The sequence below is a fragment of the Actinomadura sp. DC4 genome (assembly GCF_030406325.1).
Classification (GTDB): domain Bacteria; phylum Actinomycetota; class Actinomycetes; order Streptosporangiales; family Streptosporangiaceae; genus Actinoallomurus.
Genome location: NZ_JAUEQY010000015.1, coordinates 114,664 through 171,402 on the forward strand (window position 1 = coordinate 114,664; position 56,739 = coordinate 171,402).

The window sequence follows — 56,739 nt, forward strand, 5'->3', positions numbered from 1 at the left end:
GACGACACGGCGGAGCTCTCGTCCTGGTTGACCGCGTACGCCTCGTCGAGCAGGGTCGCCGCCTCGGCGAGCTCGCCGAAGTGAACCCGGATCACCGCGAGACCGCAGAGGACGAGCGGAAGCGCGATGAGCGCCCCGGCCCGGCGGACGAGCCGTGCCTCTCGTTCGACCAGCGCGGACCACGACTCCTCGTCACCAAGGTCGAGCGCGGCCGAATGGGCCAGCCACGTCCAGGACGACGCCTCTGTGGGGACGTTCGCCTCCTCCAGCAGCGAGCCGATCGCGGCCTGCGCCATCGGCAGGGCGACGATCTGGCCCTCGATGACCTGCGTCGTCAACGCCTCGAGAAGTAGGTCGAGCGGGCGGGCGACGCGGTTCGGGGAGGCCTTGTCCAGCACGGCACGCGCGGCCCGCGCCGTCTCCGTCATGATCTGCTGGTCGCCGAGCCGGCCGCTGCGTACCGCTGTGCCGAAGGTCTCGAGGTAGGTCTCGTAGGCCCGTGGCTCGTCGTGCGCCTCCAGCCCGCGTGCGACGCCGAACAGCAGGGACGGCGCGTCCGTCTGCGCCGGAAGGGCGACGATCTGCGCGGCGAGCGCGCGGCGGCGCGCGTCCAGCGGACCCGCCTCGGCGACGGCCAGCAGCCGGTGCGCCGACTCCAGATCGCCCGCGCGGTACTTGTACTCGGCGGCTGAGAGGGCACGGGCGGCCCGGAGCGTCGGGTCGGGGGTCAGCGCGGTCGCCCGTTCGAGGAACCCGGCGGCGGCGGCCATACCGCCGCGGGCGTACGCCTGGTCCGCCGATCGTTCGAGCAGCTCCGCGACGCTCTCGTCCGGGGCGATGATCGACTGTCCGCGGTGCCATGCCCATCGATCGAGGTCGGCGTCCGGGTCCATCGCGTCGGCCAGCGCGCGATGGGCGGCGCGTACCTCCGCCGGCGTCGCGGCCTTGTAGACGGCGGAACGGACGAGGGGATGGCGGAAGACCACGCTCACGCCCAGCTCCAGCAGCCCGGCCGCCTCCGCGGGCTCCGCGGCGTCGGCGCCGATTCGGCAGCGTGGTCAGGGACCGGCAGTACGCCGCCTCGACCCGCTCGGGGACCGGGAGCCTGCGGGGCAGCCCGTACTCACCGGCCATCGCCGCCCATCCCGCGTGCCGCGGCAGCTCCAGCAGCGCCAGAGGGTTGCCGTGTGCCTCCGCGACGATCTGCCGGCGGATCCGCTCGTCCAGCGGAACGCGGACCTGCGTGGCCAGCAGCGACAGCGCGTCACCATCGCTGATGCCGGTGAGCGTCACCGGTCGCGGAACCGTCTCCAAGGGAGACGTGACGGAGTCCGGCTGCCACCGCGGATCCGGCACAACCAGCTACTCCTCCACCGGGCACCAGTGCCTCGACGTCTCCGGCCTCGATGGGTCCGGTCCCTCAGGCGCCGGGCTCACGATCTTCCCCTGCAGCCTCCAGGACGACCATATGTGGACCTTCTGACCCGGCCGACTCCGGGCAAAGACGCCTTCCCCGGGCCCGCGACGGGAGCGGGAGAACGGGGAGATCGCCGACGGCCGCGTCGCCGTTGTCGCCCCGGCGCTCGCGCTTGATCGAAACGCCGGAAGCGACCTCGGGCACCGTAGGCGGAATGTCATCGCTGACGATCCGGGCGGTCGATTGAGCTCCTTTCTTCGGCGGGCCGGTCGAAGGTGGTGGTGGGCTGGAGCAAATATGAGCCGGAGAGGTCTGTCAAGCGCGCAATGCGCATCGTGAAAACGCGACGGAGCCGACCGCGGCCCAGCTGGTGTTATCCGCGCGGATTCGCCTCACCGGCTACGCGCTTTCATGAAAATTTTCATGCTCAGCAGGGGGCGGTCGAAAGATTTCGGTGAGGTAACCGCCCGCTAAAGGAGTGGGCAATGGAGGCGGGCTGTGATCAGCATTCGAAACGTTTTCGAAAGTCTTGACACGTTTTACAGGTGTTACTCACACTGAGTGCCCGAGACGGTTGGGCGTGCCAGGCGTGGCAGGGCCCACCGAGTGGCGATGCCTTGGTGGTGGGCGTTCCCGGTGATGGGACGCGGCGTCGATTCCGCGGGTTTCCCCCGCGCTTCCGACAATTTCCGTGCTTCAGTTATGGAGGCTCAGGAGTGAGCACCAAAGAAACACCCTCGTCTGGAACCCGGCGGCACGTCCGCCGTTTCCACCGGGCCCTGGTCGGCCTCGCCCTCGGCGTCGTCGGGGCGACGACCGTCGCGCTGGCGGCGGCGGTTCCCTCCGATGCCGCGGCGAGTACGCTCGGCGCGGCGGCGGCGCAGAGCGGGCGGTACTTCGGCACCGCCATCGCCTCCGGCCGGCTCGGCGACTCGGCCTACACCACGATCGCGGGCCGCGAGTTCAGCATGGTGACGCCCGAGAACGAGATGAAGATCGACGCCACCGAGCCCCAGCAGGGCCAGTTCAACTTCAGCGGCGGCGACCAGGTCTACAACTGGGCCGTGCAGCATGGAATGCGGGTCCGGGGCCACACCCTGGCCTGGCACTCCCAGCAGCCCGGCTGGATGCAGAGCCTCAGCGGCAGCGCGCTGCGTCAGGCGATGATCAACCACATCAACGGCGTGATGGCCCACTACAAGGGCAAGCTCGCCTACTGGGACGTGGTGAACGAGGCCTTCGCCGACGGCGGCTCCGGAGGCCGGCGCGACTCGAACCTGCAGCGGACCGGCAACGACTGGATCGAGGTCGCCTTCCGCACCGCGCGGGCCGCCGACCCGAACGTCAAGCTCTGCTACAACGACTACAACATCGAGAACTGGAGCGCCGCCAAGACCCAGGGCGTCTACAACATGGTCAGGGACTTCAAGTCCCGCGGCGTCCCGATCGACTGCGTCGGTCTCCAGTCTCACTTCAACAGCGGCAGCCCGTACACCAGCAACTTCCGCACCACCCTGCAGAGCTTCGCCGCCCTCGGCGTCGACGTGGCCATCACCGAGCTGGACGTCCAGGGCGCCTCGGCCACGACCTACGCCAACGTGACCAACGACTGCCTGGCCGTCTCGCGCTGCGTCGGCATGACGGTGTGGGGCGTACGCGACAGCGACTCCTGGCGGTCCGGCGACACCCCGCTCCTCTTCGACGGCAACGGCAACAAGAAGGCCGCCTACACCTCCGTGCTCAACGCCCTCAACGCCGGCGGGTCGACCCCGACGCCGACCCCGACGCCGACCGAGGGCACGGGACCGATCAAGGGCGTCGCCTCCGGCCGCTGCCTCGACGTGCCCAACGCGAGCACGACCGACGGCATCCAGGTGCAGCTGTGGGACTGCAACGGCAACAACAACCAGCAGTGGGCCTCCACCTCCGCCAGTGAGCTCCAGGTGTACGGCAACAAGTGCCTGGACGCCGCCGGTACCGGCAACGGCGTCAAGGTGCAGATCTACTCCTGCCACGGCGGCGACAACCAGAAATGGCGCGTCAACTCCGACGGCACCATCGTCGGCGTCCAATCGGGACTGTGCCTGGACGCCGTCGGCCAGGGCACCGGCAACGGTACCCAGATCCAGCTGTACTCCTGCTCGGGCGGCGGCAACCAGAAGTGGTCCCGCAGTTGACCCGGGAAGAGGCCCCCATGTACGGAGCACGTATCAGGAAGGGGCGCCGCGCGCTGACGTCGGCGCTGGCCACGGCCGCGGTCGTCCTCGCGGCCACTCTGATCGCCACCCCGGCTCAGGCCGACGTCACCGGTGCCCTGCGCGGTGTCGGTTCCGGCCGGTGTCTGGACGTGCTGGGTCAGAGCCAGACCGACGGCACCTACCTGCAGCTCTATGACTGCCACGGCGGCTCGAACCAGCAGTGGACCTCGACCAGCGGCGGGCGGCTGACCGTGTACGGCGGCAAGTGCCTGGACGTGCCGAACCACGCGACCGCGGCCGGCACCCGGGTGCAGATCTGGACCTGCAACGGTGGTGCCAACCAGCAGTGGCGCGTGAACTCCGACGGCACGGTGGTCGGCGTGGAGTCGGGCCTGTGCCTGGAGGCGACAGGCGCCGGTACGGCCGACGGCACCGCGGTGGACATCTGGAGTTGTAACGGAGGTTCCAACCAGCAGTGGACCGGCCTGTCGGGGGGCGGCGGCTCGACGTGCTCTCTTCCGTCGTCGTACCGCTGGACGTCGACGGGTGTGCTGGCGACGCCGAAGAACGGGTGGGTCTCGCTCAAGGACTTCACCAACGTCGTCTACAACGGCAAGCATCTGGTCTACGCGTCGAACGTGTCGGGATCGTCGTACGGTTCGATGGCCTTCAGCCCGTTCACGAACTGGTCCGACATGGCCTCGGCCGGCCAGACCGGGATGAGCCAGGCCACGGTGGCGCCCACGCTGTTCTACTTCGCGCCCAAGAACATCTGGGTGCTGGCGTACCAGTGGGGTGCGTGGCCCTTCATCTACCGGACGTCGAGCGACCCGACCAACCCCAACGGCTGGTCCTCGCCGCAGGCGCTGTTCACCGGGAGCATCTCGGGCTCCGGCACCGGCCCGATCGACCAGACGCTGATCGGTGACGGTTCGAACATGTACCTGTTCTTCGCCGGTGACAACGGCAAGATCTACCGGGCGAGCATGCCGATCGGGAACTTCCCGGGCAACTTCGGCTCGTCGTACACGACGGTGATGAGCGACTCGACGGCGAACCTGTTCGAGGCGGTCCAGGTCTACCGGGTCCAGGGCCAGAACCAGTACCTGATGATCGTCGAGGCGATGGGGGCGAATGGGCGGTACTTCCGCTCGTTCACGGCCTCCGGCCTGAGCGGTTCGTGGACGCCGCAGGCCGGCGGCGAGAGCAGCCCGTTCGCGGGCAAGGCCAACAGCGGAGCCACCTGGACCAACGACATCAGCCATGGTGACCTGGTCCGCAGCAACCCTGACCAGACCATGACCATCGATCCCTGCAACCTCCAGCTCCTCTACCAGGGCAAGTCTCCCAGCGCCGGCGGCCCGTACGACCAACTGCCGTGGCGTCCGGGTCTGCTGACGCTGCAGCGTTAGCCGGTGACACCGACGCCCCGCCGGAAGTCCTCCCGGCGGGGCGTCGGTGTCACCATTCGCTGGAGGACCGCCCGGCGACCGCTCGCCCCTGGCGGCTCCCAGAACCCTAGGTGCGAGACCACTTCTGGTTGCTCTGGCCGTTGCAGGTCCAAAGCTCCACACCGGTGCCGTTGGCGGTGCCCTGGCCGATGACGTCCAGGCAGAGGCCCGACTCGACTCCGGTCACCGTGCCGTCGGAGTTCAGCACGGCCGGCGTCAGGGTCCACTGCTGGTTGGCGTTGCCGTTGCAGTCCCAGATCTGCGGGTGGGCGCCGTCGGTCCGGGTGGCGTTCGGGACGTCCAGGCACCGGTTGGAGCCGGCACCCCGCAGCACGCCCGCGGAGCCCGAACCCCCGCTGCCCGGCTGGACGCCCGCGGACACGATCACCGACTGTGCGCCCGAGGGCCAGTTGCCGTTGCCGACGGCGACGTTCCCGGAGACGGTGTTCGCGCGGTCGCCGTTCGAGAGGTTGGTCCCGCCGTTGCCGCACCAGTTGCCGGTCAGTGATGGTGCCGGTGTTGTTAATGCCGTTGGCGTTCTCGACGGCCCAGGTGCCGCCGGTGGCGGTGTGGTAGCGGGAGCCCTCGTCGAAGTACAGGCCGAACGGCAGCCTGACGCACATCGTCACCGCCTACTCCGGGTGCCGAACCGGGTACCCGGTCGTCTGGGCCGCGTTCGACGGAGGGGGCCATGACCCCGGGCCGATCGACGGGTGCACGTGTGAGGGCCGGCGGACCTGGACCTCCGGCGTGGTCTGGAGCTTCTTCACCCAGTTCCAGGGCGGCTCCTCCTCACCGCCGCCGTCCTCCGCGTCGGCCCTGGTCAACGCCGCCGCCGGCGCCATCATCCTGGGCATCGGCGGCGACGACAGCAAGGGCTCGGCGGACTGTGCGTGGACGTGTACGGCAATTCGGGGACCGCGGGTGCGGCGATCGAGCAGTGGTCCTGTAACGGGCGGTCGAACCAGCAGTTCCAGTTCGTGCCCGGCTCGAACGGATACGGGGAGCTGCAGGCGCAGAACTCCGGGCAGGTGGTGGCCGTGACGGGCGGTTCGACGTCGCAGGGCGTCCCGGACATCGTGCAGCAGGCGCGTAACGGCGCGGCGAGTTCGATGTGGCGGCCCGTGGCGCGGTCCGATGGGTCATGGCGTTCCAGAACCAGAACAGCGGCCTTTGCCTGGACGTCTACGGCGCGGGGAGCAACGCGGGTCAGCAACTGGACCAGTGGCCGTGCAAGAACGCGGCCGGCACCAACCAGGACTTCATCCCCAGCTGACGACCGGCCCCGAGGGCGTGAACCGGACACCCCGTTCACCGGCAGGCGGGCGGACATCGATGCCACGTCACGCCGGCCTGCCGGCCCGGCGGCCCGGCGGCCCGGTCACCTCAGCGGCGGCGGAACGCCGGCGCCCGACGCGGGTTTTGTTTTCATCGGTTTTCACACCGGCGTCACCAGGGCGGGACACGTCACGGCGCTGCTGCCAGGCGTATCTCCCGGACGGTGACCCCTACTTAACAAGCCCGACATCTCTCTCTTGACAAGACTTTGTGCGCCTTGGATGGTGTGGGAGCGCTCCCACCCGCCAGTCGAGCCCCGTGCTTGAAGGGAGTTTCTCGCCGTGACCCGGACGGACACCACGACGCCCCCCACGGGCGGGCGGCGACGGGCGCGAGCCGGTCGCGACGGGCACCGGCCCCGGACCGCTGACCGGCCGGTCGGCGGACTGAATCCTCCCCGGCGGCCAGACCGTGCAGAACGCCGGGAAACGCCACGGTCCCCCAGATCGGCGCCCTCACGCACGCGGTCAACGGCGGCGTCCTCGTCCCGGGCCGCCACGGCGTTCGGCTTCGAGGGCACCGGGTCCGCACCCGAAGCCCCCTCGCTCACCTGCAGGCCCGCCCGGGCCTCTTCCCGGGCCTCTTCCCGGGGAGCCCCGGGAAGCGCTTCCGCCAGAGTCCTTGAGGAGGACCAATCCGTATGAAAGTCAACGTCCATCGCCCACGCGCCAGCCGGTCGGTGGTGACGGCCCTGTCCGCCCTGCTGCTAGGCCTGGTCGCGACGCTCATCACCATCGGCTCGGCGCACGCGGCGGCCGGCTGCAAGATCACTTACAGCACCAACGACTGGGGTGGCGGCTTCACCGCCAACCTCGGCATCACCAACCTCGGCGACCCGGTCACCTCCTGGACGCTGGAGTGGGACTTCGCCGGTAACCAGCAGGTCGGCCAGGGCTGGAGCGGCACCTTCACCCAGTCCTCCAAGCACGTCACGGTCAAGAGCCTGTCCTACAACGGCGGCCTTGCCACGAACGCCTCGACGTCGCTGGGCTTCAACGGCTCCTACAGCGGCACGAACACCGCACCCACGACGTTCAAGCTCAACGGCACGACGTGTGACGGCACGGCCGGTCCTACCCCGACGCCGACGCCGACTCCCACCGACCCCGGCGGCGACGGCAGCCACGCCGGCAACCCGTTCGCCGGCGGTAAGGGGTACGTGAACCCCGAGTGGTCCGCCGAGGCCAGGGGCGACGGCGGCACGGCCGTGGCGAACCAGCCGACGGCCGTGTGGCTCGACCGGATCGCGGCGATCAACGGGGTGAACGGCGGGATGGGCCTGCGCGCCCACCTCGACGCCGCCCTGTCGCAGGGCGCCGGCTACGCGCAGTTCGTCATCTACGACCTGCCCGGCCGTGACTGCGCGGCGCTGGCCTCCAACGGCGAGCTCGGCGCGACCGACATCGGCCGTTACCAGAGCGAGTACATCGACCCGATCGCCTCGATCATGGCCGACTCCAAGTATGCCAACCTGAAGATCGTCACCTACATCGAGCCGGACTCGCTGCCCAACCTGGTCACCAACGTGAGCGGCAACACCGCCATCGCCGCGTGCCAGACGATGCAGCAGAACGGCAACTACATCAAGGGTGTCCAGTACGCGCTGAACAAGCTGCACGCGATCAGCAACGTCTACACCTACCTCGACGCGGCGCACCACGGTTGGCTCGGCTGGGACAGCAACCTCGGTCCCGCCGCGCAGCTGTTCGCCACCATGGCCCAGGGCACGACGGCCGGCGTGAACAGCGTCGACGGGTTCGTCGTCAACACCGCCAACTACTCGCCGACCACCGAGCCGTACCTGCCGGTCAACGACCAGACCCGGCAGTCCAAGTGGGTCGACTGGAACTACTACGTGGACGAGTCGAGCTTCGGCGCCGCCTTCCGTCAGAAGCTCATCTTCGATGGCTTCCCCTCCGGCATCGGCATGGTGATCGACACCTCCCGCAACGGCTGGGGCGGCTCGAGCCGCCCGACCGGCCCGAGCACGGCCAGTGACATCAACACGCAGGTCAACGCGGAGCGCGTCGACCGCCGGCCGCACGTCGGCGACTGGTGCAACCAGTCCGGCGCCGGACTGGGCGCGCGCCCGACGGCGGCTCCGGCCTCGGGCTTCGACGCGTACGCATGGGTTAAGCCGCCGGGTGAGTCCGACGGCGCCAGCTCGGCGATCCCCAACGACGAGGGCAAGGGTTTCGACCGGATGTGTGACCCGACCTACGGAGGAAACGTCCTCAACGGCAACAACCCGTCCGGCGCGCTGGCGAACGCCCCGCTGTCCGGGCACTGGTTCTCCGCCCAGTTCCACCAGTTGCTGCAGAACGCCTATCCGGCGGTGTCCTGACGGCACACGGCGAGGCGGGGACGTCCACGGCGTCTCCGCCCTCACCGTGTCGCCGGGCCTCGTACGCACCCGAAGCCTGAACCGCACAACGCGACATGAGGTGGTGTCATGCTCCTCCCCGGAACACGCCCGAGAACCAGGTCCCTGCTGGCGGTGGCCTTTCTCCTGACATTGCTCGCCGCCTTCACCGGCGGCGTCCCCCTCGCCCCGAAGGCTCGCGCCGCGGGCGGTGGCTACTGGCACACCGGCGGCCGGCAGATCCTCGACGCGAGCGGCCATCCGGTGCGCATCGCGGGCATCAACTGGTTCGGCTTCGAGACGGCGAACTACGTGGTGCACGGGCTCTGGAGCCGGGACTACAAGGACCTGCTGAACCAGGTGAAGTCGCTCGGCTACAACACGCTCCGGCTGCCGTACTCCGACGACATCTTCAAGCCGGGAACGGTACCCAACAGCATCGACTTCTCCAGCGGCAAGAACGCCGACCTGCAGGGCCTCACGTCCCTCCAGGTGATGGACCACATCGTCGGCTACGCGGGGTCCGTCGGGCTGCGGGTCATCCTGGACCGGCACCGCCCCGACTCCTCCGCCCAGTCCGCCCTCTGGTACACCTCCAGCGTCAGTGAGGCCACCTGGATCGCCGACCTGAAGGCGCTCGCGACCCGGTACGCGAACAACCCGGCGGTCGTGGGCATCGACCTGCACAACGAACCGCACGACCCGGCCTGCTGGGGCTGCGGGAACACCTCGACCGACTGGCGGCTCGCCGCCGAGCGGGGCGGGAACGCGGTGCTGTCGGTCAACCCCGACCTGCTGATCTTCGTCGAGGGCATCCAGACCTACAACGGCGACTCCGGCTGGTGGGGCGGCAACCTCGAGGGTGCGGGCACGTACCCGGTGCGTCTTTCGGTGGCGAACCGGCTCGTCTACTCCGCGCACGACTACGCCACCAGCGTGGCCGACCAGACCTGGTTCCACGACTCTTCCTTCCCCGCCAACCTGCCGGGTGTCTGGGACCGGTTCTGGGGTTACCTGTTCAAGCAGAACGTCGCACCGGTCTGGGTCGGTGAGTTCGGCACCACACTGCAGTCGCCCATCGACCAGCAGTGGCTCGCCACGCTCGTGAGGTACCTGGGCTCCACCGCGCAGCAGGGCGCGGACTCGTTCCAGTGGACCTTCTGGAGCCTGAACCCGAACTCCGGCGACACCGGCGGCATCCTCAATGACGACTGGACGACCGTCAACACCACGAAGGACGCCTATCTCAGCTCGATCAAGTCGACCTCGTTCGACCCGGTCGGCGGCGGCTCGGGCGGAGGAGGGGGAGGAGGCGGTGGAGGCACCGCGGCCTGCACCGCCTCCTACCACGTCGACAACGACTGGGGCTCCGGCTTCACCGCCACCGTGACCGTGAGCGGTTCCGGCACCACCGCCACCCGAAGCTGGAAGGTGACCTGGTCCTTCGGCGGCGACCAGGCCGTGGCCAACGCCTGGAACGCCACCGCCACCCAGTCCGGCGCGGCCGTCACGGCGGTGAACGCCTCCCACAACGGTGCACTCGCGCCCGGCGCCTCGACGACGTTCGGCTTCCAGGCGACCTACTCAGGCGCCAACCCGGCCGTCACCCCTGTGTGCACCGCCGCATGACCCGGTGAGCGCCCGGCATCGATGGTGACCTGGTGTTTCTTGCCCGGTAGGCGAGGGGCGTACGAGCCGGCCGCCGCCTGCTCCCCGGCGTTTCGCCGGGGAGCGGGCAGAGCCCGCGTCCCGGAGAGTGGTCACTCCGGCAGTGCGGATGGCCGGGGATCCGGCTTGGTGGCGGACACGAGATGGCAGCGTACGAACGGGCCGCCGAACCACATGCGCCGGCCGAGGTCACGCAGCGAGCCCGGACATCGCTGACGGCCGTCGGCGATGTTGATCATAGATGCCGCGTTCCCACGGCCTCGGCCGCGCCACGTCGGCCGAGGTGCATGAAGATCTCCACCTCGAGCACGCCCTCAAGGCGCCGGATCTCGTTGACCTTCCGCAGGAGGTCCTCGTCGTCCGTGGCGAGAACCGAGGCCATGATGTCGATCGATCCGCTGGTCATGGCTAACCGCTGAACAGCGTCGATGGCTCCGATGGCCTTGGCCACCGTCTCCAAGGAGCCCCGGCACTTGACGGCGACGGTCGCCGCCCGCGAGAAGCCCAGTTGTTCGGGTTCCACGAGGCAGGCGATCCGCAACACCCCGGTCTCCATCAGCCGTTGTACTCGTTGACGGACCGCCGCCTCGGACAGATTGACAGATCGGCCCAGAAGCGCATACGACATGCGGCCATCCGCCGAGAGCAGATCCACTATCCGGCGCGATGTCTCATCCAGGCGCATATCGATTACGGGTCAGTGTACGAAAACGTTGCGGAACTGCCACGGGTCGGACGCGTCGATGTCCTCGGCGAAGAGGCGCGAGCGTCCCGTCAGCGGCGTCCAGTCCGTGAAGTGACCCTCGACCGGGCCGAGATAGGGAGTCTGCACGTCGAGGCAGCGGCGATAGTCGATCTCGTCGGCCTCGACGATCCCGGAGTCGGGGTTCTCCCGTGCCCAGACCATCGCGGCGAGAACCGCGGAGGTCACCTGCAGGCCGGTGGCGTTCTGGTGGGGCGCGAGTCCGCGCGTCTCGTCGTTCGACAACCGTGAGCCGTACCAGTACGCGTTCCGGTCATGGCCGTACAACAGCACGCCCAGTTCGTCGATGCCGCCCGTGATCTCCTCGACGTCGAGGATGGCGTGTTCGGTCGGCAGCGTGCCGGCGCTGCCAAGCAGCTCGTGCCAGGACGCCATGGCGTCGTCGCACGGATGGTACGCGTAATGGCAGGTCGGACGGTATCGCACGGTCTCGCCGTCGTGCACGGTGAAGTAATCGGTGATCGAGATCGATTCATTGTGGGTCACGCACAGTCCGTACTGCGGGCCGAAGCTCGGGCACCACGTGCGGACGCGCGTGTCCGCTCCGGGCTGTTCCAGGAACAGCGCGGGAGCGAGCGGGTCCTCCTGCAGGCGCGCGGTCGGCGGCACCCACCGCTCATGCGTTCCCCAGCCCAGCTCCGCCGGTTGCAGCCCCTCTGCGATGAATCCCTCGACCGACCAGGTGTTCACGAAAGTGCCGATCCGGCGGGGACTCCGTGAGCGCTGGGTGTCGCGCTCGGCGATGTGGACGCCTCGTACGCCGGCGTCCCGCATGAGCCGGGCCCAGTCCGACCGGTCGGCCGGTGTCGTGTACTCCAGGCCCACCGCGTCCGCGACGTCGACCAGCGCCTGCTTGACGAACCACGAAACCATTCCCGGATTGGCCCCGCACGCGGATACGGCGGTCTTTCCGCCGGGACGGGCCCGTCGTTCGGCGAGCAGGGTCTGGCGCAACGCGTAGTTCGTTCGCTGCGCCATCGGCAGGTCGGGATTGTCGTAGAGACCGGCCCACGGTTCGATGACCGTGTCCACGTAGAGCGCGCCCACTTCCCGCGCCAGGCGCAGGATCGCGACCGAGGACGTGTCGACGGAAAGGTTGACGCAGAACGCGGTGCCGTTCTCCGTGGTGAGCAGCGGGCGCAGGACCTCACGGTGGTTCTGCTCGGTGAGTACGCAGTCGATCCGCTTGATGCCGTAGTCCGCGAGCAGGTGATCGCCGTCGCCGTTCGGGGCGATGACGGTGATCTGCGCGGGATCGACATCGAAGTGCCGCAGGATCAGCGGCAGCGTCCCGCGTCCGATCGAGCCGAACCCGATCATGACGACCGGCCCGTTCAAGTGCCCGTAGTGCGCATGTGCCATCGGTCAAGGTCTCCTTCGAAGAAGTACTTCAGGCCAGGGCGAAGTCGCGCGCGGCCAGTTCGGTCCCGGTGCCGAGCAGCCACGGGGCATCCGGCGCGAAGCGTTCGACCGCGGCGCGGGGTCCCGGGGCGCCGTACTCCACGTACTCGAGCCGGCCGAGGTCGCCCGGAGCGACGCCCTCCCCGAACTCCCCGAACGCGCGGAAGTCGGCCTGCCCGCGCGCGATCTCGACGAGCCGTACGCCCTCCGCACGCGGATCGTCGAAGGCGAAGTCCGCGGAACCGGCCAGCCTTCGGGTCCAGGTCGACAGCAGCACGCCGTCGCCTTCGATCTCGGCCGTCAGCCAGCCGTCGCCCAGGAAGTACTCGCACCAGAGGTACTGGCCGTCGTCGGCGTGAACGGCACCGCGGATGACCTTGGGTTCGTTCCGGACGCGCACCGTGGTGCCGGGCGGCAGGCCCTTGGCGAGGAGCTGGTGGTCGGCCGATGACATCGGTTCGTGCATGAGGTCCCTTCAGCGGAGTTTGAAGCGTGCCGGAATGGTCGTGTGGTCATCGATCGCATCGCAGACCAGAGCCCCCAGGGCCGGGCCGTGCTTGAAGCCGTGGCCCGAGTCCCCGCCGACGATCCAGACGCGCTCGTCGGCCGGGTGCGGGGCCAGAAGGAAATCGTCGTCGGGCATGGCCGCGTACGCGCACGGCTCCCGGCGAGTGACGGGCGCCTTCGCCAGCTCGGGAAACCGGCGGCACAGGTATGCCCGCAGGTTCTCGGGCAGCGTGAGGTCGAGTTCCTCGGCCGCGTCGACCGTGACGTCGGGGACGACTTTGACGTCCTGGGCACCGACGGCGGGAATCCCATAAGCGCCGTGCCCGTGATCGATCCATGCCGGCGCCGGCCCGGCCGGAGACGCTCGAACGTAGTAGGCGTCCTGCCTCACCGCCGTCGCGGATGTCAGGCCGGGAAACACGGCCGGCAGCGCGGGACCGGGCGCCCAGACCGTGAGATCGGGCCGGAGCGACCGGCGGTCCAGCCTGACGCCGCCGCTCTCGTCCGGCTCCGCCGCGCCGCGGGTGAGGCGTACGCCCCGCCGGGACGCGCTGTCGGCCAGCGCACGCAGCGCGCGGGACGCCAGCAGGATCCCGCCGGCCGGCTCGAGAACGGCGAAGTCGAGGTCGACGGCACCGACCGAGAACCGCCGGGCTGCCTCGGCGGAGCCGATCCGCTCGACCGGCAGGTCCAGCTCGGTCAGACAGCGCAGGCTCGCCTGCAGATGGCCGTGGTCGTGGCCACTGGACGCCAGATGCAGCACGCCCGTGGGCAGAAGGAACGGGCTTCCCGACTCCCGTTCGAGTTCCGTCCACAGCGTACGGGCGCGCCAGGCCAGAGCCGTGTAGAAGGAGTCGCCGCCGTGGGCCAGGCGCAGGATGCGACTGACCGCCGACGACGGCCCAGCGGGCCGGGGCCAGTCCCGGTCGATGACCTGGACGGACCAGCCGCGGCCGGCGAGTTCGCGGGCGACGGAGAGACCGAAGACTCCCGCACCGACGACGAGCGCGTTCTTCACTGGGTTCCCGGGGCCGTCAGGGGATGAGCAGGGTTCGCAGGGCGTGACCGTCGGCCAGCTGCTTCAGCGCTTCGCCGATCTCGGTGAGCGGCCGGCTGCCGGAGATCAGCGTGTCGAGGTCGAGCTCGCCGGTCATGTAGCGGTCGACGAGCCGGGGGAAGTCCCGCCGCGGATCGGTCGACCCGTAGTTCGAGCCCAGGATCCGCCGGCCCGCGTCGACGAGGGCGAGTGGATCGAAGCGAGCCGTTTCCCCCGCCCGTGGCGCTCCGACGATCACCGCGGCGCCGCCCATGCCGAGCGCGGCGATCGCCTGCTCGGTGGTCTCCACGTGTCCGATCGCGTCGATGACGTAGTCGAATCCGGCCGGCTGCAGATCGCGCAGCGCGATCACCGTGTCGGCCTGGGAGACGTCCACGGTGTCGTGCGCGCCCAGTGCCTTCGCGATGGCCAGCTTGGCCGGGTTGACGTCCACGGCGACGATGCGGGCCGCTCCCGCGATGCGGGCGCCCTGGACGCACGACAGGCCGACTCCGCCACAGCCGATGACCGCGATCTCGGCTCCGGCCGGCACCTGAGCGGTGTTCAGGACGGCGCCGACGCCGGTGGCGACCGCGCATCCGACGATGGCGACGACGTCGAGTGGCGCGTCCCGGCGGATCGGGATCGCCCCCGACGAGGGCACCACGACCCGTTCGGCGAAGGCCGAGACGCCGAAGAAGTGATGGAGCCGGTCCTCACCCTTGTGCCATCGGCTGGTGCCGTCGTAGAGGACGCCCTGAGCGAAGATCAGCTCGTCGGCGGGTTCGCACAGCCACGGCCGCCGGGCGGCGCAGTGCCGGCAGCTCCCGCAAGCGGGGACCCAGGAGAGGACGACGTGATCGCCGACCTCCAGCCCGGTGACGCCCGCGCCGAGAGAGGTGACGATGCCCGCGCCCTCGTGGCCGAGCACCGCCGGCACCGGGACCGGCCAGTGGCCCTCGATCGCGTGAAGGTCGCTGCGGCACACCCCGGCCGCGGCGATCTCGACTTCGACCTCTCCCGGGCCGGGCGGGTCGAGCACGACCTCGGTCACGGTGACGGCGTGGTCCGGGTACAGGACGGCCGCTCGTACGGTGGGCCGGCTCATCGGGCACCGTCCAGGGGCAGGGGCGGGGCCGCGACCTCGCCGGGCGTCTCGGGTTCCTCCTCGTCCTCGGGGAAGACGAAGATCGATCCGACGATCATCGCGGCGCCCACGAGTTGCCAGGCTCCCGGGTGCTCACGAAGGAAGATCACGGCAATGAGCACGCCGAACACCGGCATCAGGTTGAGGATCATCGCGGCACGTCCCGCCGAGACACGCGCGATCGCGAAGTTGTAGAGCAGGAAGCTGCACGCGTACGCGCCGATGCCGATGCCCGTCGCGACCAGCCACGACCAGGCCGACTGGTGAAGAGGCGCCTTCTCCGCGCCCGTCACCCACTCGCCGACGGAGAACGGCAGGAAGAACAGGAACCCGGAGGCGAACTGGTAGGCCGTCATCGTCAGCGCGTCGACCTGGTCGGCGGTCCGCCGGGCGACCAGGACGTACACCGCGGCGCAGAAGATCCCGGCCAGGACCAGCAGATCGCCGCCGAAGACGCCGGTGAACTCGGGCCGGGCGCCCTCCAGCACCAGCACCCCGGCCAGAGCGACGGCCAGGCCGGCGACGGAGCGTACGGTGAGACGTTCGCGCAGGAAGACCGCTGCCAGCAACACCACGAACCCGGACTCCAGCCCCGACAGCACGATCCCGTTGGAGGCCGAGGTGTGGGTCAGGCCGAGGTTGACGAAGGCGTAGCACAGGCCCGGCTCCAGCGCGCCGAGCAGTACCAGCCGGCGCCACACGGCCGGCCGCCGGTGGCCTCGGATGAGTACCGCGGCCCACAGGACCACGCTGGCCCCGGCCAGCTCGATGGTCAGCAGTGTCATCGGCTGCCACGTGTCCAGGGCGTACTTGGTGAAGGCCGCCGACCCGCCCCACAACAGGGCGGCCAGGACGAGGGCCGGGGTACGGATCTTGTCATTCATCCGAAGACTCGCTGTTCAAGGTCGGTGGGCAACGGCTCGAAGAACGCTTCCCCGGGCGCCCCGACCGGTGTTCCCCCGGACAGGAGCGCCAGGTCGTCCAGGCGGACCGGCCCGTCACAGCCCAGCGCGGACCACAGCCGCCCGGCGAACCCGGGCATGATCGGAAAGGCCAGCTGGGCGAGCAGCTTCGCCGCCTGAGCCTCGGCCGCGATGCCGGCGAGTACCTCGGGTGAGCCCGGCCGCGTGAGAGCGGCCCGCCCGCCGCCCGCGGAGAACTCCCGCACCCTGGTGACCAGCTCGCGGAGCGTACGCGCCGCGCGCGGCGGCGAGAACCGCTCGGCGGTGTAGGCGTCCAGGCAGTCGGCCGCCAGTGTGGCCAGCCCGGCGACGAACCCGCGCTGACTCGGAGTCGCGGGCGCGAAGTCCGGGACGGTGTCACCGAGCCGGTGGAAGAGGTCGCCGAGCCACGCCTGCCAGCGGCCGACCAGCTCACCGTCCACGAGCTCCCGGAACCGGCCGAACGTGAAGTTGGTGCGCTCGAACTGCGGCCGGTCATGGGCGAGCACGAACCGTACGACATCGGCCGGGACCTGGGCGATCAGCGCGCCGCCCCAGACGGCGTGGCTCCTGCTCGTGGAGAACTTGTCGTCGTCGAGCAGGTAGAACTCGTTGGTCAGCAGCGCGTGCGGCGCCCGCATGGTCGAGTCGTAGGCCATCATCAGCGCCGGGTACAGCAGCGTGTGGAAGTAGCCGTTGTCCCAGCCGAAGAACTGCACGACCTGCGAGGCGTCCCAGACCGTACGCCAGGTCTGCGGGTCCTCACCGCGGGCCGCCAGGGTCTCGGCCACTTCGGCGAAGTATCCCGGCAGCATCTCGGCCCACACGAAGATCCGCTGGTCCTCGAAGCCCTCGACCGGAACGGGGACGCCCCAGTCCGACGGATGAGTGACGGGGATGTCGGGCAGGCCGCGGGCGAGCAGGTCCGCGCACAGCGCCTCCAGCTGCGGGCTGAAGACGGCCTGACGGTGGTAGTCGCGCAGCCGGTCGGCGTAGGCGGAGAGGGGGAAGACGAGACGGGTGAACTCACGACGGCCGGCCCGGCCGCCGCACTGGTTGCAACGAGGCTCCACGAGGTCGACCACGGCGTTCGGCCGGGCGCATACCTCGCACAGGTTGCCGTCACAGTCGTCATTGCCGCAGTGCGGGCAGGTCCCCGTCACGTGCGCGTCGGACAGGTAGCGGGGGCAGCGCTCGCAGTACAGGCACTCCTCGCTGCGGGTCTCCAGGCGGCCGTCGCGGTACAGCGTGAGGAAGAAGTCGCCGACGATCTGCTGGTGAAGCTCGGAATCACCGGGTCGCACATAGCCGTCGTGGGAGAAGTCCATCGCCGTGAAGAGGTGGCTGATCTCGTCGTCGAACTCCTTGGCCATGGCCACGGCGTCCACCCCGAGCTCGGCGGCCTTGAACGGGACGTAACTCTGGTTGACGTCCGAGCCGATGATGTACATCGCCTCGTCGCCCGCGAGGCGACGGGCCCGGGTGTAGATGTCGGCCGCCGCGTACGGTCCGGACAGGTGCCCCAGGTGCAGATCGCCGTTGGGCGTCGGCGGGGAGCCGGAGACGATATGTCTCACCATGAGTTCCTTCGTGCTAGAGGTCGACCGATCCCAGCTGTTCGGGCCAGTACACATTGAGGAACACGAGCCGCTCGGAGGAGGCGTTCGCCAGGTCGTGGCGGCTGTTCCGTGGGATCAGCACGGCCTGTCCGGCGCCGACCGGCCGTTGCTCGTCCTCGATCGTCATCACGCCGCTGCCGGACAGGATGACGAAAAGCTCGTGCTCGTCATGGGAGTGCGGCTCGGTGCCGCCGCCGGGTTCGATGACCGAACGGCCGATGCCCCAGTCCGCCAGATCCTCCCCGCCGTGCGGGTAGATCTGCTGGAAGAGAATTCCGTAGGAGGGCAGAAGCCGGTCTTCACCGAGATCTCTCACTAACATTGTTCATCCAGCTCAGTAGTTGAAATCACGGCTGTTCTCCGCCTGCCGGGGCGGCCACGGATTGTGGTATTTGGCGCAGTCGTCGATCGGCATCTCGTTGAACCAGCCGAATTCCGGGTCACCGGGCGGAGCCGGCCTCGCGCTGATGTACTCCAGGTGCAGCGCGTTCCAGACGTCCTCAGGGCGGTGCTCGGAAAGCCGCGGTGCACCGTCGGACATGACCTCGCGCGGCACCAGGACGTCGGGCTGATAAACCGCGGAGAACAGGTCCGGGTCAATGGATTTGCGCCGGACACGTGTGCCATCGCCTGACGGGCACGAGCCGGGCGCCGGATTGTGCCAGCTGCTGCTCAACTTGGCGGGATGATGGAACCCGCCGTTCCCGATCGACCGGTGTGCGGTCAACCGGACGAATTCCACTGCTTCCTCGTGGTTGTCGGCGAGGCCGCGCAACACGAGTGACCGGGCGTAATGTCCGGGCGAGACCACGGAGAACAGTAATCCGCCGGGCACGCGCCGGTCGTGGTTACGCATCAGATGAGCCGAGGAGTAGAACAGCTGGGTGCTGGCCTTGAACAGCCCGAGCCGGCCCTCGTCGTCGCGCAGCGGCACCGCCTCGGTGTACACGCTGTCCGCGGAGATCCGGGGAACCTCGACCAGATAGAGCTCGGCCAGCCGGAGGCTCAGCTCGATGAGCTCCTCGCCGGGCACGGCGTACGCCAGGCGCCGGCTGTTGAAGACGATGAGAAACGAGCTCGTGTCGCCGCTCTCGGCCCGGTCCTTCCATGCCATCCGGCCCTGCTGGATGACCGTCCGCAGGTGCTCCTCACCCCGGTCGATGTCGTCGTCGTCCAGCCAGACGATGTCGAAACTCAGGCCCTTGGAGGCGTTCAGGCCGCTGGCCTCCTTGGCGGCCAGGCGCGCGAGCAGGCATGGTTGAGAGCTGCCGAGCCAGCGCAGCAGAGCCGCGTGTCGCTCCTCATGAGTGGTCCGCGGCTCCAGCAGAACCCGGTGCGCCTCGTCGATATCCGCGCCGAAGGTGAAGTCCTCAGAGAATTGCGGCAGTTTCGCTATCAGTTCGGGAACGGACGCATGCGCGACCGCCGCCCGCTGGTGCAGCGCCATGTCTTCCTCTGATAGTTCGTAGTGACCGGCCATGATTTCTGAGCTGCCGGCGGGAACTGACGCCGAGCTTCCGGGGAATGTTACGCAAGTGGGCAACGGTGGTGCTGGGACTCAGGAAAAGCCCGCTGTGACCTCGTTCGATGTGGCGCCGGTAACGGCCGGCCGGGTTCGCCTGCCGGGCGAACCGCCCGGAGGCGCCTCCAGGCGGGCCGCGGGGCCATACGTCCGGTGGCCGCCACCGCCGGGGTTCCGAAGCGGGTCACTGAATACTCAGTCGTCGGGAAGCGGGCCGACCTAACGTGAACCGAAGCTTGCGATCAGCCGCAGGTCGTTGCGACTGACGTCCGAATGAATGGCTGCCATGACCAGGGATGAAGTGCGGGCGGTCGTCGAGAGGAACATCGCCGAGGTGCTGCCCGAAATGGACACGGATCTCATTCAGCCTGAAATCAGCCTCACCGATCTGGGCGCCAACTCCATCGACCGGATGGACGTCGTGTTCGGTGCGTTGAACGACCTGGGTCTTGAGATGCCCGGCGACCGTCTGGACGGGGTGGAGGACGTCGGAACGCTGGTCGACGCGCTGTGGGCCTGCGCCGCTTCTCAGGGGAACAGCGGGAGGAGCCTCGATGAGTAACGGGCCCGGCGTGGCGTTGACGGGGATGGGGGTGCTCACCTCCATCGCCGGCGATGCCGAGGAGTTCTCCCGTGCGCTGCGCGCCGGTCGCAGCGGCATCATCCGCGACGCGTCGGGCGGTGCGGCCGGCCCGCTGCGGGACTTCCGGCCGGGCGGCTGGGCGCGCGATCGGCTGCCCCGGCTGGACGCCGCCGAGGTGGCGAGAGTCTCGGCGCGGACCGCCCTGCCCGCCGCCACAGGATGCTGCGTCGCGGCCCAGGCACTGTGCGAGGCAGGTCTCACCGCCGATGAGCGGGCTCGTACGGCACTCGTCGTCGCGGGCAACAACTTCGCCCTCGACTACCAGTACAAGACGGCACTGGCGCACCACGCCTCGCCGCGTTCGACACTGCCGTCCCATGTGGTGCGATGCATGGACACCGATGTGGTCGGCGCCATCAGCGAGGCGACCGGTGTCCGGGCCGAGGGCTGGACGATCGGAGGCGCCTCCGCCAGTGGCACTCTCGCTCTCATCGCCGCCACCCGGCTGCTGCTGGCGGGGGACGCCGAGCGCTGCCTGGTCGTCGCGCCCGCCGCCGAATTCTCTCCCGCCGAGATCCAGTCGCTGAGAATGGCCGGGGCCCTCGCCGAGGTGACCGGTGAGGAGCCCGGGGAGGTATGCCGGCCCTTCGACGTGAATCGGCGCGGGTTCGTACTCGGGCAGGGCGCGGCCGCGGTCGTGCTGGAACATCCCGATGACGCGCGGCGGCGAGGGGCCGAGGTCGTCGCGGAGCTGCGCGGTCACGGTCAGCTGCTGGACGGCAACCGGGGCACCGAGCCTGATACGCGGGGCCAGGTCCAGGCGATGTCGGCCGCCCTCGATCGCGCGGGACTGGGCACCGGCGAGATCGACTACGTCAACGCACACGGAACGGGATCCAAGGTCGGTGACCCCAGTGAGGCCGCCGCGCTCCTGTCGGTCTTCGGATCCGGCCGGCCCCCCTGGGTGAACTCCACGAAGGTGCTGCTCGGTCACTGTCTTTCCGCGGCGGGGCTGCTCGACGCCGTGGCGACCGCGGTGCAGCTTCGTGACGGGTTCCTTCATCCCAATCCGAATCTGTGCGACCCGCTCGAGGATCTCGGTTTCGTCGGCCGCACCACGGTCGAGGCCGGAGCGCGTACCGCCCTCAGCAACAGCTTCGCCATCGGTGGCATGAACGCCTCGATCGTCCTCGTACGGGAAACGCCCCTGACCGGCCCTGCGGTGGCCTGAACACCATCGGATTCGGGGCGAGAAAGGATGCATGATGGCAATGTCCGACGAATGGGAGTTCGATCACCTCGATCCATGGCTGGCGCCGCGCATCCACGAGGTCTTCGCGGAGATCCGGGACGGCTGTCCGGTCGTGCACAGCACCAGGTACGGAGGGTTCTGGGCGGCGCTGACTCACGAGGCCGTCAAGGAGGTGACCGGAGATCCGCGGACGTACAGCAGCACCGGCGGCCCCACGATCCCCAGCGTCCATGGGGTTCTCATGCCGCCGATCGAGTTCGACCCGCCCGAGCACACCGCCTACCGGAAGCTCATCCAGCGGCAGTTCACCCGGCAGGGCGCGGCTCGCTACGAACCCCTTCTGCGCCGGCTGGTGCGCGATCGCCTCACCGAACTGATCGAGAAGGGCGACGCCGACCTCATCCCCGCGCTGGCGCGCTACCTGCCGCCGATCGCGATCGCCGTGATCCTCGGGCTGCCGCCCGAGGACGGGACGAGGTTCGTGGAGTGGACGACCCGGCTCCTCGCCACGACGGCCACCGGTGACCACGCGGAGAACAAGCGGGTGGAGCAGGAGTTCACGGCCTACGTCGCGGGCCACCTCGACCAGACGGGGGATGAGGAGAACGTCATCGGTGAGATCGGCAACGGCCGGTTCGACGGACGGCCGCTCACCCCGCAGGAGCAGCTCGGCATGGTCCTCCTGCTGATCATGGCGGGACACGAGACCACCGTCCACGGCATCGGCACGATGATCTACCACCTCGCCACCGTCGACGGCCTCAGGGATCGGCTGATCGCCGACCCGGCGCTCATCCCGAGCATGATCGACGAGAGCCTGCGCGTGGAGGCTCCGGTGGTCACCGTGGCCCGCACCGTACGCGGCGGCGCCGACCTCGCCGGGCGGCCACTCGAGGACGCGGAGCGCGTGCTGCTCGTGCTCGGCGCCGCCAACCACGACCCGGCGGTGTTCGAGCGGCCCGAGGAGTTCGTCTGCCCCCGGGACCGCAACCCGCACGTGGCGTTCGGCTCCGGCATCCACCGCTGCATCGGCGAGCACCTCGCCCGGCTGGAGATGCGCATCGTCGCCGAAGAGCTTCTCGCCCTGGCGCCGGACTACCACATCGCCGACGGCTACCGGCCCGACTGGACGAGCGGCCCGGTCGTCCGGGGCCTCACCACCCTGCCGGTCACCTTTCCCTAGAGCCGAGCCGGCTGGAGCGTCTGGAAGGCCCTGTCCAGCAGGGTGATGTACCGACCGCTCCAGCGGGCCGCCGGGGCGACGACAAGGATCGTGTACTGGTGCCCGCTCGCGGTGAAGGCGCGGCCGTGACCGTGCCGCCTGCGGTGGGAGCCCCGGGCCGAGGTGAACTCGATGTCGGCCGTCGTCCAGCCGCGGGCGAGGAACGGCCGGCTCCACCGGAGAACGCGCACGGCCGGGGACGCCGACCGCTGAAATCTCCGCCAGTGCTCGACGGGGTCCGGCACGCCCCAGCCGGCGGTGCTGACCTGGAGGTATGCCCCGGTATCCGGCTCGCTCCATCGCACGGAGACCGAGGTCGGCGCCTCGCGTCGCCATCCGTCCGGTACGGCGAGCGCGGTCCCGCCGGGGCCGTTCGCCGGCCGGGGACCGGCCGCCACCGTGGAGGGCGCGCCGGCGCGTACGCGGGCCTTCCCGCCGGGCGGGTGGAGCACCACGAAACCCGCCCATACAACGGCGAGTACCGTCGAAACCGCCAATGCCGGTGTCTTCCACGTTCGTCTGGTCCACGGCGTTCTCCCGGTTTCCGGCGCGGCCTCGGGCAGGTCGCCGGGAACGGCCGTGGCGGGGGGAGACGACGGTGGCGGCGCCGCCTGCCGTAGGACCTGGGCGAGCCCCTCCGCCGCCTGCTCGGCCGACATCCGAAGCGCGACGTCCTTGGTCAGCAGACCCTTCAGTACGGGGGTGAGCGGCCCGGCGTGGCGGGGCGGCTCGGGCTCGTCGTCGAGGACCGCCTGAAGCGTCTCCATGACGCCTCCGTGAGGGTAGGGCGGCCGGCCTTCGACGGCGGTGTACAGCGTCGCTCCGAGGGACCACAGATCGGAGGCCGGGCTCGCCCATTCGCCGGCCACGCGTTCCGGGGCGATGAACGGCGGAGACCCCAGGACCATGCCGGTGCGGGTGAGGGCCTGTTCGCCCTCGATCGCGGCGATCCCGAAATCGGTGATCACCACGCGGGAGGCCGTGGCGGCGCCGCCGGACCCGGTGAGGGAGAGGAGCACGTTGGGCGGTTTCACGTCGCGGTGCAGGATGCCGGCCGCGTGCGCGACCCGGAGCGCGCTCAGCATCGTGACACCGATCTCGGCCGCCCGCGCCGGCGACATTCTGCCGTCGGTCCTGATGATGTCGTGCAGCGGGCGCGCCTGGAGGAATTCCATGACGATGCAGGGCCGGCCGGCCTCTTCGAAAGCATCGTGAACCGTCACGATGCCAGGATGGGACAGCCGTGCGGCCGACCGTGCCTCCCGCAGCATCCTTTCGTGGAGCTCCTGGCGCTCGGCGGTCGTCAGACCGGGCGGAAAGTGCACCGTCTTGATCGCCACTTCACGGCCGAGCCGTTCGTCGAGCGCGCGCCAGACGGTTCCCATTCCGCCGTCACCGATGCGCGAGAGCAAACGGTAACGTCCGGCCAGAATCGTGTTCTCTCTCAATTGCATGCGATCGGTGCGGCGGCGAGCCTCAGCGGATGACGGTGAAGATGATCAGATCGGCCATGACGGCCACCGCTATGGCGATCAGCAGGGCCGATCGCAGAGTCGGCCGAGACCTGGGTGACTTTTGTGCCGGCTCCGCCGCGGCCGGCGTGGACGGCTCGACCGGCTCCACCGGTTCGCCCGGCTCGTCGGAGGGGGCATCGGTGATCCGTTCGAGCATGGCCGCGGTCTCCGCGGCCGTCGGCCGCTCGTCGGGGTCCTTGCTGAGGAGAGCGTCGATCACGGGCCGGAGAGGACCGGCGTTCTCGCTCGGAGCGGCGTCGTCGTTGAGTACGGCGACCAGGCTCGCCACCGTCTCTGGGCGCTTGAACGGCGGTTTCCCCTCGACCGCCTCATGCAGCATGGCTCCGAGGGACCAGAGGTCGGACGCCGCGACCGCGGGTCGGCCGTCGACGCGCTCCGGCGCCATATAGGCCGCGGAACCGGTCAGCACGTCGTCGATCTTGATGGTCGTCGCGTCGCTGTGCGCGCGGGCGAGGCCGAAATCGGTGAGCACGGCGCGCATGGACCGCGACTCGTCGACGAGCACGTTGCCCGGCTTGACGTCGCGATGCAGAATGCCGGCCTCGTGCGCGACCTGGAGCGCGTTCGCGATCTGCAGCCCGATCCGCGCGACGGGAAGCGGCTCCAGCGGGCCGTGCTCGTCGATCCACTCCCTGAGCGAGGGAACGTCGATCAACTCCATGACGATCCAGGGCCGGTCTTCCTCCTCGACGACGTCGTGGATGTTCACGATCGCCGGATGGGACAGCCGGGCGGCCAGCCGAGCCTCCTGAAGCGTCCGCCGGCGGACCCCGTCATATTCGGCCGGTGTGAAATCGGAGGGCAAAAGCACGGCCTTGACGGCGACATCGCGGTCGAGAATATCGTCGTGCGCGCGCCAGACCGTGCCCATTCCGCCGCGCCCGATCTGCGACACCAGACGATAACGCCCGTCCAGCGTCGAACCTTCTTCTAGTGGCATGATTACTATTAGTACCAAATCGTCGGCTGATGCGGAGCGAGTGCGCCTTATCGGCTTGGGCGGGGGAGGCCCTGACGGAAGAGAAAGTCTTCCGGTTCGAGTCGTCACCGGCATAGTAAATGGGCGTCACAAGATAGAACGAGAACGTCATTGCGTGAGAGAACTTCAGGCGGATGAATTCGTCACCGGCCGCCGGCGCCGGATCCGATCACCGGCACTCCTCAAGCTCCGCCAGGAACTCCTCGGCGCGGCGGGCGAACAGGTGGGCCTCGCGCTCGGTCGACAGCGTACGGGCCTTTTCGGCGGCGGCCCGGACAACGGCAAGGGGTTCGCCGAGGGCCTGGAGCACCCGCGCTCGCAGCAGGAGGAGCAGGCCTTCCGAGTAGCGCTGGCCAAAGGTGTTGAGGAAGACGTCGGCCCGATCGAGGGATGCGGCGGCCTCGGCCGGTGCCCCGGCCGCGAGCTGCATTTCGCCGAGGAGCCCGTACCAGGTGGCGACACACGAGCGCGGCGGGTCGAGCAGGTTCGCCGCGATGATCCGCTGGGCCTCCGCCACGGCGTGAGCCGGGTCGCCGCCGGTCACGGCCAGCGCCCAGCACCGGGCCAGCCGCTGATAGGTGCCGAGGAACACGAAGGAGAAGTCCGGGTCCACGGCGATCCCCCGCTCCGCCGCACGCAGCGCCTGTGCGGGGTCGCCGACCATCGATGCGATCCTCGCGGCGATGGTGGCCCAGATCGTGGTTCCGTACGGGTCGTCGCCGGCGGCGGCCTCCATCCCGTCGAGGAGCGTCCGTGCTCCGTCGACGTGGCCGTGCAGCGCGGTCGTCTCCGCCGTCATCCCGACCATGAGCAGCTGCAGGTCGTGCCCGACCGGATCCTCCTCGCGCCGGGCACGGCCGGTGAGCACGGTCCGGTCGGACCGGCTCAGGAGCCGGAACGCGTCGCCGATGTTGCCGATGTCCCACTGGTGGAGACCCCAGGCGTGCATGCCGTACGCGCGCACGGTCGGGTCGGACGACGCCTCGCCCTGCTCGAGCAGCCGGCGCGCCAGCGGGCCGCTGCGGTCGAGCTCGATGCCCTGGGCGTGCACCACCCAGCGGGAGAAGAGGAATCCGGTGGCCTCCAGCTCGCGGCCCAGTCCACGGGCCAGGTGCTCGGCGCGTTCCAGCAGGTCGAGCGCTGATGTCCCGTACATCGAGCGCATCCCGGCGACGGCGGTGAGCTGCGACAGCGCGGACAGCTCCAGCTCCGCCAGGCCGGCCGCACGCGCCACCCGTACGGCCGTCCGCAGTTGCCGTTCGGCGGCCTCGAGCGCGGACTTGCCCGCCGCGCGGCGGCCCGCGCGCATCAGCGCGGCCGCGGTCCGGGCCGGATCGGCGAGCGGGCCCGCGGCCCACAGGTGGTGGGCGAGACGCTCGGCGACGGACTCGCCCTCCGGGTCGACGCGTTCGAGCGCGTCCGCGACGTGCAGGTGCAGCCGGGTCGCCCGCCGCTGCGGCGTGGTCCCGGCGACCGACTCGCGGACCAGGTCGTGCGCGAAGCGGATCGTGTACGGATCCCCGGGCGCGGGGCCCAGCAGGCCGAGCGCCTCCAGCGGCTCGAGGCGGTCGAGGCAGGTCTGGCCGTCGAGGTCGGCGGCACGGGCGAGCAGGCCGACGTCGACGTCACGGCCGACGAGCGCGGCGATCTGCAGCAGCCCCCGCGGGCCGTCGTCGAGGCCGGCCATCCGGTCCCGTACGACGTCTCGCACGGTCGACGGAACGCCCGCCCGGGCCGCGGCGTCCTCGGTGAGCACGCCACCGTCGGAGAGGAGCCGGGACAGCTCCCGGACGAAGAACGGGTTGCCGGCGGTACGGGCGTGGATGCTGCGGGTGGTGCCCGGGCCGGGTTCCTGGCCGGTCTCACCGCGGACGATCTCGGCCACCTCCGCCGGGCCGAGCGGGCCGAGCCGGATGCGGCGGTGTCCGGGTACCCGGCTCGCCGCGGCGAGCAGCCGCGCCAGCTCCGAACCGGGTGGGGGCGCGCGGTCGCGGAGCGCGCCGATGATCACGGTGCCGCCCGGCAGCCGGTCCGCCAGATGCCTGAACAGGTGCCGCGAGGCGACGTCGGCCCACTGGAGGTCGTCGATCACGAGCACCAGCGACCGCAGCGCCGTCACCTGGCCGATGACGGCGACGGCCCGCTCGAACAGACGGAACTGGGCGCCGCTGTCCGCTATCACCGAACCGGCGAAGACGCCGCCGCGCGGCTCCACGAGGCGGCCGAGCTCGCCGGCGAGCCACTTCTCCCGTGCCGCGGCGGGCAGGGCGTCCAGGACGGCGCCGACCACCTGCACCCATGGCCACATCGACGGCGTCCCGTCGCCCTCCAGGCAGCGGCCCCAGACGACGAACGCACCGCGCCCATCCGCCTCGACGGCGATCTCCTCCAGCAGGCGGGTCTTGCCCACCCCCGGCTCGCCCTCGACGATGACGAGCCCCCTGCCGCCGGCGAGCGCCGCCCCCACGGCCTGCCGCAGCACCGTGAGCTCCTCGGCCCGGCCGGCCAGACCGCCGCCGGCCGCCGGCGGCCGCCCGGTGGGCGGTCCGTCGGCCACCTGCGCGGCGGGCAGCGTCAGGGTGCGGTCCAGCACGCGCTGGTGCGCCGCCTGCAGGGCCGGGCTGGGGTCGATGCCGAGTTCGTCGGCGAGGCGGGTACGGACCGTGCGGAACACCGACAGCGCCTCCGCCTGGCGGCCGGCGGCGCCCAGAGTGGAGATGAGTGCGGCTTGTACGGGCTCGTGCAGGGGCGCCATCGCGGCGGCCAGGTGTAAGGGCGGCAGCACTCGCTGGGGCCGGCCCAGCGACACCGCGAGGTCGGCCGCCGCCACGCACGCGTCGAAGAACTCGTCGTCCAGCCCGGCGAAGATCGACATCGCGGCGGGCCGGTGGGTCAGCCCCTCACCGGCGCCGCCGTGCCAGAGCCCCAGCGCTCGCACGTAGCGGTCCAGCGCCGCGTCGCGGCGCTGCCCCGCCAGGGCCGCCTCGGCGGCCTGGACGAGGTCGCGGAAGGTGACCAGGTCCAGCATGCCCGGACCGGCCGCGAACAGGTAGCCGCCGCCCCGCCGCCGCAGATACGAACCGTTGCCCCGGGCCGTAAGGCCGGGCTCCAGCAGGCGCCGCAGGGCGCCGACGTATTTGTGGATGAGGTTCAGCGCGCTGGCCGGAGGATCGTCGTCCCAGATCAGATCGACCAGCTCGCTCGTGCTGACCAGCCTGCCCGGCCAGGCCAGGAGCACCGCGAGCAGCCGGGCCTGCTGCCGGGGACCGGCATCCAGCTCCACGCCGTCTCGCCACAGCCGCAACGGACCGAGAATCTGAAGGCGCAGGGAACCGCCGGCCGTTCCGTCACCGATGTCCCCGGCGTCGACTGGCACGACCAAGCCTGCCGACCTCCCGGATCGATGCGACAGATCGTCTACTGCGCGAGCCACGGTTCCACGGAACGCACGCAGGCCCGAGTCTACGCGCGAGGTGCGCCCGAAACGAGGGAAGATGTCCCGGTTACCGCCCCGCTTGCCCAGGGCGCATCGTGGTGGCGAGCGCAGCGGCTCACCCCACCGTTCCGGCCTCTCGGTCCGTAGGGGAACGGCGCTCAACGGACGTGCGTCGAAGTGTGATGCTCGACGCCGGGCCGGGATCTCCGTCACGCCTGCCCGTACCGCGTGTCGGCAAGTACGCGTTCCTGCCCGGCGCATTCTCAGGTGAACGAGGAATCATGCATTTGCGGGCTTTGGTCGCCGGCGGGCTCGCCGGATTGGTGGTCGTATGTGCCACGGCGTGCGGAAGCACGTCACGGACGGCGGCTGTTCAGGCCGCGGAGCTGCCGCGCGCGACGAGCCGGTCGGTGTCCTCCGGCGGCTGCGGCGGGGTCTCCGTGGGGCCGGCCAAGGCGGTGGTCGACACCGCCACGGCGAAGCGGCTCGGACTCGACATCTGGCCGGACACCGCGCTCGGTGTGATCCGTGACGGTGACGACCGGTATCGCTTCCTCGCCACCGGCACGCCCGGTGGACGCCCTCCCCAGCAGGTGGTCGTCACCTCGGGGACCTTGTCGGACCCGGTGGCGGGAGGAGTCGTCAGTGAGCGTCCGGTGACGAACGTGCCGGCCGGCTATGACTACGCCGGCGGTGGCCCGATCTACCGGGACCCGGCGAGCGGTCTCGTCCTGGAGATGTTGCACCTCGAACGCCCGTACGCGGACGATCCCGGCCAGTTCTACACCGAGCTCCATCTCGGCCGGTTCGATCCGGTGACCGGGTCCGTGACCCGGCTCGGGGCGATCGTGAGCCCGCACGCGAGTTTCGCGGTCGCCGGCAGGTCGAAGACGACGATCGACATCGGTGTCTCGTCGCTCAGCGTGGTGACCGCGGGCTCGACGAAGTATCTGTACGTCTACTTCCCGGACGCGTCGGCGGATGACTCCGGGCGGATCGGGTTCAGCGGGCTCTCGGTGGCTCGCGCGCCGCTGAGCGATGTGCTCGGCGCCGCGAAGGACGGTCAGGTGACGGCGTGGAGCAAGTACGCCGGCGGCGGATGGGAACAGCCCGGACTCGGCGGCGCGTCCTCCGACCTCACCCCGGGCCAGCCGATGGCCTGGCATCCGGACGTGGCCCGGGACGCATCGGCCAGCATCATGGTGGCCGGCATCTCGCCGCACGAGATGGTGCTCGCGGACTCCGCCGACGGCGTGACGGGCTGGTCCGCGCAACACCCCCTGTTCCGCGACACGGCGTACTACGACGCGTACCCGACGGTCGTCGGCGGCGGCTCGGACCCCGCAGATCCGGGAAGCGCGTTCTTCGTCTACTACACGCAGTGGCAGAGCTCGTCGCCCGACTGGTCCAAGGCGAGGCTGATGCGCCGGTCGGTGACCTGCACGGAAGGCCTGACGGCCGCGAAGGTGTCTTTCGTCCGCTACAGCGACGGCACCCGTCACCAGGTCACCACGGGACCTGTGGCCGGCCCCGGCTATCACGAAGAAGCCCGCTGGAACCTCCTGACCGCGCGGACACCGGGCACCATCCCGCTGTACGGGTGCCTGAACGGGACCGCCGACTACTACGTCTCGACCGACGCCGGCTGCGGAGGCACGCAGTACTCGATCCTGCAGACCGAAGGATGGATCTACACCGATCCGCCGCAGGCTCCGTCGACGGCGCTGTACCGCTGCTACATCCGCAGCCTGGGCGACCACTTCGTCTCGAGCCGGTCCGACTGCGAGGCCCCGGGCAACCCGGACGTCACCCCCGAGGGACGCCTCGGCTACGCGCTCACGTGACCCGGTCGCCGCCCGGTACACGTGACCGGGCGGCGGTCCGTCAGGCGGCGTAGGCCTTGAGGCCGATCCAGGTGCCCAGGTCGTACGTGCTGATCGTGTAGGTCTTCGGGACGTTGGCCCAGCCGGATCCGCCGGCGCCCGCGCCCGCCGGGTCGGCGATGACCGCGCTGTCGCCGCTGTTGGAGTAGCCGACCACGGCGACGTAGTGGTAGATCGTGCCGCTCGGGTACCCCGGCGGCCGCCAGCCGCTGACGACGTTGGCGACGATCGCCCACCCGCGGTCGACGTCGTAGACGATGTCCTGTTTCAGCAGGTTCCGCTGGGCCTGGGTCGGCGGGTCGCTGACCGGCTTGCGTTCGTACCAGGTGGTGCCCAGGTAGTGGTTGAGCGTGGTCACCACGTTGGAGATGTCGTCGGTGCCGTCGGTGGTGGTGCCGAGGGAGGCGCCGAGCGTGGTCTGCGACGGCGGGGACATCCGGGCGCTCAGCGCCATCTTCGTGGACGCCGGGCCGCAGTAGTAATAGCGCTCCTGGCCGTACCAGGTGAAGGGGAGCGTCTTGGCCGCCGCGAGCCGTACGGCGTGGGCCGCGGGCGGCGCGGCGGTGGCGGACGCGGACGGTGCCGCGACCAGCAGGCCGGCGGACACCACGGCCAGCGCGAGGGGGAGCGGGCGCGTCATCCTTGCCTCATTTCACTGTCGATGGAAGGACCTTTCGCCCAGAATGCTCTTGACGGACATTCTTTTCTGTACCTTTCAGGCTCAGCCAAAACAGGCCCGTTGACGAGGAAGGACATGCTGCGGATCTGGTTCGCCGGGGAGGACCTGGGGCGGGTACGCGTCGCGCGGCGGCCGCACGCGCTCTGGGAGACGGTGCTCAGCCTGCACACGCTGCGGACCCGGCAGCGCACCGCCCTGCCCGGCTGGAGGACCGGCGCGCTGAACCGGCTCGCCGCCCCGGACGCCTCGGCCGCCTTACGGGTCCTGCGCCCGCTGGTCCCGGCGCGCGGGTACTTTCCCGACTTCCTCACCCCGGCGGGCGGCGAGGCGATCACGGACGGCATCGACGCCGTGGTGAACACCCCGCCCCGGCGGGTCGCGGCCGAGCTGGCCCTGCTCGCCGCCGGCACCGGGACGGCGCGCGCGACGCGGCTTCGCGACGTCGGTGAGGCACTGGCGGTGTACCACGACCGCGCGCTCGCCCCGTACATGCCGCGGATCCGCGCCCTGGTGGACGCGGATCGCGCCGTACGCGCGCGGGCGCTGCTGGACGGCGGTGTCGAGGCGCTGCTGGAGACGTTGCGGCCGGCGCTCCGCTGGTGCCCGCCCGTGCTGGAGGCCGACTATCCGGTCGAACAGGAACTCCGGCTCGACGGGCGCGGTCTGCTGCTGGTGCCCTCGGTGTTCTGCGGGCCGACCGCGATCACGCTCCTGGACCCGGCCCTGCCGCCCACGGTCGTCTACCCGGTCGGCGACCGGCCGGACCACGCACCGGCCGACGGCCTCGCCGCGCTGATCGGGGGTACGCGCTGCGAGGTGCTCCGCCACCTCGGCGCGGCGGGGGCGAGCACCAGCGAGCTGGCCCGCATGCTCGGCATCTCGGTGGCCTCGGCCAGTCAGCACGCCGCGGTCCTGCGCCGCTCCGGCCTGGTGGTCAGCCGCCGCGCCGGGAACGCCGTCGTCCACCGGATCACCCCGCTCGGCGCCGCCCTCCTCCACGGCGGCGCCTGACCGGCCGGCGTCACGGTCAGGCCGAGGCGGTCCTGGCGGGCTCCCAGGGCACCGGGCGGAGGAAGGACACGCCGAGCAGACGGGAGTGGTTCCAGCAGTCGTCGTCGGAGGCGTCCAGGCCGTCGAGGACCAGCCGGGCCGGAGGGAACGGCCGGCCCTCACGCAGCTGGGCCAGGTCGGCCAGGCGAGCGCGGCCCGGCGGGCCGGGACGGTCCAGACCGCCCAGGGCGGCCCGCAGGTCGCGGTAGAACGTCCTCTCGTCGATCAGCACCGCGATCTCGTACAACTCGATCGTCACGAACCGGCCCGGCATTTCCTCCACGCCCTGCCGCAGCAGCGCGGCGTGGTCGTCCAGCCGTCCGGCGCCGTCGAAGATCTCGTGCAGCGAGGGCAGGGCCGCGTCGAGCTGCGCGAGGGCGCGTCCCTTCGGCGCGAGCGGCGCGGTGGCCTCGATCGGGCCTTCATCGTCGTCCGGGTCCTCCGGCGGGAACGTCGTGGTCACCAGGTCCGCGGGCCGGAACATCGCCAGCCAGAGCAGCGGCACGCAGTAGACGTCCTCGGCGAGCACCTGCTGACCGAGGTCGGGGACACCGGCCCTCCAGCCGGGATTGATCCCCTCGTGGTCGCCGACGAAGAGGTAGGACCGGTTCGCCATGGCCGGTCAGCCTACCCGTGGCCGTGCCCGCCCAGGCCGTACGGCGAGGGCCACGTCGCACTGACGCGCGAGGGTGTCCTCAAGGACTCGTGCAGGACCTCGACGACATCTCAAACCCCCAGGTAGGCGCGGGCTCGCGCCGCGCGGACCGCCGCCGACAGCGTCTCGATGTCGTACGCGCCGTAGTGGCGTTTGCCGTTGATGAAGAACGTCGGCGTGCCCGCCACCCCGCTCAGGTCGGCCGAGTCCAGGTCCTCGGCGACCCGCGACGCGCCAAGGTGGCGCCGCAGATCCGCGCTGAAGCGCTCGACGTCGAGTTCGAGCGACTCCGCGTACCGGATCAGGTCGCGGACGCGCAGCGCGTCCTGGTGGTCGAAGAGCAGGTCGTGCATCTCCCAGAACATCCCCTGCGCCGCCGCGGCCTCCGACGCCTCCGCGGCGAGCTGGGCCGCCGGGTGCACGTCGTGCAGGGGCAGGTGCCGCCACACGTAGCGCAGGTCGCCGAAGTCGGCCAGCAGCTCGCGGACGATGGGTTCGGCCTGCCCGCAGTACGGGCACTCGAAGTCGCCGTACTCCACGACCGTCACCGGGGCGTCGCCGGAGCCCCGGATGTGGTCGCGGTCCGGGTCGACCGGCGCGGCCAGGTCGATGATGGCCTCGGAGGTGCCCAGCAGCGCACGGAGCTTCATCCTCTTCGGCAGCATGCTCGTCACCCGGAAGATCACCCAGGTCAGCGCCGACGCCAGCAGCGCGGACCCCAGGATGCCCAGTTTGGCCTCCTCCAGGCGGGGGCCGCTGAAGGCCAGTGTGGCGATCAGCAGGGAGACGGTGAAGCCGATGCCCGCGATCGCGCCGCCGCCGGCCACCGACGCCCAGCCGACCGGTACCTGCACCCGGCCGCGCGTCAGGCGGGTGAGGAGCCAGGCGGAGCCGGTGATGCCCACCGGCTTGCCGACGATGTAGGCGATCAGGATGCCGAGGGTGATCGGCGAGGTCAGCGCGTGGCTGAGGAAGGACGCGCTGATCGGGATGCCCGCGTTGGCCAGGGCGAAGAGCGGGACGATCACGTAGCTGGTCCACGGGTGGTACATCAGCTGCAGCCGCTCGTTCGGCGACACCGCCGAGGCCAGCCCGTCGGTCGCGCTCCGTGCCAGCTCGGCCGTCGGCTGCTCGCGGAAGAGCCGGAACATCTCGCTGGCGCGCTGCAGGTCGTCTCGGGCGGCGGGGGAGGCGTACGTCAGCAGGCCCAGGAGGAGGCCGACGACGATCGGCTCGACGCCGGACTCGAACATCGCCACCCACGCCGCGACGCCGAGCAGCGCGTACACGAGGCCCCGGCGCTCGCCGCGCAGCCGGGCGGCCAGGATCACGGCGAAGATCGCCGCGGCGACGAGCAGCGGCATCACCCGTACGTTGCGGCTGTAGAAGACCGTGATCACGGCCAGGGCGACCAGGTCGTCCACGACCGTGACCGTGAGGAGGAACGTGCGCATCCGCGACGGCAGGTGCGAGGCGGCCAGGGTCAGCATGCCGAGGGCGAACGCGGTGTCCGTGGACATCGCCGCGCCCCACCCGTGCGAGGACGAGCCGCCCGAGTTGATCGCCAGGTAGATCGCGATCGGCACCAGCATCCCGCCGACGCCGGCCACCATGGGCAGCACGACGCGCCGCCGCTCACGCAGCTCGCCCATGTCGAACTCGCGGCGCGCCTCCAGGCCGACGACGAAGAAGAAGAACGTCATCAGCCCGGTGTTGACCCACTCGCGCAGGTCCTGGGCCAGCCCGTGGCCGCCGAGGCGTACGGACAGCCTCATGTGCCACAGCGACTCGTACGAGGACGTGTCGACGTTCGCCCACACGAGCGCGGCCACGGTCGCGGTCAGCAGCAGGGCCGCGCCGCCCGTCTCGGTGCGCAGGAACTCGCGCAACGGGGTCTTCAGGTGCAGCGCACCCCAGGCGGTGCGTCCGGAGAACCGCTCGCCGGGTTCGGTCATCCGGGCGTGCTCATCTGGGGCCGTCTCCCGCGGAGACCGGTCATCATTGCCACGAAACACATCGTAATCGGGTACGGCCTCCGCCCACGCCAGCCCGGCGCGGGCTACCCGGCCGGCACGCCGACCTGGATCTCCGCGGCGGAGGCGTAACCCCCTCCCGCGTCGAGCGCGGTGAGGCGCAGGAACCGCGGGCGGACACCGTTCAGATCGATCGTCTTGCGCGCCGCGTCGAGTGGCCAGGTCCCGGTGGCGACCGTCGTGTACGCGACGCCGTCCGCGCTGGCAGCCAGCGCGTAGCGGGTGATGATCCCGTTCATGTTGCCGTCCTCACGCGGCTGGTAGGTGACCTGGGAGATCGGCCGCGCCCGGCCGGTGTCGACCGTGATCGCCTGCGGCAGGGCGGCCCGCGGGCTCCACTCGTTGTGCCACATCGACTCGACGCTCCCGTCGACCGCCTTGCGCGGCTCGTACCCGTGGTGGAAGCCGGTCCCGGTGGCGCTCAGAAGCTGCGCCGGCAGGTAGCGCGCGTCCCCCGAGGGGGCCGCCGGCCTGACCGCCAGGTCGTCGAACTCCGCGTGCCGCCACGGCGCGACGGCCAGGCCGACCTGCCCGGAGGCGTGGACCGGGGCATGGACGGAGGCGAGCCGTACGCCGTCCAGGGAGGCGGTGACCCGGTCACCGGAGAAGCCCAGCCCGAGCCGGTGCCAGGTCCCGGCCCCGACCGGCGTACGGCCGGTGGCCAGGGTCCGGCGCTGGACCGGGGGCTCGCTCGGCGGGGCCGTCGCCCCGGCGCACGACGGATCGCTCGGCACACAGAGGGTGGCGTCCTGGCCGCGCAGGTTCTCGTCGTAGAGCTGCCAGGCGCCGGTGTCCGACAGGCGCAGGTGGACGCCGGAGACCGCGTCGGCGTACTGCCCGTCGACCCGCCCCAGCAGCTCGGCCCAGCCGTCCCCGTCGAGCCGTACGTTCACTTCCGTCTCGTAGTCGCGCCAGGACCTCAGGTCCCCGACGAGCGTCACCGGGTGCCGGAGCCAGCCGTTCCACCACACGGGCTGCTCGCCGATCACCTGGCGCAGGCAGCGGCCCGTACGGCCCGTGCAGGGCGCGACCTCGAAGGCGCCGTCGAGGTCGGAGACGTAGCGCGGGACCGAGCCGGCCTTGTAGGTGTCGAAGCCGTCGCGGTACGGCAGGCGCAGCGGCGCGGGCGGCGGCGAGACGGCCCGGCCCTTGCCCTGCCCGCGCGTCGTGGTCAGCGTGTAGACGTGGCCGGGCCGGAGCGTGAGCGTGTCGCCGGGGCGCGCCGTTCCCGTACGGACGAACCACCGCCGCGGGTCGGGCGAGGACAGGTCGGTGGACCACACGGAGACCGGGCGGTCCGGCAGCCCGCCCGCGACCGAGAACCTCAGCCGCTGCGGCGCGGTCGCGTCCACGGTCTCGACGATCATGCTGTAGTCCCGCCCGTCCGGCGAGCGCAGCGCGACGTGGCTCCCGCCGCCGTCGAGGTAGCCCGAGGCGGAGTCGGCGTAGCGCCAGCCGGGCCGGGTGAACTGCGTCGTGTGCGCGGTGGCCCAGATGCTGGGACCGGCCACGTACGCGCCGGACCAGGGTTCGTTCGCGCCCATGAGGCCCGAGGCCTGGAACGGCATCGTGTCGTACCAGGAGGCGATCAGCGACCAGTTGATCGTGGAGGTCATCCGGCCGTCGATGTAGGGCCGCGAGAGCGCGCGGGCGAGCGGCGCGGCGCCGGAGTCGTACGGCAGCGACCCCTGCTCGCTCGCGTGCAGCGGCTTGCCGAGGGCCTGGGCCGTATCCGGGCTCGGGCAGCGCAGGTAGTCGCTGAGGTAGCCGCAGACGTAGTGCTGGCCGACGACGTCGACGGCGGCGCGGAAGTCCGCGTCGGCGGCGAGCGGCTTGAGGACGTCCCAGTTGAAGCTGTCGTCGGCGACGACCTTGACGCCGCCGTAGCCGCGCTCCCGCAGAGCCTGGTGCAGGCGGACGTACCAGGCGGGGTCGGAGTAGGCCTCGTTCCAACCGCCGAGGTAGTCGATCGACAGGTGGTGCCGTGCGGCGCAGCCGAGCCAGGAGGTCAGGTAGTCGATGTTGCGCGTCGTCCACACGGTCGGGCGCGCCTGCCCGCTCCCGGTCCAGCCGGGCGCGCCCCACTGCAGCGCGGACAGCTTGATGCGGGGGTTGCGGGCCTTGGCCTGCTCCATGAGCCACCACTCGTAGCCCCGGTCGCAGTTCAGGTCGGAGGGGGTGCGCATGTGGCTGGGCTCGGCGCCGTCGGTGGAGTTGGTGTCGCCACCGATCTCGACCTTCAGGATCTGCAGCGCGGCCCCGTAGCCGGGCTTGAACAGGTAGTCGAGGATGCGGCTCCGCTGCGGCTCGGGATAGTCGATCAGCAGGCGCGAGGTGGCGCCCGCGCTGAGCGCGCCGACCCCGTCGAAGGTCCGCCCAGCGGCGGCGCCGTCGATCGTCACCTGCTGGGGCGCCGCCGCCCGTGCCGGTGTGGCGAGAGGCGGGACGAGCAGGAGGCCGAGGGCGGCCGGGATCCAGCGGGGGCGCATGTCGTCTCCTCAGGGGCATCGCTCGCACCACCGATTTTCACGTCCGTGACAGGACGTCAACCTGGTTGTCCGGAAGCGGCTACCGGTCCGGCCGGTTCGTCCCGGAAGGCCCGCGTCAGCCGCCGGGGGAGAAGATCACGTGCTCGGGCCGTACGCGGACGGTGATCCGCCGCTCGTCCGCCGACTTGTAGGGGTACTTGTCGACGCCGAGGTACTTGTGGGCCAGGTGGTCGATCACGTCGTCCGCGCCCTCCTCCTCCAGCTCCGCCCGGCCCGAGACGCTGATGGCGCGGAAGGCGTCGTTCGGGTCGACCACGCTGACCGACACGCGGGGATCGGCGCGCAGGTTCTTCTCCTTGGCGCGCCCGATCGCGGTGTTGAAGATGACGTCGTCACCGTCGAGGTCGACCCATACGACCGTGCTGTGCAGGGACCCGTCGGGGCGCAGGGTCGTCGCCCAGCCGGGGAACGCTTCGGCCAGCAGCGCCTTCGCGCCGTCATTCAGCCCGGGCATGGTGGGGTCTCCCTCGGTCGCGACGGCGTGGAAACGATCCGTTTCACAACGTGACACGACCGAGTGTGGCGGTCGATCATTCCCAGTGGAACGACCAGACCCGCGCGTCGCGAATCTGTTCCGCGTGGCCGGCGAGCGAACCCGGCCCCTGGACGATCACTTCGGGGCAGAACGTCGCGTGCTCGGCCGCGACGCGCAGGGCGTGGCGGAAGGTCGAGGGCGGGGCGGCGACGCTCAGCTCCAGCGTGTCGAACCCGATGCCGATGAGCCGTGCGCCGAACCGATCCTCCCAGCTGCGCACGACCGCGGAGAGCGGAGCCGTCAGCGGGTTGTGGTGGCGCGCGCCCTGCCAGCCGATGGCCGCGAGCACGTCGGCGCCGCGCGCGGCCGGTACGAGCCCCAGAGGCCGCCCGGTGAGCTCGGCGGCACACTGGTCCGCGACCGCGCCGGGGTCCTCCAGCGGCTCGCTGGGCAGCGCCGGGCCGGGGGAGTAGCGGCCGAACGGCTCGATGTCGATCGGCGGCTCGGGCCAGTCGGACCACACCTCGGACATGAACGCGGCCGGATCGTAGCCGTCGATCTCGCTCACCGGCTCGGGCGCGATCTGCCCGGCCGACCAGGGCTGGGCGGAGTCGTCCAGCAGGAGCGGCCACAGGCCGGAGTCCGGATGCGCCGCGCGCAGCCGGGCCCACAACCCGGGCGGCGCCGGGCCCTCGCTCATCCAGAGCGCGGGCCCCTCCACGATCTGGTGCTGGGGGAAGCCGGGGTCCGGCCAGATCACGTATCCGGACGGAAGCATCACGGACAGTGAATGGTCGAGGGCGTGGCCGGGGAACAGCTCGTCTACGCCTGCCGTCAGCGGTTCGAGATCGTCCATCGCAGTCGCTCCGGCGCCGGGCCACCCGGCGCTGCGGGAGATCGTAATGCGGCCGGGCCGCCCGTGTGCGGGCGGCCCGGCCAAAGTGTGATCCGCCGGATACGGGCTCAGCTCTCGCGAGCGTGCGAACCGGCCGCGACGGCACCGGCCACGGAGGTGAGCCTGGGCAGGTAACCGGACGAGTGGCCGGTCGCGGTCGGGTGGTAGGAGTCGCTGATGTCACCGAGGTCGACCGAGTGCAGCCAGTTGTCGCCCGAGCAGAGCTCATGCCCGGAGAACTGGCTGCGAACGTCGGAGAAGGTGAAGCCGGCGTTCGCGGTCGCGGTCTGGATGACGCCGTCGAGCACGTCGGCCGCCTGGTTGAGCGCCACGTGCTTTGTGTGGCTCATGCCGATGCAAAATGTATCGTTCGATATATAAAGGTGCGGATAATCAAGCACTACGAACTTCGCGGACGGGGCCGCCGACCGCATCGCGCCGAACAGGTTGCTGAGATTTCCCGGAAGTGTGTTCCGCGCGTAGTTCTCGGCGTTGTTGACCGCCGTGAGGCACGTGGAGTCCGAACCCAGAACGCACGTCTGCATGGTGCTGGCGAAGCCCGCGTCGTTGCCGCCGATCGTGATGCTCGCGAGCGTGGTGCTCGAACTCAGCGCGCTTATCTGCTTGCTGAGGACATCTCCGGTCTTGGCGCCGGAACAGGCGACGAACTTGAATGACGCGGGGGCGTGAGAGGCGGCCCACAGGGCGGCGTACGCCTTGCTGCTGCGCTGGCAGGCGCTGTCCAGGTCATAGGACCCGGTGCCGGTGCCGGAGGAGTAGGAATCTCCGAGGGCGACGAAGTTGGTGGACGAGGCGTAGGCGGGGGACGTCGCCACGGTGACGGCGGCGGTCGCGAGGGACACGGCGCAGGCGGCTGAGGCGACGAGGCGGGGGAGTTTCATCGGCTCTCCAAGACGAAAGTGACGCTCGCCTTACTCAAGCATCATTTCTGTCTTTTGAGGAGCAGCCGAAATTGGCCGTTTTCTAGTTGTTTTCGCCGTTGACAAAGTCCGGCAGACCATGTCAGATAGCGGGTCTCGGCTCAGGCCGGAGTGACTTGGGAGCCACGGCCGAGCGTGATGAGCGCGAGGTTCCGCAACGACAAAGAACCGGGCTTCAGATAGTCGCTATGCCCCGCGGAGCCGGCCGCGAACACCCGGGCGCCGAAACGCGGTGAGACGGGGTCGGTGCCGAAACCGAGCCCGAGCACGCGAACGTGCGGAACGAATTGCATCCAGTCGCGGGACCCGCGCGCGGCCCAGACGTTCGCGCGGGTGCCGAGCGCGCCGGCCGAGGAGGCGGTCATGCCGGGGCTGCCGAACGCCGCGACGTCGTCGACCGGCAGGCCCCTGACCGCCTCGCCGCAGACGACCGTCCCGTAGCTGTGGCACAGCAGCGTCGTGGCGGCCGACGGGTCGAGTTCGTGCAGGTCGGAGACCAGGCGGCGCAGCCGCGTGGCGCCGGCGTCGGCGCGTACGTCGGTGATGACCCCGGCGCTCGTCACCTTGGGCGGGCTGTAGCCGAGCCAGGCGATGACCGCGAGGTGGGGGTCGCGTTCGAGGCCGCCGGCCTCGCCCAGCAGGGCGCGCGCGCCTCCACCGGGTGTGGAGTACGGACGCTGCCCGCGCTCGTCGAAGGTCGTGAGCGTCGTGTCGGCGCCCGGCACCAGGATCGCGAGCCGCCGGGCGCGGGTCAGGTCGCCGAGGACCTCGACGGCGTGCCCGGTGCCCCGCGGGTCGAAGGACAGGAACCGGCGGCCGGGCGTCAGCAGCCGGCTCAGCGCGCGGGCGCGGTCGCGGTCCCGTACGCGCAGCGCGGTCTTCAGCGCCTCCCCGATCGCGCGCCGGTTCGCCTTGTATCTGGCGGCGAGGGTGGAGACCGAGAGCGCGGGCAGCGCGCCCGGCTTGGCGTACACGTTGACGCGGGTCGCGCCGAGCGTCGTCACCCAGACCGCGACGATGACCGCCACGGCCCCCAGGCACCTGCCCAGACCGCGGGCTCGGGAAAGGCGCGGCGTGACCATTTCGTGGACCTCTCCAGGCGACCGGCTACGGCGGGTCGGGGACCGGAGTCTGCCTTTTCGGCACGACCGGACCACCGGCTGCGAAGAGACGGCCCCCGAGATGAACGAGCCACCCGGAGATGTCAGATGAAAGCCTGACAAGTGGCGACTCGGTCACTGCGGAATGAGACGGCCGCTCCCGCGGGTTTGTTCCCCTCACGCTCGACAGATCTTAGGTCAGAGCGCTGTCAAGATAGCGGGTGACGTGCGATTCGCTCGGCGTTCACGCATGTCATGCGGCCTATCTCACGTGGTGGCCGGCCGGGACGGTGGCTACGCTCGTCGCGTGAGCGGCCGCCGAGGAGCCTGAAGAAGCAGATGGACATCGAGACGAGCCGGCCGGGGCGCGACCCTCGCCGCCGGCGGGCGCTGCTCGACGCGGCCGACCGGATCATCCGCCGCGAGGGGCCCGAGGTCTCCATGGCCTCCATCGCGGCCGAGGCGGGCATCACCAAGCCAATCCTCTATCGCCATTTCGGCGACAAGAGCGGCCTTTACCAGGCGCTCGCGGAGCGGCACACCCGCCTGCTGATGGACGCCATACGCGTGGCCTTCCGCCGCCCCGGCGAGATCCGCGACCGCGCGCGGGCGGCGATCGACACCTACCTCGCCGCGATCGCGGCCAACCGGCACCTGTACGGCTTCCTCGTCCACCGCGCGGGCGCCGAGGACACCGCGACGCACAGCGCGATGAGCACGCTCATCCGGGGGCTGGGCGGCGAGCTCGCCGAGGTGCTGCTCGACGAGGGCCGCCTGCGCGACCCCGTACGCGGCCACATCTGGGGCCACGCCACGGTCGGCATGGTCCAGGCCGCGGGCGAGTGGTGGCTCGACCACTCCACGGTGCCCCGCGCCGTCGTCGTGGAGGGCATCGTGGACCTGCTCCTCGACGGCTTCACCGCCGCCGGGCCTGCGACGTGACCGTGGCCCGGCGGTCGCCGCCGGGCCACGGTCACGCCGGGGCTCAGGTGGCGAGCCCCTCCTCGACCTCACGGGTGCCGCGGACGACCTTCGGGTCGCCCTCGTCGGCGAGGTAGTCCTCGGTACGGGTCACGTCCACGCCGTCCGCGGCCTTGGCCGCCTTGAGCACGACCGAGGCGATCACCGCGACGACCAGGTTGACCGCCAGCGCGATGGCACCGACGTACACCGTCATCTTCGTGTCGATCCCGATGTCGCTCAGGGCGTACGCGGAGCCGCCGAAGTGCTTGTGGCCGTTGGTCGGGTTGGGGATGCGGTAGAGCATCCACATGCCCGCGGCCATGCCGGCGACCCAGCCCGCGACCAGGCCGCCCCGGTGGAACCACCGGGTGATCAGGCCGAGCGCCACCGACGGCAGTGTCTGCAGGATGATGACGCCGCCGATGAGCTGCAGGTCGATGGAGAACTGGGGGTCGAGCAGCAGGATGGCCAGCACCGCGCCGACCTTGACGACGAGCGAGGCCAGCTTGCTGACCGTGGCCTCCTCGGCGTCGCTCGCGTCCCGCCGGAAGTACTCCTTGTAGATGTTGCGGGTGAACAGGTTCGCCGCCGCGATCGACATGATCGCGGCGGGCACCAGGGCGCCGATGCCGATGGCGGCGTAGGCGACGCCGGCGAACCAGCTCGGGAAGACGTGGTCGAACAGCAGCGGCACGATCGTGTTGCCGTCCGGCTTGCCGTTCGCCCCGGTGACCGGCTTGACCCCGCCCGCGATCGCCATGAAGCCGAGCAGCGCGATCAGCCCGAGCAGGAAGCTGTACGCCGGCAACGCCGCCATGTTCCGCTTGATCACGTTGCGGTTCTTGCTGGCCAGCACGCCCGTGACGCTGTGCGGGTACAGGAACAGCGCGAGGGCCGACCCGAGTGCCAGCATGGCGTAGTTGAGCTGGTTGTTGTGGCTGAGGAGCGTCCCATCCGTCGCGACGGGCGTCTTGTCGAACTTGGCCTGCGCCGCGCCGAAGATGTGGCTCCAGCCGCCCAGCTTGTGCGGGATGTACAGCACCGCGACGATGATCACGATGTAGATCAGCGCGTCCTTGACGAACGCGATCAGGGCGGGCGCCCGCAGGCCCGACTGGTAGGTGTAGGCGGCCAGGATCGCGAACGCGATGATGAGCGGCCAGTGGCCCTTCACCCCCATCGCCTCCAGCGTCGCCTGGATGCCGACGAGCTGCAGCGCGATGTAGGGCATGGTCGCGACGATGCCGGTGATCGCGACGAGTAGCGCGAGGGTGGAGGACCCGAACCGGGCCCGTACGAAGTCGGCCGGGGTGACGAATCCGTGCACGTGGGAGACCGACCACAGCCGGATCAGCACGAGGAAGACCAGCGGGTAGACCACGATCGTGTACGGCACCGCGTAGAAGCCGGCCGCGCCGGCGCCGAAGACCAACGCGGGCACCGCGACGAACGTGTAGGCGGTGTAGAGATCGCCGCCGACGAGGAACCAGGTGATCCACGAGCCGAAGCTGCGGCCGCCGAGACCCCATTCGTCCAGGCTCTGCATGGTGCTCGGACGGCGCCAGCGCGCGGCGACGAAGCCCATCCCGCTGACGACCACGAAGAGGATGATGAAGATGACGAGCTCGGTGGTGTGCCTGCCGGACATCGGCTCAGTCCTCCTTCGGGGCGTCGGCGGAGGTGGCGGTCGTGCCGGAGGGGCGCCGCGTCATCAGGTAGACGAGCGTGGTGCAGCCGACGCCGAGGACGATGAACGCGAACTGCACCCAGTAGAAGAACGGGAATCCGGCCAGCCGCGGCTTGTCCCTGTTGAACACGAAGGTCAGAAGCGGAACGACGACCGGGAGGATCAGCAGCCAGTTCCAGGGGCTGTGATCACTCCTGCGGGTTCCGGGCTCCGTGTCGGCCAACGGGTCCTCCTTGTACGCCAGTGCGCGAGACGGCCGCCGTTGGCGAGATCCGGCCAGCCGAATTCTCCTGGCAGAAGATTTAAGAAAGGAGCGGTCTCGGTTCGGTCTCGGCTGCGCGTCGCTTTGGACCTTTCGTCCCTTCGGCTGGGCCGTTGTCCCATACCAGAGGCCCGGGCGCCGGTGGCGTGGCGCCCCCGCGACCGGGTAGCCTATAGATCATGCGAACCCCGGCCAGGCAGTGGTGGTGGCGCCGCTAGGCGGCGCGGGTTCACGCATTCTCAAGATCACCGCAGCGACCGCCCTCGTACGGCGGTCGTTTCTGCTTTCCGCCGCGAGGGCCCGATAACCGAGAGGCCGATCGTGGAGACGACGACGGACTATATGACGGCGGGCGGCCTGCGCGTCGTCCGTACCTCCACTCCGGTGGACCCGGCGCGCAAGAGCGAGGCGCTGGACGCGCTCGTCGAGGCCGTGGGCACCCGCCGTGGCGGCGTGCTCAGCTCCGGCATGGAGTACCCCGGCCGGTACAGCCGCTGGCACATGGCCTACGTCGACCCGTGCCTGGAGGTCGTCGCCCGCGGTCGGCGCCTGACGGTGCGGGCGCTGAACGAGCGCGGCGAGGTGCTGCTCCCGGCCGTCACCGGCGCGCTGGCCGCCGCCGGCGAGCCCGGTGAGATCCCCGGCGGCGTCGAGGTGTTCGTCCCCTCCACCGACGAGGTCTTCGCGGAGGAGGAGCGCAGCCGCCGGCCCACCGTCTTCACCGCGCTGCGCGCGATCTGCGACCTGTTCGCCGGCGACGACCCGCACCTGGGCCTGTACGGCGCCTTCGGCTACGACCTGTCGTTCCAGTTCGAGCCGATCCGCCTCACCATCGACCGGCCGGCCGACCAGCGCGACCTCGTCCTGCACCTCGCCGACGAGATGATCGTGGTGGACCGCAAGCGCGAGACCTCGGCGCGGATGTCGTACGACTTCGAGGTCGGCGGGGTCAGCACCCGGGGCCTGCCGCGGCGCACCGAGCCGACCCCGGAGCCGCGCGCCCGCGAGCTGCCGCCCCAGCCGACGCCCGGCGCGTACGCCCAGGTGGTGCGCGACGCCAAGGACAAGTTCGTCCGCGGTGACCTGTTCGAGGTCGTGCCCGGCCACGTCATGTACGGCGCGTGCGAGTCGCCGGCGGCCTTCTTCGAGCGCCTGCGCGTCATCAACCCGGCGCCGTATGAGTTCTTCTTCAACCTGGGGGAGGGGGAGTACCTCGTCGGGGCCTCCCCGGAGATGTTCGTGCGCGTCACCGGCGACCGGGTCGAGACCTGCCCGATCTCCGGCACGATCCGGCGCGGGGGCGACCCGCTGGAGGACGCCGACAACATCCTCACGCTCCTCAACTCGGCCAAGGACGAGTCGGAGCTGACGATGTGCACCGACGTCGACCGCAACGACAAGTCGCGGGTCTGCGTGCCCGGCAGCGTGAAGGTCATCGGCCGCCGGCAGATCGAGATGTACTCCCGGCTGATCCACACCGTCGACCACATCGAGGGGCGGCTGCGGCCCGGCTACGACGCCCTCGACGCCTTCCTCACCCACATGTGGGCGGTCACCGTGACCGGCGCGCCCAAGACCTGGGCGATGCAGTTCATCGAGGACCACGAGGAGACCCCGCGGCGCTGGTACGGCGGCGCGGTCGGTTTCGTCGGCTTCGACGGCTCGATGAACACCGGCCTGACCCTGCGCACCGCCCAGATCCGCGACGGCGTCGCCGCGGTGCGCGCCGGGGCCACCCTGCTGTACGACTCCGATCCCGAGGCCGAGGAGCGCGAGACCTACCTCAAGGCGCGCGCCCTCATCGACGCGCTGTCCCCGGGCGAGGCGGCCGGCGGCGCGGCCGGCGCGGACCGCGGGCGGGCCGGCGAGGGCCTGACCGTGCTGCTCGTCGACCACCAGGACTCCTTCGTCAACACCCTGGCCGACTACTTCCGGCAGCAGGGCGCGGCCGTGACGACGCTCCGCTTCGGCTTCCCCGACAAGATGCTGGACGAGATCCGCCCCGACCTCGTGGTGCTGTCACCGGGGCCCGGCCGGCCCGCCGACTTCGACACGGCGGGTCTGCTCGACGCGGTCTACGCCCGCGACCTGCCGGTCTTCGGGGTCTGCCTCGGCCTGCAGGGCATGGTCGAACACGCGGGCGGCGAGCTCGCGCTGCTGCCCGAGCCCGCGCACGGCAAGCCCGGGCAGGTCGAGGTGCGCGGAGGCGGCCTGTTCGCCGGCCTGCCGGAGGAGTTCACCGCGGCCCGCTACCACTCACTGCACACCACGGCCGGGCGGGTCCGCGGCTTCGAGGTCACCGCCTCGCTCGGCGACGTCGTCATGGCCATCGAGGACCCGGCCCGGCGGCGCTGGGCGGTGCAGTTCCACCCCGAGTCGATCCTCACCGCCACCGGCGAGACCGGGCACCGCATCATCACCAACGTCCTGGAGATGTGCCGCGGCTGACCTCCTCCATGCCGTCGCGCAGCCGCTCCAGCGGCGGCCGCAGCTCGGCGGGTGAGAACCTCGGCGCCGCGCGCTCGAGCCGTTCCTCACCCGCCCCGGCAAGGTAGACGTCGGTGCTGGTCGCGGCCACCTCGCCCTGGATGATGAAGGTGCTCGTGCCCTGCGACTTGGACGCGGCGTTGTGCACGATCTCGTGCGGCTGGAAGTAGAACTCCCCGGCCGCGACCTTCACGCGCCGCGCCTCGCGCAGCCGGGCGGAGCCCACGCGCCGCAGGGCGTACTCCGTCTGGCCGCCGGGAGACTCATACCGGTACCGGTCCACTTCCAGCGGGCCGTCCGGATCCTCCTCGAAGTCGGTCAGCTCCAGCTCGCCGCCCGCGATGTAGGACACGAAGTCCCAGCGGTGGTTGTGGTAGTCGCCGTCCACCCAGGGACGGCGCTGCCGCCACTCGTGCCAGACGAGCTTGCGCCCCGCCGGGGAGACGCCGAGCACCACCTTGGTGAAGTCGTTGTGGTGCTGGTAGCCGTTGGCCGCGCACCACGCCAGGCGCTCCTCATCGGCCAGGATCGCCCGTACGAGCGCCAGGACGCCGCCGCGCCCGATGAAGGGACGGAAGAAGCCGTCCAGGTACGCGGAGGAGAGCGGCATCGCGTCGCCCAGGTCCGTCCACGCCGTTTCGCGGGATGTCATCACGCTCCGATCGACCGGTGATCAATACAGGCCAATACCCGGTACGTCGTCGGTCTAGATCGATTCAGCCGTGACGTCGCTCCGGCCGCCCGGCGGGTTGGGCGATTCACCGGAGATATCAGTAAAGATCAGATTAGGGCAACCTCAACGCGATTGTCGTGAAAGACCGCTCCGCGTCCCATGTCCGCATCACGCTCGTCGATGGTCGCGTTGACCGTCGCGCCACCGTTGAGTTTGGCCCAGTGGCCCTTGGTCGTGGCCGCGACGCCGGGGCGTACCCGGTCCGAGACCTCCGCGACGGCCTCGAACGCTCCGCGCCCGTTGTGGACGCGTACGGCGTCCTCGGAGGCGATGCCGCGCGCCGCGGCGTCGTCGGGGTGCAGGACGATCGTCGGCGCGCCGGCCCGGCGGCGCAGCTCGGGGTTGTTGCCGAAGGTCGTGTTGAGGAAGTGGTGCGAGGCGCCGGAGATCAGGACCAGCCCCTCGCCGGGGTCGGCGTGTGAGGTGAAGCCGGGCAGCGGGTCGTGCCCGAGGCGGGTGGCGCGCTGAGAGTAGAACTCCAGCCGCCCCGACGAGGTCGGGAACCCATCGGCGAACGGCAGGAACGGCCGGTCGACGTTGAGGCGGACGAAACCCTGCTCGCGGAGCCTCTCCAGGGTGATGGCCTCCAGGGAGGGATGCGGGGAGTCGAGCAACTGGCGTACGAGGTCCTCGTCGGAGTCGTACAGGCTCGGCTCGGTCATGCTCATCCGCCGCGCCAGCCGCCGGAACGTCTCGGAGGTGGACAGGCACTCGCCCGGCGGGGCGACGGCCGGCTCGTTGAAGACGAGGTAGAGGTGCCCGTACCCGGCGATGACGTCCAGGTGCTCGGGCTGCATCGTGGCGGGCAGCACGATGTCGGCGTAGTCGGTGGTGTCGGTGGGGAAGTGCTCCAGGACCACAGTGAACAGGTCCTCGCGGGCCAGCCCGCGGCGGACCTTCCCCTGGTCGGGGTTGCTGCCGACGGGGTTGGCGCCGATCACGAACAGCGCCTTGACCGGCGGGTCGTCCACCTCCAGCAGGCCCTCGCCGAGGCGTGTCATCGTCAGGCTCCGCACCGGGTGCGGCAGCAGGTCGATGCGTACGAGGCCCGGCAGGTTGAGCTTGAAGTGCCCGCTGGTGGAGTAGCACAGGCCGCCGCCGCGCAGCGCCCAGTCGCCGGTGACGCCGGGCAGGCACGCGAGCGTGCGCAGGGCCATGCCGCCGCCGGCGTGCCGCTGCATGCCCTGTGTCGCCCGGATCGCGGTCGGCCGGGTCCGCGCGATCCGCTCGGCGAGCGCGACGACGTCTTCCTCGGGCAGCCCGGTGATCTTCGCCACGCGGTCCGGGGGGAACTCCTCGATCCGGTTGCGGAAGGACTCCCAGCCGAGCGTGTACTTCTCGATGTAGGCCTGGTCGTGCGCGCCCATGCGGACGATCACGTGCAGCAGGCCGAGGGCGAGGGCGGCGTCGGTGCCCGGGATCGGCGCCAGGTGCTCGTCCGCCTGCGCGGCCGTACGGGTGCGGACCGGGTCGATCGCCACGACGTACGCGCCGTCGCGCCGGGCGTCCTGGACGAACTTCCACGAGTGGTGGCCGCTGGTCAGCGGGTTGGTGCCCCACAGCAGGATCAGCCTCGAATGGGCGAAGTCCTCCGGATCCATGCCACCGGAGGTGCCGAGGGTGTACTTCAGCCCGGTCGCCCCCGCGATCGAGCAGATCGTCGGCTCGTGCACCGAGGCGCCGAGCACGTTGAAGAACCGGCGGCCGGCGAAGCCCTCCAGGCCCTGGATGTAGCCCAGCGAGCCGGTGCCGTGGAAGGGCCAGACGGCCTGGCCGCCGTACTCCCGCCTGATCTCCTCCAGGCGTACGGCGATCTCGCTGAGGGCCTCGTCCCAGCTGATCCGCTCGAACCGTCCCTCTCCCTTGCGGCCGATCCGCCGCATCGGGTGCAGGACGCGGTCGGGCGCCTTGGTGTGCTCCAGGTAGCGGTTGACCTTGACGCACAGCGCGCCGCGGGTGACCGGATGCTCGGGGTTGCCGCGCAGGTTCACCGCCTCGCCGTCGTCGTCGACGGTGACCACCCAGGAGCAGGCGTCCGGGCAGTCGAGCGGGCAGGCGCCGAGGACCTTCCTCACACCTGGTCCTCCACCCGGCGGTCACGGAGGTAGCCCTCGATGTCGGGACCCTCCGGCCGGGCGAGCACGTGCTCCAGCCAGGCGCGCCGCTCGAAGTCGGTGACGGCTAGCTCCCAGACGCAGCCGACGGCCGGCGTCGGATGCGGCCGCATCGTGCCGAGCCTGGTCGGCAGCGAGGAGTACCTGCGCTGGTGGAGCTCGGTCTCCCCGGCCCACCAGTCGAAGATCGCGAAGGCGTAGTCCCTGGCGTCGTGGAGGATGACGAAGCCGATGCCGTACCGGTCGATGTCGTGCGGGTCGCCGCCGCCGGTGTGGACGGCGGGGCTCGGCAGGACCGACGGGGCCAGCGCCTCGGCGACGGTGGCGAGCTCGGGCCGGGGCGGACCGCCGTCGACGGTGATCCCGTAGACCTTCAGCCGCCAGCCGGCGGTCTCGTGCAGCTTGAGGAAGCTGACGGCCCGCGGCCGGTACGCGCCGGTCCTGGTCATCGTGCTCTCGGTCACTAACCCCTCCTGAGGTCTCCTTACATTTATACCTTTCAGGAATGTCGCCAGTAGACGGGCATTACACAGGGGGCGTGCCGGGCGGGCGGCCGCGCCTCTAGGCTTGTGGCCCATGAAGAGCGTTGAACCCTCGGTCTACCTGGTCGCACGTCCGGAGCTCGACTACGACGAGGTGGCCCGCTACCTCGGCGAGGTGGGCGGCACGGCGTGGCTGGAGCGGCTCGACCGCGGCGACCTCGACGACGAGCTCAGCGACCCGCAGACTCTCGCCGAGTTCGCCGGGCGGCTCTGCTACCGCTCATGGGAGCCGGGGCTCAACCCGAACGTCACCAAGATCCGTACGGACCAGGCCGCGTACCTGGAGAACATCCTGCGGAGCCTGCACGGCTCGGTCCTGGAGCACGTCAGCTTCTCCTTCGTCCTGCACAACGTGAGCCGGGTCCTCACCCACGAGCTGGCCCGCCACCGCCCCGGCGTGGCGATCTCCCAGGAGTCGCTCCGCTTCGTACGGCTGCAGGACCTGCCGTTCTGGTTCCCCGAGTGGGCGCAAGAGGACGCCGAGCTGATGAAGCGCGCCACCGCCCTCCTGTCCCAGATGGAGGAGTTCCAGGGCTGGATGGCCGAGCACTTCGGGCTGGACGACGAGGGCGTTCCGTTCAAGGAGAAGAAGCACAAGACGAGCTTCATGCGCCGGTTCGCCCCGGAGGGCGTCGCGACGGGCCTGGTGTGGACCGCCAACGTCCGTACGCTCCGGCACGTGATCGAGGCCCGTACGGCCCCAGGGGCCGAGGAGGAGATCCGCCTGCTCTTCGGGCGTCTCGGTGAGCTGATGCGGGGCGAGGCCCCGGCACTGTTCGGCGACTACGTGGTCGAGGACGGCGCGTGGACCCCGCGGTGGCGTAAGGTCTGACCGCGATGGAGATCTCTTTCCGCAGTGACATGACCGTCGAGCTGGTCAAACACGTGGCCTCCGACGCCGACGTGATCTGGGCGGCCCGCGTGTCGACCAAGGGGGAGAGCTCCCTCGCCGACCTCTCGTCCGACCCCTCGCGCTCGGCGGGTCTGATCAACTTCCTGATGCGCGACCGGCACGGCACGCCGTTCGAGCACTCGTCGATGACGTTCTACGTGCGCGCGCCGATCTTCGTGTTCCGGGAGTTCATGCGGCACCGGACGTTCAGCTACAACGAGGAGAGCGGCCGCTATCGCGAGCTGGAGCCGGAGTTCTACGTGCCCGGCCCGGAGCGCAAGCTGGTCCAGATCGGAAAGGCGGGCCGGTACGACTTCGTCGACGGCACGCCGGAGCAGCACAAACTGGTGACCGAGGCGACCCGGGAGTCCTGCCGCCGGGCTTATGCCGCGTACCGGGAGATGCTGGAGGCGGGAGTGGCGCGCGAGGTGGCCCGTACGGTCCTGCCGGTCGGGCTTTACTCCTCGATGTACGCGACCTGCAACGCCCGCGCCCTGATGAACTTCCTGTCCCTGCGCACCCGCCACGACGACGCCGCGTACCCGTCGTTCCCGCAGCGGGAGATCGAGCTCGTCGCGGAGGCGATGGAGCGCGAGTGGGCCGCGATCATGCCCCTGACCCACGCGGCCTTCGAGTCGAACGGCCGCGTCGCCCCGTAAGAGATCTACAACGTAAAGGCGTCGGCCTCGGTCGGCCGGACCACCTGACTTCACCGCGACGCGCGCGTCGACCGATGACAATCGCACTACGTCCGATGATCTGGTCGATCGCCGACGACTCGCACCGGCGTTCCTCGTCGGCCGCGCGGGCGTTGTTCCGGCTCGCCTCGAGGCTGACCGGCTGGACGCGCCGGGCCCATAGCCGCGCGCCGATCCCGCACGAGCGGAAGTCGGCGGTGGAGCTCGAGCCGGGGGACTCGGGCGGAGGAGGACACCCGTCCGGCGGACGAGCCCGGCGTGCGCGAATCGTCGGTCTCCGGTAAGGCCCGCGCCGGGGCACCGCGGACCAGGAGCCGGCGTTCCGCGCCCTGACAGACGATGCGGGCGAGGGGCGGGTCGAGGAGGCGGACCTCGTCGCCGCCGTGGCGGACCGGGGACACGCCAGGGCGGACGCCCGGCGCGCGCTGCGGGCGGCGTTGCACGCGGGACTGCTGGCCCGGACCGGCGCCTCGCCCGGCGGCTCCCGGCCGAGCTCGCCCGGCTTCGCTGCGGCGGCACCGACGCCGGCGCGGACCTCCACCAGGCCCTGAGCGGGCTCGCCGACCAGGTCGGCCGGCCTCGTCCTCGGGCGCGTCACGTAGCGGCGGTGGCCTGTTCCGAGTAGATCACGAGGGTCTGTTCCGGATGCTCGGCGACGTGGAACGCGGTGTGCGTCATCGTGATCGGCCCGCGCCTGGGGTGGCGTAGGCGCTTGGTGCCCGCGTGGCTGACCTGGATGTCGTACCGGGGCCACCAGGACCGTACCTCCGGGCTCGCCGTCTGGAGTTCCTCCACCAGGCGGGTGAGGCGCGGATGGGAAGGATGGCGTCCGGCCGACGCGCGCAGGCGGGCGAGCAGGCCCTGGGCCTCGCGTTCCCAGTCCACCAGGACGACCCGCGCGCCGGGATCGGTGAACATCCAGCGTGCCAGATTCGACGGCGCGGCGATGCCGAAGAGTTCGGCGGCGGCGGTGTTGCGGCTCAGCACGTCGTAGCAGAAGCCCGTGACGTAGGCGGGGTTGGGCTCCACCAAGGACGGGACGGCCGCGACCCCGGCGGCCAGTCGCTCCGGCTCGTCGAAGTCCTCGGCTCCGCCGTTGCCCGCGAGATGGAAGAGATGCTCGCGCTCGTGCCCGGTCAGCCGCAGCGCCAAACTCGACTCACTGGGCCGGCCCCTGCGATCCGCGGAGGTCCCCGAGCCCGTCCTCCGCGGGGGCGGCGTGATCATCACGGTGCTCGCCGCCGCCGTACCCGCCTACACCCGTGCCCTCATCGGTGGCGAACGCGGCACCATCCCCACGCCGCTCGTCCTCGGCGCCGCGTGTGTCGGCCGGGTCGAGGCCGTGGCCGACGAGGTGTTCAACGTCGCGCCGGGCGACATCGTCGTCGACATCGCGCTCCTCGGATCCGGCGACACCGCCGAGCCGCAGGAGATCCTTGTCGGCTGGACCGGCGTCGGGGGACGAGGAAGAGCCACCCGGACGACCGAAGGAATGCAGGCGCTCTGGCACGACGGGGTGTTCGCCGAGCGCGCCCTGTGCCCGAAGGAGTGCCTCGTCCGCCTGCCGGGAGCGGGGAGGTATCCGCGGCCGGACAAGCTGGCCTTCCTGCCCTGGCTCGGCATCGCCGCCGAGGGCCTGAACCGTGCCGGCCTGCAGGCCGGTCACGTCGTCGTGGTCGTCGGAGCGACCGGCCAGCTCGGCGGCGCGGCCGTCCTCGGGGCGCTGGCCCGGGGCGCGGCGCGGGTCGTCGCGGTCGGGCGCAACGCCGGAGCCCTGGACCGGCTGGCCGGGCTGGACCGCCGCGTCGTGCCGGTGGCCCTGACCGGCGACCGCGAACAGGACGCGAAGGCGATCACCGCGGCGAGCGGTGGCGCCGACAGAGTGCTCGACGCCCTCGGCGACGTGCCGAGCGCCGGACCGACGCTGGCCGGCTACGACAGCCTGCGTCCCGGCGGCACCATGGTCGTCATCGGCGGGGTGAGACAGGATCTGCCCCTGCCGTACGGCGACCTCATGCGCCGGCGGCTCACCGTCGCCGGCTCGTGGATGTGCTCGCCCGCCACCGCGCTGACGGTCTGGAACATGGTGGCCGCCGGGACACTCGACCTCGGCCCGCTCGGCGTGCGCACGGTCGGCCTGGACGACCCGGCGGGCGCGCTCGACCTCGCCGCGAACACCTCCGGCCCGGAGTTCGTCGCGCTCGTGCCCGGCTGATCAGCTCGCCAGGAGCTCGACGGAGACCTCCCACAGCCGGGCGGCCTTCTCCGGGTCCAGGGCGTGCTCGGCGACGCCGCGCCGGACGCCCGGCCGGTACGGCTCCGCCTCGGCGCAGTCCTCGAAGTACCGGCCGGTCACGCCCTCGACCAGCGGGGACGCGGCCAGCAGCACCGAGGTGGCCGCACCCTGCGAGGTGTCCTTCCAGGACACGTCCGTGCTGCCGGGGTCGAACGAGGCGGGTGCGGCCTGAACGTCGCCGATGTGCCGGCCGAGGTTGGTGCTGGTGATCCGGCCGGGGTTCAGGGCGTTGACCGCGATGGCGTCCGGGGCCCAGCGGCGGGCCGCCTCGACGGCGAACAGCACGTTGGCGGTCTTGGACTGGCCGTAGGCCGCCCACTTGTCGTACGGGTGCCGCTCGAAGTGCGGGTCCTCGAACAGCACCTCGCCGTTGACGTGCCCGACCGAGCTGACCACGACGACCCGCGCGCCGCCGGCCGCGGCGAGCGCGTCGTGCAGGCCGGTGGTCAGTGCGAAGTGGCCGAGATGGTTGGTGGCGAACTGCAGCTCCCAGCCCTCCGGCGTGCGCTGCTCGGGCGTCGCCATGACGCCCGCGTTGTTCACCAGGATGTGCAGCGGGCCTTCCCAGACCGCGACGAAGGCGGCGACGGACGACCGGTCGGCCAGGTCCAGCGGGGCGACGAGCACCCGGCCGGGGAGCTCCTTCGCGGTCCGCTCGCCGGCCGCGACGTCCCGTACGGCGAGGGTGACCTCCGCGCCGGCTCCGGCCAGCGCGCGTGCGGTCTCGACGCCGATGCCGGAGGAGCCGCCGGTGACGATGGCGCGGCGGCCGGTCAGGTCGATCCCGGCGATGACCTCGGCGGCGGTGGACCGCGCGCCGAAGGGGGTGGTGATACGGCTCATTGACGTCAGCCTTCCTGCAGAGGGGGTTACGACCTCCAGGCAACCACCGGGAACAGCAGGTCAGACGGCCGTATGAGGCCCGCCTCGACCCGGGGTCCAGCAGTACCCCCCTGCCGTCGTGCGGGGGCCCGCGGCCCGCCGTACCGTGAACGCATGAGCGAGCAGTCGGGCAACGCCGAGCTGCGGGAGTTCCTGCGCTCGCGGCGGGCCAGGATCACCCCCGAGGAGGCCGGCCTCCTGCCCGGGCCGGGCACGCGCCGGGTGCCGGGGCTGCGCCGCGAGGAGGTGGCCCGGCTGGCCGGGGTGAGCGTGGACTACTACGTACGCCTGGAGCGCGGGCGCGACGTCAACGTCTCCGAGGCCGTGCTCGACGCGATCGCCCGCGCGCTGCGGCTGAACGACGTCGAGCGCGGTCACCTGTTCGCCATCGCCAGGCACACCAGGCCCTCCCGCACCCGGAGCCGTCCGCTTCCGCCGCAGCGCGTACGGCCGGGGCTGTACCGCGTCCTGGAGACGCTGACCGAGACTCCCGCCCTGATCGTCGGCCGCCGTACGGACGTGCTGGCCACCAACCGGCTGGCGCGGGCGCTCTACACCGACTTCGACGCGCTGCCGCACCGGGAGCGCAACATGGCGCGCTTCGTCTTCCTCGACGAGGCCGCCCGCGAGCTGTACGTGAACTGGGAGGCCGTCGCCCGCACCAGCGTGGCCGCGCTCCACCTGTACGCCGGGCGCCACCCGAACGACCCGCGGCTCGCCGAGCTGATCGGCGAGCTGTCCCTGCGCGACGAGGACTTCCGCCGCTGGTGGGCCGATCACGACGTGACGCGCCGTACGTTCGGCTCCAAGCACTTCCACCACCCCCTGGTCGGCGATCTCTCCCTGGACTACGAGGCGCTCGCCGTCACGGGAGACCCCGACCAGGTGCTCGGGATCTACACCGCCGAACCAGGTTCGCCGTCGGAGGAGGCGCTGCGGCTGCTGGCCGGCTGGACGAGCCAGGCGGGCGCCGCGTCCCTGGGCTGAGCCCGCACAGGTGTCGTTCGGTCGGGGAACGTGGGACCGAAGACCCTTTTCCGGCCTCGCCCCGCGGGCGGACGGTGGACGGGAACGGGGGGACCGCTCATGCGCACCACGATCGCTCAATGCGTCCTCGACGACCTCGGCCGTACCGTGGCGTCGGTCATCTTCGGTGTGGACGGCGTCGTCGTGGACAGCGACCGCGCCTCGGCGGCGGCGTGGAAATCGGTGTTCGACCCGTTCCTGCGGTCCCACGCGATGGTGTACGAGACGCTGTACGTGCCCTTCGACGTCTTCCTCGACCATCCGGCGCACATGCGCGGCCGGCCGCCCCTCGATGGCGCGCGCGACTTCCTCGCCTCCCGCGGCATCAGGCTGCCCTACGTCGACCAGCGCGTCTTCGTGGTGCGCCACGAGGAGTTCTTCCGCGGCGAGGTCCGCAGGCACGGCGTCTCACCCGTCGCCGCGACGGTCGCCTTCGTTCGCGAACTGCGCCGGTACGGCGTGCGCACCGCCGCGGTCTCCGAGCGGTGCTGCGGGTCGGAGCTGCTCAGGAGGGCCGGCGTGGCGGAGCTGTTCGACGTGCTGCTGGACGGCCTGGACGCGCCCGGGATCAGGCTTCCGGCGACCGTGGACGCGGCGCTGTTCGAGGCGGCGGCACGGCGGCTCGGCGAGCCACCGGAACGTACGGCCGTCATCGAGGGTTCGACCGCGGGCGTGGCGGCCGGGCGGTACGCCGGGTTCGGCGCCGTCGTCGGCGTGGACCCGACCGGGGGAGCCACGGGCCTCGGCGAGCAGGGCGCGGACCTCGTGGTCACCGACGTCTCCCGACTCCGGCTGCGTCACCGACGCATCGCCTGAGCGACGGGTCGCTGATGACGACCTGGCGTATCGATCATGAGGGTTACGATCCAGGCCGGGAACGACTGCGTGAGGCGTTGTGCACTCTTGGCAACGGTTACTTCGCCACGCGCGGCGCGGCGCCGGAGACCTCGGCGGGACCGGCGCACTACCCCGGCACGTACGTCGCCGGCTGTTACGACCGGCTGTCCTCGCTGGTCGCGGGCCGTACGGTCGTCAACGAGGACGTCGTCAACGTGCCCAACTGGCTGCCGCTGACCTTCCGCGCCGAGGGCGGCGCCTGGTTCACCCCGGACCGGTTCGAGCTCCTCGACCACACCCAGGAGCTCGATCTCCGTGAGGGCCTGCTCACCCGGCGGCTGCGCTACCGGGACGAGGCCGGGCGCGTGACCGCCGTGGAGCAGCAGCGGCTCGTGTCGATGAGCGAGCCGCACCTCGCGGCGCTGGAGACCACGGTTCGCCCGGAGAACTGGTCCGGAATCCTGGAGATCTACTCGGGCCTCGACGGGTGGGTGCGTAACGACGGCGTGGAGCGCTACCAGAACCTGTCCGGGGCGCACCTGGTCTACCGCGACGCCGGCGCCGACGGCGACCTGGTCTGGCTCGACGTCGAGACCGTCACCTCGGAGACGCGGATCGCCGAGGCGGCCCGCACGAGGATCCTGATGGGGGAGGAGACCGGGCGCGAGGTCCGCGGCGCGCCC

General features: G+C 70.9%; 52 protein-coding genes and 1 pseudogene (2 of these 53 cut by a window edge). 23 read left to right on the forward strand and 30 right to left on the reverse strand.

The genetic code is table 11. The features are described from left to right. From QWU11_RS47410 to QWU11_RS24450, 5 genes are all read left to right on the forward strand, one after another. Positions 1-353, forward strand: the 3' portion of a protein-coding gene (locus QWU11_RS47410; RefSeq protein ID WP_354670893.1) for a hypothetical protein. It extends 442 nt beyond the left edge of the window; the window shows 353 of its 795 coding nt (coding positions 443-795); its start codon lies off the left edge, out of view; it ends in the stop codon at positions 351-353. Positions 354-509: 156 nt separating this feature from the next. Then, positions 510-692, forward strand: a complete 183-nt coding sequence (locus QWU11_RS47415; RefSeq protein ID WP_354670894.1) for a hypothetical protein — start codon at positions 510-512, stop codon at positions 690-692. 362 nt (positions 693-1,054) lie between these two features. Beyond that, complete coding sequence (locus tag QWU11_RS24440) at positions 1,055-1,483, forward strand: hypothetical protein (protein ID WP_290116723.1); 429 nt, start codon at positions 1,055-1,057, stop codon at positions 1,481-1,483. A gap of 650 nt (positions 1,484-2,133) precedes the next feature. Continuing rightward, positions 2,134-3,594 (forward strand): endo-1,4-beta-xylanase, encoded by a 1,461-nt coding sequence (locus QWU11_RS24445; RefSeq protein ID WP_290116724.1) that lies wholly within the window; start codon positions 2,134-2,136, stop codon positions 3,592-3,594. Between the two features lie 17 nt (positions 3,595-3,611). Continuing rightward, on the forward strand, positions 3,612-5,027 hold the full coding sequence (locus QWU11_RS24450) for a non-reducing end alpha-L-arabinofuranosidase family hydrolase (protein WP_290116725.1): 1,416 nt from the start codon (positions 3,612-3,614) through the stop codon (positions 5,025-5,027). Positions 5,028-5,133: 106 nt separating this feature from the next. Here the strand turns inward: QWU11_RS24450 and QWU11_RS24455 are convergent, their stop codons facing one another. After that, positions 5,134-5,448 (reverse strand): ricin-type beta-trefoil lectin domain protein, encoded by a 315-nt coding sequence (locus tag QWU11_RS24455; protein ID WP_290116726.1) that lies wholly within the window; start codon positions 5,446-5,448, stop codon positions 5,134-5,136. Positions 5,449-5,698: 250 nt separating this feature from the next. Further along, on the reverse strand, positions 5,699-5,923 hold the full coding sequence (locus QWU11_RS24460; protein ID WP_290116727.1) for a hypothetical protein: 225 nt from the start codon (positions 5,921-5,923) through the stop codon (positions 5,699-5,701). Between QWU11_RS24460 and QWU11_RS47420 the strand changes: the two are divergent. The 4 genes and pseudogenes from QWU11_RS47420 to QWU11_RS24475 all read left to right on the forward strand — a co-directional run. Next, positions 5,822-6,178: pseudogene (locus QWU11_RS47420) on the forward strand (RICIN domain-containing protein); the annotation flags it as partial. The gene QWU11_RS24460 and the pseudogene QWU11_RS47420 sit on opposite strands and share 102 nt — an antisense overlap. A gap of 32 nt (positions 6,179-6,210) precedes the next feature. Further along, a complete protein-coding gene (locus tag QWU11_RS24465) occupies positions 6,211-6,342 on the forward strand; it encodes an RICIN domain-containing protein (protein ID WP_290116728.1) in 132 nt (43 codons plus the stop codon). A 702-nt stretch (positions 6,343-7,044) separates the two neighbouring features. After that, positions 7,045-8,748, forward strand: a complete 1,704-nt coding sequence (locus QWU11_RS24470) for a glycoside hydrolase family 6 protein (protein WP_290116729.1) — start codon at positions 7,045-7,047, stop codon at positions 8,746-8,748. 108 nt (positions 8,749-8,856) lie between these two features. Then, complete coding sequence (locus tag QWU11_RS24475; RefSeq protein WP_290116730.1) at positions 8,857-10,395, forward strand: cellulase family glycosylhydrolase; 1,539 nt, start codon at positions 8,857-8,859, stop codon at positions 10,393-10,395. 131 nt (positions 10,396-10,526) lie between these two features. Here the strand turns inward: QWU11_RS24475 and QWU11_RS24480 are convergent, their stop codons facing one another. Genes QWU11_RS24480 through QWU11_RS24525 form a run of 10 tightly spaced genes read right to left on the reverse strand, consistent with a single transcriptional unit; the run spans position 10,527 to position 19,295 of the window. Beyond that, on the reverse strand, positions 10,527-10,673 hold the full coding sequence (locus QWU11_RS24480; protein ID WP_290116731.1) for a hypothetical protein: 147 nt from the start codon (positions 10,671-10,673) through the stop codon (positions 10,527-10,529). Further along, positions 10,670-11,119 carry an Lrp/AsnC family transcriptional regulator gene (locus tag QWU11_RS24485; protein WP_290116732.1) on the reverse strand — a complete coding sequence of 150 codons (450 nt, stop codon included), beginning with the start codon at positions 11,117-11,119 and terminating at the stop codon, positions 10,670-10,672. Before QWU11_RS24485 ends, QWU11_RS24480 begins: the two co-directional genes overlap by 4 nt. 12 nt (positions 11,120-11,131) lie before the next feature. Continuing rightward, entirely contained in the window at positions 11,132-12,559 is a 1,428-nt protein-coding gene (locus QWU11_RS24490; RefSeq protein WP_290116733.1) for a saccharopine dehydrogenase C-terminal domain-containing protein, read from the reverse strand. A 28-nt stretch (positions 12,560-12,587) separates the two neighbouring features. Then, positions 12,588-13,064, reverse strand: a complete 477-nt coding sequence (locus QWU11_RS24495; protein ID WP_290116734.1) for a DUF4178 domain-containing protein — start codon at positions 13,062-13,064, stop codon at positions 12,588-12,590. A 9-nt stretch (positions 13,065-13,073) separates the two neighbouring features. After that, a complete protein-coding gene (locus tag QWU11_RS24500) occupies positions 13,074-14,123 on the reverse strand; it encodes an FAD-dependent oxidoreductase (RefSeq protein WP_290116735.1) in 1,050 nt (349 codons plus the stop codon). A gap of 16 nt (positions 14,124-14,139) precedes the next feature. After that, entirely contained in the window at positions 14,140-15,249 is a 1,110-nt protein-coding gene (locus tag QWU11_RS24505; protein ID WP_290116736.1) for a Zn-dependent alcohol dehydrogenase, read from the reverse strand. After that, positions 15,246-16,172, reverse strand: a complete 927-nt coding sequence (locus QWU11_RS24510) for a DMT family transporter (RefSeq protein ID WP_290116737.1) — start codon at positions 16,170-16,172, stop codon at positions 15,246-15,248. The genes QWU11_RS24505 and QWU11_RS24510 overlap by 4 nt, the downstream gene beginning before the upstream one ends. After that, positions 16,169-17,809, reverse strand: coding sequence for a class I tRNA ligase family protein (locus QWU11_RS24515; protein ID WP_290116738.1), 1,641 nt, complete (start codon positions 17,807-17,809; stop codon positions 16,169-16,171). The genes QWU11_RS24510 and QWU11_RS24515 overlap by 4 nt, the downstream gene beginning before the upstream one ends. A 13-nt stretch (positions 17,810-17,822) precedes the next feature. Then, a complete protein-coding gene (locus QWU11_RS24520; RefSeq protein WP_290116739.1) occupies positions 17,823-18,164 on the reverse strand; it encodes a cupin domain-containing protein in 342 nt (113 codons plus the stop codon). Positions 18,165-18,182: 18 nt separating this feature from the next. Further along, on the reverse strand, positions 18,183-19,295 hold the full coding sequence (locus QWU11_RS24525; protein WP_290116740.1) for a hypothetical protein: 1,113 nt from the start codon (positions 19,293-19,295) through the stop codon (positions 18,183-18,185). Between the two features lie 361 nt (positions 19,296-19,656). On the opposite strand from QWU11_RS24525, the gene QWU11_RS24530 reads away from it, so the two are divergent. The 3 genes from QWU11_RS24530 to QWU11_RS24540 are packed head-to-tail and all read left to right on the forward strand — an operon-like array spanning position 19,657 to position 22,388. Further along, on the forward strand, positions 19,657-19,932 hold the full coding sequence (locus QWU11_RS24530) for a phosphopantetheine-binding protein (protein ID WP_290116741.1): 276 nt from the start codon (positions 19,657-19,659) through the stop codon (positions 19,930-19,932). Further along, the gene (locus tag QWU11_RS24535; RefSeq protein WP_290116742.1) at positions 19,925-21,184 is read left to right on the forward strand and encodes a beta-ketoacyl synthase N-terminal-like domain-containing protein; all 1,260 of its coding nucleotides are present in this window, start codon (positions 19,925-19,927) and stop codon (positions 21,182-21,184) included. The genes QWU11_RS24530 and QWU11_RS24535 overlap by 8 nt, the downstream gene beginning before the upstream one ends. Positions 21,185-21,224: 40 nt before the next feature. Beyond that, positions 21,225-22,388: a cytochrome P450 gene (locus QWU11_RS24540; protein ID WP_290116743.1), complete on the forward strand. Its 1,164-nt coding sequence runs from the start codon at positions 21,225-21,227 to the stop codon at positions 22,386-22,388. Here the strand turns inward: QWU11_RS24540 and QWU11_RS24545 are convergent. The 3 genes from QWU11_RS24545 to QWU11_RS24555 all read right to left on the reverse strand — a co-directional run bounded on the left by QWU11_RS24545 (position 22,385) and on the right by QWU11_RS24555 (position 28,245). Then, positions 22,385-23,881 (reverse strand): serine/threonine-protein kinase, encoded by a 1,497-nt coding sequence (locus QWU11_RS24545; RefSeq protein ID WP_290116744.1) that lies wholly within the window; start codon positions 23,879-23,881, stop codon positions 22,385-22,387. The two genes, QWU11_RS24540 and QWU11_RS24545, sit on opposite strands and share 4 nt — an antisense overlap. A gap of 22 nt (positions 23,882-23,903) precedes the next feature. Next, entirely contained in the window at positions 23,904-25,010 is a 1,107-nt protein-coding gene (locus QWU11_RS24550; RefSeq protein WP_290116745.1) for a serine/threonine-protein kinase, read from the reverse strand. A 100-nt stretch (positions 25,011-25,110) separates the two neighbouring features. Next, positions 25,111-28,245: a BTAD domain-containing putative transcriptional regulator gene (locus QWU11_RS24555; protein ID WP_290116746.1), complete on the reverse strand. Its 3,135-nt coding sequence runs from the start codon at positions 28,243-28,245 to the stop codon at positions 25,111-25,113. A 413-nt stretch (positions 28,246-28,658) separates the two neighbouring features. On the opposite strand from QWU11_RS24555, the gene QWU11_RS24560 reads away from it, so the two are divergent. Next, positions 28,659-30,221, forward strand: a complete 1,563-nt coding sequence (locus QWU11_RS24560; RefSeq protein ID WP_290116747.1) for a hypothetical protein — start codon at positions 28,659-28,661, stop codon at positions 30,219-30,221. 40 nt (positions 30,222-30,261) lie between these two features. Here the strand turns inward: QWU11_RS24560 and QWU11_RS24565 are convergent, their stop codons facing one another. Further along, positions 30,262-30,900: a C39 family peptidase gene (locus tag QWU11_RS24565; protein WP_290116748.1), complete on the reverse strand. Its 639-nt coding sequence runs from the start codon at positions 30,898-30,900 to the stop codon at positions 30,262-30,264. Between the two features lie 99 nt (positions 30,901-30,999). On the opposite strand from QWU11_RS24565, the gene QWU11_RS24570 reads away from it, so the two are divergent. Further along, positions 31,000-31,950 (forward strand): metalloregulator ArsR/SmtB family transcription factor, encoded by a 951-nt coding sequence (locus QWU11_RS24570; protein WP_290116749.1) that lies wholly within the window; start codon positions 31,000-31,002, stop codon positions 31,948-31,950. A gap of 16 nt (positions 31,951-31,966) precedes the next feature. Here the strand turns inward: QWU11_RS24570 and QWU11_RS24575 are convergent, their stop codons facing one another. The 7 genes from QWU11_RS24575 to QWU11_RS24605 all read right to left on the reverse strand — a co-directional run bounded on the left by QWU11_RS24575 (position 31,967) and on the right by QWU11_RS24605 (position 40,565). After that, the gene (locus tag QWU11_RS24575; RefSeq protein WP_290116750.1) at positions 31,967-32,605 is read right to left on the reverse strand and encodes a hypothetical protein; all 639 of its coding nucleotides are present in this window, start codon (positions 32,603-32,605) and stop codon (positions 31,967-31,969) included. A 110-nt stretch (positions 32,606-32,715) separates the two neighbouring features. Next, the gene (gene nhaA, locus QWU11_RS24580; RefSeq protein WP_290116751.1) at positions 32,716-34,599 is read right to left on the reverse strand and encodes a Na+/H+ antiporter NhaA; all 1,884 of its coding nucleotides are present in this window, start codon (positions 34,597-34,599) and stop codon (positions 32,716-32,718) included. 104 nt (positions 34,600-34,703) lie between these two features. Further along, complete coding sequence (locus QWU11_RS24585; RefSeq protein ID WP_290116752.1) at positions 34,704-37,166, reverse strand: discoidin domain-containing protein; 2,463 nt, start codon at positions 37,164-37,166, stop codon at positions 34,704-34,706. Positions 37,167-37,281: 115 nt separating this feature from the next. After that, complete coding sequence (locus tag QWU11_RS24590) at positions 37,282-37,680, reverse strand: PPOX class F420-dependent oxidoreductase (RefSeq protein ID WP_290116753.1); 399 nt, start codon at positions 37,678-37,680, stop codon at positions 37,282-37,284. A gap of 76 nt (positions 37,681-37,756) precedes the next feature. Continuing rightward, the gene (locus QWU11_RS24595; protein WP_290116754.1) at positions 37,757-38,557 is read right to left on the reverse strand and encodes a DUF4253 domain-containing protein; all 801 of its coding nucleotides are present in this window, start codon (positions 38,555-38,557) and stop codon (positions 37,757-37,759) included. 107 nt (positions 38,558-38,664) lie between these two features. Further along, on the reverse strand, positions 38,665-39,498 hold the full coding sequence (locus QWU11_RS24600) for an SGNH/GDSL hydrolase family protein (protein ID WP_290116755.1): 834 nt from the start codon (positions 39,496-39,498) through the stop codon (positions 38,665-38,667). A 140-nt stretch (positions 39,499-39,638) separates the two neighbouring features. Continuing rightward, positions 39,639-40,565, reverse strand: coding sequence for an alpha/beta hydrolase (locus QWU11_RS24605; RefSeq protein WP_290116756.1), 927 nt, complete (start codon positions 40,563-40,565; stop codon positions 39,639-39,641). Between the two features lie 411 nt (positions 40,566-40,976). Between QWU11_RS24605 and QWU11_RS24610 the strand changes: the two genes are divergently transcribed. Beyond that, a complete protein-coding gene (locus tag QWU11_RS24610; protein ID WP_290116757.1) occupies positions 40,977-41,579 on the forward strand; it encodes a TetR/AcrR family transcriptional regulator in 603 nt (200 codons plus the stop codon). Positions 41,580-41,622: 43 nt separating this feature from the next. Here QWU11_RS24610 and mctP read toward each other — a convergent pair whose 3' ends face one another. Next, positions 41,623-43,248 (reverse strand): monocarboxylate uptake permease MctP, encoded by a 1,626-nt coding sequence (mctP, locus tag QWU11_RS24615; protein ID WP_290116758.1) that lies wholly within the window; start codon positions 43,246-43,248, stop codon positions 41,623-41,625. Positions 43,249-43,252: 4 nt separating this feature from the next. Then, positions 43,253-43,510, reverse strand: coding sequence for a DUF3311 domain-containing protein (locus QWU11_RS24620; protein WP_290116759.1), 258 nt, complete (start codon positions 43,508-43,510; stop codon positions 43,253-43,255). 381 nt (positions 43,511-43,891) lie between these two features. Between QWU11_RS24620 and QWU11_RS24625 the strand changes: the two genes are divergently transcribed. Further along, complete coding sequence (locus tag QWU11_RS24625) at positions 43,892-45,997, forward strand: anthranilate synthase component I (RefSeq protein ID WP_290116839.1); 2,106 nt, start codon at positions 43,892-43,894, stop codon at positions 45,995-45,997. Here QWU11_RS24625 and QWU11_RS24630 read toward each other — a convergent pair. The 3 genes from QWU11_RS24630 to QWU11_RS24640 all read right to left on the reverse strand — a co-directional run bounded on the left by QWU11_RS24630 (position 45,966) and on the right by QWU11_RS24640 (position 49,347). Continuing rightward, positions 45,966-46,688 (reverse strand): hypothetical protein, encoded by a 723-nt coding sequence (locus QWU11_RS24630; RefSeq protein ID WP_290116760.1) that lies wholly within the window; start codon positions 46,686-46,688, stop codon positions 45,966-45,968. The genes QWU11_RS24625 and QWU11_RS24630 overlap by 32 nt on opposite strands. 128 nt (positions 46,689-46,816) lie before the next feature. Next, on the reverse strand, positions 46,817-48,844 hold the full coding sequence (locus QWU11_RS24635; protein ID WP_290116761.1) for a molybdopterin oxidoreductase family protein: 2,028 nt from the start codon (positions 48,842-48,844) through the stop codon (positions 46,817-46,819). Next, positions 48,841-49,347 (reverse strand): hypothetical protein, encoded by a 507-nt coding sequence (locus QWU11_RS24640; protein WP_290116762.1) that lies wholly within the window; start codon positions 49,345-49,347, stop codon positions 48,841-48,843. Before QWU11_RS24640 ends, QWU11_RS24635 begins: the two co-directional genes overlap by 4 nt. Before the next feature lie 112 nt (positions 49,348-49,459). Between QWU11_RS24640 and thyX (QWU11_RS24645) the strand changes: the two genes are divergently transcribed. The 3 genes from thyX (QWU11_RS24645) to QWU11_RS24655 all read left to right on the forward strand — a co-directional run bounded on the left by thyX (QWU11_RS24645) (position 49,460) and on the right by QWU11_RS24655 (position 51,566). After that, positions 49,460-50,257 (forward strand): FAD-dependent thymidylate synthase, encoded by a 798-nt coding sequence (gene thyX / locus QWU11_RS24645; protein ID WP_290116763.1) that lies wholly within the window; start codon positions 49,460-49,462, stop codon positions 50,255-50,257. 5 nt (positions 50,258-50,262) lie between these two features. Next, positions 50,263-50,976, forward strand: coding sequence for an FAD-dependent thymidylate synthase (gene thyX, locus QWU11_RS24650; protein WP_290116764.1), 714 nt, complete (start codon positions 50,263-50,265; stop codon positions 50,974-50,976). A gap of 422 nt (positions 50,977-51,398) precedes the next feature. Continuing rightward, the gene (locus QWU11_RS24655) at positions 51,399-51,566 is read left to right on the forward strand and encodes a hypothetical protein (RefSeq protein ID WP_290116765.1); all 168 of its coding nucleotides are present in this window, start codon (positions 51,399-51,401) and stop codon (positions 51,564-51,566) included. Positions 51,567-51,609: 43 nt separating this feature from the next. Here QWU11_RS24655 and QWU11_RS24660 read toward each other — a convergent pair whose 3' ends face one another. Continuing rightward, positions 51,610-52,167 (reverse strand): hypothetical protein, encoded by a 558-nt coding sequence (locus QWU11_RS24660; protein WP_290116766.1) that lies wholly within the window; start codon positions 52,165-52,167, stop codon positions 51,610-51,612. Positions 52,168-52,234: 67 nt separating this feature from the next. Here QWU11_RS24660 and QWU11_RS24665 point away from each other — a divergent pair, with 67 nt between their 5' ends. After that, positions 52,235-53,230 carry a zinc-binding dehydrogenase gene (locus tag QWU11_RS24665; protein WP_290116767.1) on the forward strand — a complete coding sequence of 332 codons (996 nt, stop codon included), beginning with the start codon at positions 52,235-52,237 and terminating at the stop codon, positions 53,228-53,230. Here QWU11_RS24665 and QWU11_RS24670 read toward each other — a convergent pair whose 3' ends face one another. Continuing rightward, positions 53,231-54,154, reverse strand: coding sequence for an SDR family NAD(P)-dependent oxidoreductase (locus tag QWU11_RS24670; protein WP_290116768.1), 924 nt, complete (start codon positions 54,152-54,154; stop codon positions 53,231-53,233). A gap of 153 nt (positions 54,155-54,307) precedes the next feature. Here QWU11_RS24670 and QWU11_RS24675 point away from each other — a divergent pair, with 153 nt between their 5' ends. The 3 genes from QWU11_RS24675 to QWU11_RS24685 all read left to right on the forward strand — a co-directional run. Beyond that, positions 54,308-55,180: a helix-turn-helix transcriptional regulator gene (locus QWU11_RS24675; RefSeq protein ID WP_290116769.1), complete on the forward strand. Its 873-nt coding sequence runs from the start codon at positions 54,308-54,310 to the stop codon at positions 55,178-55,180. Between the two features lie 99 nt (positions 55,181-55,279). Next, a complete protein-coding gene (locus QWU11_RS24680) occupies positions 55,280-56,035 on the forward strand; it encodes an HAD family hydrolase (protein ID WP_290116770.1) in 756 nt (251 codons plus the stop codon). A 14-nt stretch (positions 56,036-56,049) separates the two neighbouring features. Next, positions 56,050-56,739, forward strand: the 5' portion of a protein-coding gene (locus tag QWU11_RS24685) for a glycosyl hydrolase family 65 protein (protein ID WP_290116771.1). The gene runs 1,683 nt beyond the window's last position; the window shows 690 of its 2,373 coding nt (coding positions 1-690); it begins with the start codon at positions 56,050-56,052; its stop codon lies beyond the right edge, outside the window.

Excerpts from the sequence above, each read along its gene's own strand:
- QWU11_RS24450 (WP_290116725.1), top strand. The coding sequence starts at position 3,612 with ATGTACGGAGCACGTATCAGGAAGGGGCGCCGCGCGCTGACGTCGGCG.
- QWU11_RS24575 (WP_290116750.1), bottom strand. The coding sequence starts at position 32,605 with ATGGCGAACCGGTCCTACCTCTTCGTCGGCGACCACGAGGGGATCAAT.
- QWU11_RS24465 (WP_290116728.1), top strand. The coding sequence starts at position 6,211 with ATGGCGTTCCAGAACCAGAACAGCGGCCTTTGCCTGGACGTCTACGGC.
- QWU11_RS24630 (WP_290116760.1), bottom strand. The coding sequence starts at position 46,688 with ATGACATCCCGCGAAACGGCGTGGACGGACCTGGGCGACGCGATGCCG.
- QWU11_RS24680 (WP_290116770.1), top strand. The coding sequence starts at position 55,280 with ATGCGCACCACGATCGCTCAATGCGTCCTCGACGACCTCGGCCGTACC.
- QWU11_RS24460 (WP_290116727.1), bottom strand. The coding sequence starts at position 5,923 with ATGCCCAGGATGATGGCGCCGGCGGCGGCGTTGACCAGGGCCGACGCG.
- mctP (WP_290116758.1), bottom strand. The coding sequence starts at position 43,248 with ATGTCCGGCAGGCACACCACCGAGCTCGTCATCTTCATCATCCTCTTC.
- QWU11_RS24490 (WP_290116733.1), bottom strand. The coding sequence starts at position 12,559 with ATGGCACATGCGCACTACGGGCACTTGAACGGGCCGGTCGTCATGATC.
- QWU11_RS24475 (WP_290116730.1), top strand. The coding sequence starts at position 8,857 with ATGCTCCTCCCCGGAACACGCCCGAGAACCAGGTCCCTGCTGGCGGTG.
- QWU11_RS24470 (WP_290116729.1), top strand. The coding sequence starts at position 7,045 with ATGAAAGTCAACGTCCATCGCCCACGCGCCAGCCGGTCGGTGGTGACG.
- QWU11_RS24565 (WP_290116748.1), bottom strand. The coding sequence starts at position 30,900 with ATGACGCGCCCGCTCCCCCTCGCGCTGGCCGTGGTGTCCGCCGGCCTG.
- nhaA (WP_290116751.1), bottom strand. The coding sequence starts at position 34,599 with ATGACCGAACCCGGCGAGCGGTTCTCCGGACGCACCGCCTGGGGTGCG.
- QWU11_RS24590 (WP_290116753.1), bottom strand. The coding sequence starts at position 37,680 with ATGCCCGGGCTGAATGACGGCGCGAAGGCGCTGCTGGCCGAAGCGTTC.
- QWU11_RS24495 (WP_290116734.1), bottom strand. The coding sequence starts at position 13,064 with ATGCACGAACCGATGTCATCGGCCGACCACCAGCTCCTCGCCAAGGGC.
- QWU11_RS24540 (WP_290116743.1), top strand. The coding sequence starts at position 21,225 with ATGTCCGACGAATGGGAGTTCGATCACCTCGATCCATGGCTGGCGCCG.
- QWU11_RS24675 (WP_290116769.1), top strand. The coding sequence starts at position 54,308 with ATGAGCGAGCAGTCGGGCAACGCCGAGCTGCGGGAGTTCCTGCGCTCG.
- QWU11_RS24545 (WP_290116744.1), bottom strand. The coding sequence starts at position 23,881 with ATGCAATTGAGAGAGAACACGATTCTGGCCGGACGTTACCGTTTGCTC.
- QWU11_RS24535 (WP_290116742.1), top strand. The coding sequence starts at position 19,925 with ATGAGTAACGGGCCCGGCGTGGCGTTGACGGGGATGGGGGTGCTCACC.
- thyX (WP_290116763.1), top strand. The coding sequence starts at position 49,460 with ATGAAGAGCGTTGAACCCTCGGTCTACCTGGTCGCACGTCCGGAGCTC.
- QWU11_RS24515 (WP_290116738.1), bottom strand. The coding sequence starts at position 17,809 with ATGGTGAGACATATCGTCTCCGGCTCCCCGCCGACGCCCAACGGCGAT.
- QWU11_RS24530 (WP_290116741.1), top strand. The coding sequence starts at position 19,657 with ATGACCAGGGATGAAGTGCGGGCGGTCGTCGAGAGGAACATCGCCGAG.
- QWU11_RS24480 (WP_290116731.1), bottom strand. The coding sequence starts at position 10,673 with ATGATCAACATCGCCGACGGCCGTCAGCGATGTCCGGGCTCGCTGCGT.
- QWU11_RS24595 (WP_290116754.1), bottom strand. The coding sequence starts at position 38,557 with ATGGACGATCTCGAACCGCTGACGGCAGGCGTAGACGAGCTGTTCCCC.
- QWU11_RS24525 (WP_290116740.1), bottom strand. The coding sequence starts at position 19,295 with ATGGCGCTGCACCAGCGGGCGGCGGTCGCGCATGCGTCCGTTCCCGAA.
- QWU11_RS24505 (WP_290116736.1), bottom strand. The coding sequence starts at position 15,249 with ATGAGCCGGCCCACCGTACGAGCGGCCGTCCTGTACCCGGACCACGCC.
- QWU11_RS24510 (WP_290116737.1), bottom strand. The coding sequence starts at position 16,172 with ATGAATGACAAGATCCGTACCCCGGCCCTCGTCCTGGCCGCCCTGTTG.
- QWU11_RS24485 (WP_290116732.1), bottom strand. The coding sequence starts at position 11,119 with ATGCGCCTGGATGAGACATCGCGCCGGATAGTGGATCTGCTCTCGGCG.
- thyX (WP_290116764.1), top strand. The coding sequence starts at position 50,263 with ATGGAGATCTCTTTCCGCAGTGACATGACCGTCGAGCTGGTCAAACAC.
- QWU11_RS24610 (WP_290116757.1), top strand. The coding sequence starts at position 40,977 with ATGGACATCGAGACGAGCCGGCCGGGGCGCGACCCTCGCCGCCGGCGG.
- QWU11_RS24625 (WP_290116839.1), top strand. The coding sequence starts at position 43,892 with ATGACGGCGGGCGGCCTGCGCGTCGTCCGTACCTCCACTCCGGTGGAC.
- QWU11_RS24670 (WP_290116768.1), bottom strand. The coding sequence starts at position 54,154 with ATGAGCCGTATCACCACCCCCTTCGGCGCGCGGTCCACCGCCGCCGAG.
- QWU11_RS24600 (WP_290116755.1), bottom strand. The coding sequence starts at position 39,498 with ATGAAACTCCCCCGCCTCGTCGCCTCAGCCGCCTGCGCCGTGTCCCTC.
- QWU11_RS24560 (WP_290116747.1), top strand. The coding sequence starts at position 28,659 with ATGCATTTGCGGGCTTTGGTCGCCGGCGGGCTCGCCGGATTGGTGGTC.
- QWU11_RS24585 (WP_290116752.1), bottom strand. The coding sequence starts at position 37,166 with ATGCGCCCCCGCTGGATCCCGGCCGCCCTCGGCCTCCTGCTCGTCCCG.